Source organism: Flavitalea flava (assembly GCF_054461575.1).
This window is the reverse complement of record NZ_JBTLQH010000023.1, coordinates 57672-115342: the sequence shown is the minus strand read 5'-3', so window position 1 is coordinate 115342 and position 57671 is coordinate 57672. Positions and strand designations below refer to the sequence as shown.

At 46.4% G+C, this 57671-nt stretch carries 51 protein-coding genes (2 of these 51 cut by a window edge); 32 read left to right on the top strand and 19 right to left on the bottom strand.

What is annotated here, in order from left to right:
* From ACX0G9_RS19435 to ACX0G9_RS19415, 5 genes are all read left to right on the top strand, one after another.
* Positions 1-1649, top strand: the 3' portion of a protein-coding gene (locus ACX0G9_RS19435) for an RHS repeat domain-containing protein (protein WP_459066616.1). 820 nt of this gene lie to the left of the window's left edge; only the last 1649 of its 2469 coding nucleotides appear in the window; the start codon falls outside the window, past its left edge; its stop codon occupies positions 1647-1649.
* Between the two features lie 24 nt (positions 1650-1673).
* Positions 1674-2345: a hypothetical protein gene (locus ACX0G9_RS19430; RefSeq protein ID WP_459066615.1), complete on the top strand. Its 672-nt coding sequence runs from the start codon at positions 1674-1676 to the stop codon at positions 2343-2345.
* Positions 2346-2995: 650 nt separating this feature from the next.
* The gene (locus tag ACX0G9_RS19425; RefSeq protein WP_459066614.1) at positions 2996-3184 is read left to right on the top strand and encodes a DUF4926 domain-containing protein; all 189 of its coding nucleotides are present in this window, start codon (positions 2996-2998) and stop codon (positions 3182-3184) included.
* 535 nt (positions 3185-3719) lie between these two features.
* The gene (locus ACX0G9_RS19420) at positions 3720-6389 is read left to right on the top strand and encodes an RHS repeat domain-containing protein (protein WP_459066613.1); all 2670 of its coding nucleotides are present in this window, start codon (positions 3720-3722) and stop codon (positions 6387-6389) included.
* Positions 6390-6392: 3 nt separating this feature from the next.
* Positions 6393-6929 carry a hypothetical protein gene (locus ACX0G9_RS19415; RefSeq protein WP_459066612.1) on the top strand — a complete coding sequence of 179 codons (537 nt, stop codon included), beginning with the start codon at positions 6393-6395 and terminating at the stop codon, positions 6927-6929.
* 252 nt (positions 6930-7181) lie between these two features.
* Here ACX0G9_RS19415 and purE read toward each other — a convergent pair whose 3' ends face one another.
* Positions 7182-7718, bottom strand: a complete 537-nt coding sequence (gene purE, locus ACX0G9_RS19410) for a 5-(carboxyamino)imidazole ribonucleotide mutase (protein ID WP_459066611.1) — start codon at positions 7716-7718, stop codon at positions 7182-7184.
* A 31-nt stretch (positions 7719-7749) separates the two neighbouring features.
* A complete protein-coding gene (locus ACX0G9_RS19405; protein WP_459066610.1) occupies positions 7750-8901 on the bottom strand; it encodes a 5-(carboxyamino)imidazole ribonucleotide synthase in 1152 nt (383 codons plus the stop codon).
* Positions 8902-9260: 359 nt separating this feature from the next.
* On the opposite strand from ACX0G9_RS19405, the gene hppD reads away from it, so the two are divergent.
* Together hppD and ACX0G9_RS19395 are read left to right on the top strand one after the other, a co-directional pair.
* Entirely contained in the window at positions 9261-10394 is a 1134-nt protein-coding gene (hppD, locus tag ACX0G9_RS19400) for a 4-hydroxyphenylpyruvate dioxygenase (RefSeq protein WP_459066609.1), read from the top strand.
* Positions 10395-10673: 279 nt separating this feature from the next.
* Positions 10674-11897 (top strand): L,D-transpeptidase family protein, encoded by a 1224-nt coding sequence (locus ACX0G9_RS19395; protein ID WP_459066608.1) that lies wholly within the window; start codon positions 10674-10676, stop codon positions 11895-11897.
* 24 nt (positions 11898-11921) lie between these two features.
* On the opposite strand, the gene ACX0G9_RS19390 is transcribed toward ACX0G9_RS19395, so the two are convergent.
* Positions 11922-13217, bottom strand: coding sequence for an aspartate kinase (locus ACX0G9_RS19390; RefSeq protein WP_459066607.1), 1296 nt, complete (start codon positions 13215-13217; stop codon positions 11922-11924).
* A 136-nt stretch (positions 13218-13353) separates the two neighbouring features.
* On the opposite strand from ACX0G9_RS19390, the gene fbp reads away from it, so the two are divergent.
* Both fbp and ACX0G9_RS19380 read left to right on the top strand, forming a co-directional pair.
* Entirely contained in the window at positions 13354-14364 is a 1011-nt protein-coding gene (gene fbp / locus ACX0G9_RS19385; protein ID WP_459066606.1) for a class 1 fructose-bisphosphatase, read from the top strand.
* Between the two features lie 33 nt (positions 14365-14397).
* Positions 14398-14859: a GNAT family N-acetyltransferase gene (locus ACX0G9_RS19380; RefSeq protein WP_459066605.1), complete on the top strand. Its 462-nt coding sequence runs from the start codon at positions 14398-14400 to the stop codon at positions 14857-14859.
* Here ACX0G9_RS19380 and ACX0G9_RS19375 read toward each other — a convergent pair.
* A complete protein-coding gene (locus tag ACX0G9_RS19375) occupies positions 14849-16414 on the bottom strand; it encodes a DUF4832 domain-containing protein (RefSeq protein ID WP_459066604.1) in 1566 nt (521 codons plus the stop codon). The genes ACX0G9_RS19380 and ACX0G9_RS19375 overlap by 11 nt on opposite strands.
* Positions 16415-16476: 62 nt before the next feature.
* Here ACX0G9_RS19375 and ACX0G9_RS19370 point away from each other — a divergent pair, with 62 nt between their 5' ends.
* The 4 genes from ACX0G9_RS19370 to ACX0G9_RS19355 all read left to right on the top strand — a co-directional run bounded on the left by ACX0G9_RS19370 (position 16477) and on the right by ACX0G9_RS19355 (position 19007).
* Positions 16477-17016: a CAP domain-containing protein gene (locus ACX0G9_RS19370; protein ID WP_459066603.1), complete on the top strand. Its 540-nt coding sequence runs from the start codon at positions 16477-16479 to the stop codon at positions 17014-17016.
* A 72-nt stretch (positions 17017-17088) separates the two neighbouring features.
* Positions 17089-17856 carry an ABC transporter ATP-binding protein gene (locus ACX0G9_RS19365; RefSeq protein ID WP_459066602.1) on the top strand — a complete coding sequence of 256 codons (768 nt, stop codon included), beginning with the start codon at positions 17089-17091 and terminating at the stop codon, positions 17854-17856.
* A gap of 29 nt (positions 17857-17885) precedes the next feature.
* Positions 17886-18422: a YfiT family bacillithiol transferase gene (locus tag ACX0G9_RS19360; protein ID WP_459066601.1), complete on the top strand. Its 537-nt coding sequence runs from the start codon at positions 17886-17888 to the stop codon at positions 18420-18422.
* A 27-nt stretch (positions 18423-18449) separates the two neighbouring features.
* On the top strand, positions 18450-19007 hold the full coding sequence (locus tag ACX0G9_RS19355; protein ID WP_459066600.1) for an NUDIX hydrolase: 558 nt from the start codon (positions 18450-18452) through the stop codon (positions 19005-19007).
* 35 nt (positions 19008-19042) lie between these two features.
* Here the strand turns inward: ACX0G9_RS19355 and ACX0G9_RS19350 are convergent, their stop codons facing one another.
* The 9 genes from ACX0G9_RS19350 to ACX0G9_RS19310 form a co-directional block, all read right to left on the bottom strand.
* Positions 19043-20341, bottom strand: coding sequence for a bifunctional folylpolyglutamate synthase/dihydrofolate synthase (locus ACX0G9_RS19350; protein ID WP_459066599.1), 1299 nt, complete (start codon positions 20339-20341; stop codon positions 19043-19045).
* Positions 20342-20357: 16 nt separating this feature from the next.
* Positions 20358-21233 (bottom strand): hypothetical protein, encoded by an 876-nt coding sequence (locus tag ACX0G9_RS19345; protein ID WP_459066598.1) that lies wholly within the window; start codon positions 21231-21233, stop codon positions 20358-20360.
* 176 nt (positions 21234-21409) lie between these two features.
* On the bottom strand, positions 21410-21589 hold the full coding sequence (locus ACX0G9_RS19340; protein ID WP_459066597.1) for a hypothetical protein: 180 nt from the start codon (positions 21587-21589) through the stop codon (positions 21410-21412).
* 63 nt (positions 21590-21652) lie between these two features.
* Positions 21653-22816: an AAA family ATPase gene (locus ACX0G9_RS19335; RefSeq protein ID WP_459066596.1), complete on the bottom strand. Its 1164-nt coding sequence runs from the start codon at positions 22814-22816 to the stop codon at positions 21653-21655.
* Between the two features lie 80 nt (positions 22817-22896).
* A complete protein-coding gene (locus tag ACX0G9_RS19330; RefSeq protein ID WP_459066595.1) occupies positions 22897-23613 on the bottom strand; it encodes an SDR family NAD(P)-dependent oxidoreductase in 717 nt (238 codons plus the stop codon).
* 91 nt (positions 23614-23704) lie between these two features.
* Complete coding sequence (locus ACX0G9_RS19325) at positions 23705-25015, bottom strand: radical SAM protein (protein ID WP_459066594.1); 1311 nt, start codon at positions 25013-25015, stop codon at positions 23705-23707.
* Positions 25016-25022: 7 nt separating this feature from the next.
* On the bottom strand, positions 25023-25625 hold the full coding sequence (locus tag ACX0G9_RS19320) for a hypothetical protein (RefSeq protein ID WP_459066593.1): 603 nt from the start codon (positions 25623-25625) through the stop codon (positions 25023-25025).
* Between the two features lie 54 nt (positions 25626-25679).
* Positions 25680-26309 carry a hypothetical protein gene (locus ACX0G9_RS19315; protein ID WP_459066592.1) on the bottom strand — a complete coding sequence of 210 codons (630 nt, stop codon included), beginning with the start codon at positions 26307-26309 and terminating at the stop codon, positions 25680-25682.
* A gap of 9 nt (positions 26310-26318) precedes the next feature.
* Positions 26319-27362 carry an agmatinase family protein gene (locus ACX0G9_RS19310; protein WP_459066591.1) on the bottom strand — a complete coding sequence of 348 codons (1044 nt, stop codon included), beginning with the start codon at positions 27360-27362 and terminating at the stop codon, positions 26319-26321.
* A 350-nt stretch (positions 27363-27712) separates the two neighbouring features.
* Between ACX0G9_RS19310 and fabF the strand changes: the two genes are divergently transcribed.
* From fabF to ACX0G9_RS19290, 4 genes are all read left to right on the top strand, one after another.
* A complete protein-coding gene (fabF, locus tag ACX0G9_RS19305; RefSeq protein WP_459066590.1) occupies positions 27713-28954 on the top strand; it encodes a beta-ketoacyl-ACP synthase II in 1242 nt (413 codons plus the stop codon).
* Positions 28955-28981: 27 nt separating this feature from the next.
* Complete coding sequence (locus ACX0G9_RS19300) at positions 28982-29395, top strand: cytochrome c maturation protein CcmE (RefSeq protein ID WP_459066589.1); 414 nt, start codon at positions 28982-28984, stop codon at positions 29393-29395.
* Between the two features lie 9 nt (positions 29396-29404).
* The gene (ccsA, locus tag ACX0G9_RS19295) at positions 29405-31867 is read left to right on the top strand and encodes a cytochrome c biogenesis protein CcsA (protein WP_459066588.1); all 2463 of its coding nucleotides are present in this window, start codon (positions 29405-29407) and stop codon (positions 31865-31867) included.
* Between the two features lie 198 nt (positions 31868-32065).
* Positions 32066-32638 carry a DUF4294 domain-containing protein gene (locus ACX0G9_RS19290; protein WP_459066587.1) on the top strand — a complete coding sequence of 191 codons (573 nt, stop codon included), beginning with the start codon at positions 32066-32068 and terminating at the stop codon, positions 32636-32638.
* A gap of 161 nt (positions 32639-32799) precedes the next feature.
* Here ACX0G9_RS19290 and rfaE2 read toward each other — a convergent pair whose 3' ends face one another.
* The 4 genes from rfaE2 to panC form a co-directional block, all read right to left on the bottom strand.
* On the bottom strand, positions 32800-33291 hold the full coding sequence (gene rfaE2, locus ACX0G9_RS19285) for a D-glycero-beta-D-manno-heptose 1-phosphate adenylyltransferase (RefSeq protein WP_459066586.1): 492 nt from the start codon (positions 33289-33291) through the stop codon (positions 32800-32802).
* Positions 33263-34303 carry a lysylphosphatidylglycerol synthase transmembrane domain-containing protein gene (locus tag ACX0G9_RS19280; RefSeq protein WP_459066585.1) on the bottom strand — a complete coding sequence of 347 codons (1041 nt, stop codon included), beginning with the start codon at positions 34301-34303 and terminating at the stop codon, positions 33263-33265. The genes rfaE2 and ACX0G9_RS19280 overlap by 29 nt, the downstream gene beginning before the upstream one ends.
* 62 nt (positions 34304-34365) lie before the next feature.
* Positions 34366-34710 carry an aspartate 1-decarboxylase gene (gene panD / locus ACX0G9_RS19275; RefSeq protein WP_459066584.1) on the bottom strand — a complete coding sequence of 115 codons (345 nt, stop codon included), beginning with the start codon at positions 34708-34710 and terminating at the stop codon, positions 34366-34368.
* A 172-nt stretch (positions 34711-34882) separates the two neighbouring features.
* Positions 34883-35752: a pantoate--beta-alanine ligase gene (panC, locus tag ACX0G9_RS19270; RefSeq protein ID WP_459066583.1), complete on the bottom strand. Its 870-nt coding sequence runs from the start codon at positions 35750-35752 to the stop codon at positions 34883-34885.
* A 109-nt stretch (positions 35753-35861) separates the two neighbouring features.
* On the opposite strand from panC, the gene ACX0G9_RS19265 reads away from it, so the two are divergent.
* The 7 genes from ACX0G9_RS19265 to ACX0G9_RS19235 all read left to right on the top strand — a co-directional run bounded on the left by ACX0G9_RS19265 (position 35862) and on the right by ACX0G9_RS19235 (position 42497).
* Positions 35862-36674: a glycogen/starch synthase gene (locus ACX0G9_RS19265; protein WP_459066582.1), complete on the top strand. Its 813-nt coding sequence runs from the start codon at positions 35862-35864 to the stop codon at positions 36672-36674.
* A 142-nt stretch (positions 36675-36816) separates the two neighbouring features.
* Positions 36817-38070 (top strand): methionine adenosyltransferase, encoded by a 1254-nt coding sequence (gene metK / locus ACX0G9_RS19260; protein WP_459066581.1) that lies wholly within the window; start codon positions 36817-36819, stop codon positions 38068-38070.
* A 193-nt stretch (positions 38071-38263) separates the two neighbouring features.
* Positions 38264-38830 carry an NUDIX domain-containing protein gene (locus ACX0G9_RS19255; RefSeq protein ID WP_459066580.1) on the top strand — a complete coding sequence of 189 codons (567 nt, stop codon included), beginning with the start codon at positions 38264-38266 and terminating at the stop codon, positions 38828-38830.
* Between the two features lie 56 nt (positions 38831-38886).
* Positions 38887-39690 carry a 23S rRNA (guanosine(2251)-2'-O)-methyltransferase RlmB gene (gene rlmB / locus ACX0G9_RS19250; RefSeq protein ID WP_459066579.1) on the top strand — a complete coding sequence of 268 codons (804 nt, stop codon included), beginning with the start codon at positions 38887-38889 and terminating at the stop codon, positions 39688-39690.
* 114 nt (positions 39691-39804) lie between these two features.
* The gene (locus tag ACX0G9_RS19245; protein ID WP_459066578.1) at positions 39805-40752 is read left to right on the top strand and encodes a hydroxymethylglutaryl-CoA lyase; all 948 of its coding nucleotides are present in this window, start codon (positions 39805-39807) and stop codon (positions 40750-40752) included.
* A gap of 26 nt (positions 40753-40778) precedes the next feature.
* Entirely contained in the window at positions 40779-41798 is a 1020-nt protein-coding gene (locus ACX0G9_RS19240) for a GSCFA domain-containing protein (protein WP_459066577.1), read from the top strand.
* Between the two features lie 6 nt (positions 41799-41804).
* Positions 41805-42497, top strand: coding sequence for a uracil-DNA glycosylase family protein (locus ACX0G9_RS19235; RefSeq protein ID WP_459066576.1), 693 nt, complete (start codon positions 41805-41807; stop codon positions 42495-42497).
* 50 nt (positions 42498-42547) lie between these two features.
* Here ACX0G9_RS19235 and ACX0G9_RS19230 read toward each other — a convergent pair whose 3' ends face one another.
* Complete coding sequence (locus ACX0G9_RS19230) at positions 42548-43162, bottom strand: MiaE family protein (protein WP_459066575.1); 615 nt, start codon at positions 43160-43162, stop codon at positions 42548-42550.
* A gap of 65 nt (positions 43163-43227) precedes the next feature.
* Here ACX0G9_RS19230 and ACX0G9_RS19225 point away from each other — a divergent pair, with 65 nt between their 5' ends.
* The 7 genes from ACX0G9_RS19225 to ACX0G9_RS19195 all read left to right on the top strand — a co-directional run bounded on the left by ACX0G9_RS19225 (position 43228) and on the right by ACX0G9_RS19195 (position 54157).
* Positions 43228-44328, top strand: a complete 1101-nt coding sequence (locus ACX0G9_RS19225) for an aminotransferase class I/II-fold pyridoxal phosphate-dependent enzyme (protein WP_459066574.1) — start codon at positions 43228-43230, stop codon at positions 44326-44328.
* Between the two features lie 228 nt (positions 44329-44556).
* Positions 44557-45414, top strand: coding sequence for a hypothetical protein (locus tag ACX0G9_RS19220; protein WP_459066573.1), 858 nt, complete (start codon positions 44557-44559; stop codon positions 45412-45414).
* Between the two features lie 439 nt (positions 45415-45853).
* A complete protein-coding gene (locus ACX0G9_RS19215; protein WP_459066572.1) occupies positions 45854-48313 on the top strand; it encodes a penicillin acylase family protein in 2460 nt (819 codons plus the stop codon).
* Positions 48314-48371: 58 nt separating this feature from the next.
* A complete protein-coding gene (locus ACX0G9_RS19210) occupies positions 48372-48731 on the top strand; it encodes a hypothetical protein (RefSeq protein WP_459066571.1) in 360 nt (119 codons plus the stop codon).
* 101 nt (positions 48732-48832) lie between these two features.
* Positions 48833-51445 carry a DUF5686 and carboxypeptidase regulatory-like domain-containing protein gene (locus ACX0G9_RS19205; RefSeq protein WP_459066570.1) on the top strand — a complete coding sequence of 871 codons (2613 nt, stop codon included), beginning with the start codon at positions 48833-48835 and terminating at the stop codon, positions 51443-51445.
* A 30-nt stretch (positions 51446-51475) separates the two neighbouring features.
* Positions 51476-52549, top strand: coding sequence for an oxygen-dependent tRNA uridine(34) hydroxylase TrhO (trhO, locus tag ACX0G9_RS19200; protein ID WP_459066569.1), 1074 nt, complete (start codon positions 51476-51478; stop codon positions 52547-52549).
* A gap of 213 nt (positions 52550-52762) precedes the next feature.
* Positions 52763-54157 (top strand): sensor histidine kinase, encoded by a 1395-nt coding sequence (locus ACX0G9_RS19195; RefSeq protein WP_459066568.1) that lies wholly within the window; start codon positions 52763-52765, stop codon positions 54155-54157.
* On the opposite strand, the gene ACX0G9_RS19190 is transcribed toward ACX0G9_RS19195, so the two are convergent.
* Entirely contained in the window at positions 54128-55057 is a 930-nt protein-coding gene (locus ACX0G9_RS19190; protein WP_459066567.1) for a phosphoribosylaminoimidazolesuccinocarboxamide synthase, read from the bottom strand. The two genes, ACX0G9_RS19195 and ACX0G9_RS19190, sit on opposite strands and share 30 nt — an antisense overlap.
* Before the next feature lie 94 nt (positions 55058-55151).
* Here ACX0G9_RS19190 and ACX0G9_RS19185 point away from each other — a divergent pair, with 94 nt between their 5' ends.
* On the top strand, positions 55152-57671 hold the 5' portion of the coding sequence (locus ACX0G9_RS19185) for a TonB-dependent receptor (protein WP_459066566.1). It continues 375 nt past the right edge of the window; the window shows 2520 of its 2895 coding nt (coding positions 1-2520); the start codon lies at positions 55152-55154; its stop codon lies off the right edge, out of view.

Sequence of the window (57671 nt, the reverse complement as noted above, 5' to 3'; positions counted from 1 at the left end):
GTTATGATTACTATCCAACAACCAATCAATTGAAACACATAGGAGATAATGCTGCCTATTCAGGTAATTATACAGAGGATATCGATAATCAAACCGATGCGGCCAATTATACCTACGATGCGATCGGCAATCTCAAAACGGATATAGCTTCCTCGATCACCGGTACGGGCGTGGAATGGACGGTCTATGGAAAGATAGCGGCCATTACCAAGGCAGGCAGCACCATGACGTACACCTACGACGCTTCGGGTAACCGGATCACCAAGACGGTAGGAAATGTTACGACAGTTTATGTCCGTGATGCACAGGGGAATGTAATGAGCGTGTATCAAAAGACGGGCAGCAACCCGCTCCAGCAACAGGAAACCCATTTATATGGCAGCAGCCGGTTGGGAATCCTAAATGCGCTGACGGTCGCTCCGGTAAGCGTGAGTATGGGGCCCGATTATGCTAATTCCATGCTGAGTACCTTTACCCGGGGCGAGAAAAATTACGAGTTAAGTAACCATTTGGGCAATGTACTGGCGGCAATCAGTGATAAAAAAATTGCCGTATCTTCGGGAGGCAGCAGTTCTTTGATAGATCATTATGAGGCCGATGTAACCAGCGCCCAGGATTATTATCCGTTTGGGATGCAAATGCCGGGTCGGACCTATAGTAGTGGGCCATACCGGTATGGGTTTAATGGAAAGGAGAATGACAATGAGGTAAAGGGAGTGGGGAATCAGATAGATTATGGAATGCGGGTATATGATCCGAGAATTGGGAAGTTTTTGAGTGTGGATCCGTTGACGGGGAAGTTTCCAGAGTTGACCCCATACCAATACGCAAGTAATACCCCTATACAAGCAATTGATTTAGATGGCTTGGAGCAGTGGGAGCTGAGCAGTGAAGCCGCAAGATTAAAACGCGATGCAACGAACATAAAACCAGCATTGGGTCGAATACGCGAGGATGATATTTTGATGAAGGATGTATATGGTCAAGGAATAATTGGGCCCAGATCAGTTGTTGAAAAAATAGTTGGGAGAACCTGGGAGGAGCACTTTGTCCAGGTTGGTGACAATGTTAAAAGTGGACTTGGGGGGTCTATCGGATACCTTGCTGCAGGAGAGAAAGGGGCTCAGGTAGGTGCGGCTGCTGACAATATTTTGTTTTCATTTGCAGGGATTCCAGATCAGAATACTTTTTTATCGAAGCCAGGCGAGGCGCCAAAAGAAGTGAACCCTGCTTATACTGAGAGTTCAATAAATAGTAAATCAAATGGAGGTACGGTCTCTTCAAGAAAATCAGCCCAGTTGGCAATCAATAGAAAAAGTGGTGCAGCATCAGAGGATTTAGTCAGAAGTAGATTGCAAAGTCAATTAGGTGAGAATGAATCGATTTTATCAAAACCAAGAATTTATATTGGAGATGGAAGCTCTGGGAAATTCGCAACGCCTGACTTTGCTATTTATAATACACAGACGGGGCTAATTACTAGAATAGTAGATGCCAAGGACGGTGGATCGCCACTATCGAAGGCTCAGCTGCAGTTAAATGAATATGGCGGAGTTTTTAGGGGCTCAAGCAGGGCGACAGATGCCGCGCCGCAATCAGTAAAACCTAATATGATAGAAGTGGAAAGAACGGAGGTAAATCAACAATAGTCTCAGCAATAAGCAAAGTGTATTATGAAACTAATGAATTTAAAATCGAACGATATTAAAGAGAAAATAGCTTTACAATTTGGTGATAAGCTATCGAAAGAGGGGTTTGTTTATAAAAGGGCAATGAATGAGTTTAGATGCAGAAAGGGCGATTTTACCTATATTTTTAACATAGAACAAGTGGCCTGGAGCAATAGTTATTCCCTTAATGTCCGCTTATATATTAGCCAAAAGGAAATAGAAGACATTTTGGAAAGGATTATTGGAAAACTTAGGTATAGGAAAACACTTGGTCAAGAACTTGGCCGAATTTATAAAAGCCAGGACGGGAGAGAGGTGGTAAATGGCGATTTAGTTATATGGCTTCGACAGGATGAAGATGTCGAATCGGCGATTGAAACTCTCGAATGGTATTATAAAGACATAGCATACCCCTATTTCGACAGATATAATACCCTAGCGACCATTGACGATATTATTAATAACCCTCCTTTTAACCATTGTCCGGCACATGTAGGAGGCAACTTTGATGAAAGATTCATGAAAGGTTTAATTGTGGCTAGACTTGTCGATAATCCGAATTATGAAAAACTGGCTGCTATTTACGATGAAGCTATTAAAGAAACGATGAATGCCGTGTCGATCGAGAATTATCATAAGGTTCGGGAATACCTAAAGTATAATCAGATTAAGTAAATTAGGTGTTAGAGGGCTAGCGAATAGCTGACCTCTTATTTTTTATTTAGATAGGCATCAAGGCATGTGCCTTTTTCATGTTGAGTTATCGACAAGGGAATGCTTCCTTCTCACATTTACGGAACTAAATGCGGTTGGGAGCCATGCGACAGGGTGGTGGTTCGTTGCTCCATATATTTACGAATAAAAATTTCATTCTTGGTCAATAAAGGTTAACCCCTTTATTTAAGAAAGTCGGATATACTTTGGATGATGCGATCAATAAGGTTCATGTGACAGGATATGCTTGCTATCTCTTCATCCTACATTGCAAAGGAATTTGAATAGTTAGCAGAGACTTCTTTTCCTTTTTTCGAGAATTCGATTTCTATAATAAAACCCCCTAGAAAGCTATCAGTTTAAAAACGGTTAATGCTGAAAAGAATTTTAAGTTTGCCAATATATTTGAAAACATTAAGGATCTCGGCGCCCTTAAAAGGGCAGGTTCAAATGCGCAATACGAAAGGAAATTTAAGTTACCCCTTATAATATAATCAAGTCAAATCATTAATGGGGGCTAATGGTAAAAATATTGATGAAACTTTTGCATGGATAAAAAACAAGGATGAAGCCGTAGATTAGTTACTGCAATACCAACAAAACAATAAAAAATGCTTAAAGATCTGGATGTAATTAAAACAAATAGGGAAATGAGTGAACAAGTTTCTAAAGGCACAAAAGGGGTGATTCATCAGATTTATCTCAATCACCCAATCTTTTATTTAGTTGAATTTATTGATAACGAAAATAATACTATTTGCATCCTTGAAGTAAGCGAAAAGGATATAGAGTTGGTTTGATAAGGACTTTTTAGAATAATTGTGGGGTTCGGTGAAATCCGGTCCCACAATTTTTTTACAGATACCCGTTATGGTGTGATCGCCCATCTATTTAAACTGAGACATAAGCTGAATGTTACTTTCACGCCTGCCCGCATTCAGGGTCTCTCTCCTACTAATCTTTACAATATTGTTTTCAGCACGATGCTACACCGAAGAGCGTCCTGGCAGCTATCATGCTCAAAGCGACATTGCTTTTTCGAGCGGCTCCCATTGTCGATATTGGCTTGGCTGAATACCCCACCCCTGCTTGGCCATAGCCATAGTCAATGAGAAAAGCTGGTCGGGTTGAGCATGATAGCTGCCAGGAAAATGCCGAGCGAGCTCTAAGAATTATTGCCTCCCAAAGTAATGTCTGAAGAGTTTCGCGTGAGGGATTGGACCGAAAAGCCCGGAGCCTGTGCAGGATGCAAGGAGAGGACTTGAAGGGTAAAGCCCGACCCTTGCGGCACGCCCGGTAGAAGACACCTATGATATACACGGCAATGTAGACACCTTGTTACAGGATTATCGGGGAGTAGCAGCCATGGGAGGTGCTAATTCCAATCAGTATAAACGGATCTGTTATGCCTATGATCTGATCAGCGGAAAGGTAAATGGGGTGGATTACCAGCCCGGGGAAGCGGATGTTTTTTACCATCGGTATAGTTATGATGCCGAGAATAGATTGGTGGAAGTAAAGACGAGCCGGGACAGTATAGTTTGGGAACGGGATGCGGCCTACAGCTATTACAAACATGGCCCATTAGCGAGAATGGTGTTTGGACAATTACAGCCGCAAGGACTGGATTACAGCTATACGTTGCAGGGATGGCTGAAGGGAGTCAATATCGGGAACTTGCTAGGCGGTAACGGCGATAATACAGGAGCGTCCTGTACAGCCAATACGGCCCTGGACGATGCCACCGTAAGCAGCCGTCCGGTCATCAATGCTCCTGTACAATATACGGCTCGTGGCACCATCAGTTTTATAGATGAGTTCACCAGTAAGGACAATGATGATTTTGAGACCCAACTCAATAATAGCCTGGCGGTATGTTCGCCGGCGGGTGGGACTGCCGGAACCGGCCACCCGGGTGGGGCGGAAGGTTATCCCGTGGGCCGTGACGCCTATTCTTTCAGTTTACATTATTACCCCGGGGATTATAAGCCGATCGGCAGTATCGATCCGGTAACGGGCATTCTGGAAGCCCTGCCGGGGCAGGCGGCTCCGTTGTTCAATGGCAATATCGCTGCGATGGCGGTGAACATCCCAAAATTGGGGGACCCCCAGGTATACAATAAAGTATACAATTACCATTATGATCAACTGAACCGCCTGTCGCAGATGGATGCCTTTAATGGCCTGAACACGGGCAATACTACCTTCACGCCCATTCAGCTGGACGATTATAAGGAAAAGGTATCCTATGATCCGAGCGGCAATATAATGACCTATCTCCGGCGCGGGACAACGGACGGAGGAAAACAAAGGGGCATGGATAGTTTGAGTTATGATTACTATCCAACAACCAATCAATTGAAACACATCGGAGATAATGCTGCCTATTCAGGTAATTATACAGAGGATATAGATAATCAAACCGATGCGGCCAATTATACCTACGATGCGATCGGCAACCTGAAAACGGATATAGCTTCCTCGATCACCGGTACGGGCGTGGAATGGACGGTCTATGGAAAGATAGCGGCCATTACCAAGGCAAGCAGCACCATGACCTACACCTATGACGCGTCGGGTAACCGGATCACCAAAACGGTAGGGAATGTCACAACGGTTTATGTCCGTGATGCGCAGGGGAATGTGATGAGCGTGTATCAAAAGACGGGAAGCAATCCGCTCCAGCAACAAGAAATCCATTTATACGGCAGCAGCCGGTTGGGAATCCTAAATGCCCTGACGGTAGCTCCAATAAGCGTGAGTATGGGGCCAGATTATGGCACTTCCTTGCTGAGTACCTTTACCCGGGGAGAGAAAAATTACGAGTTAAGCAACCATTTGGGCAATGTTTTAGCGGCAATCAGTGATAAAAAAATTGCCGTATCTTCGGGAGGCAGCAGTTCTTTGATAGATCATTATGAGGCCGATGTAACCAGCGCTCAGGATTATTATCCCTTTGGGATGCAAATGCCGGGGAGAACCTATAGTAGTGGAAGTTACCGGTATGGATTTAATGGGAAGGAGAATGATAATGAGGTGAAGGGTGTGGGGAATCAGCAGGATTATGGCATGAGGATTTATGATCCGAGGTCGGGAAGGTTCCTGAGCGTGGATCCTATAACGGGCAAATATCCGGGTTTGACACCATACCAATACGCAAGTGATAATCCAATAATGAACATTGATATTGATGGCTTAGAGGGAATCTGGTATTATATTAAGCATGGTGATTTGATGGGTGCTTTAAATTCCGTTACCTGGAATGATGTTAATGAGGGGGCAGAGACATTCAATAGAAATGTTAATCCAGTTGGAATTGCTTATTATAATGGGTATCAGTTGGTGACAGGAAGAGATGCTAGTACTGGACAGGAGGCACCAAGGGTAGATGCATTGGGCAATTTGGTGATAGCAGGTATATTTCATCAAGCAGTTGTAAGAGCGGCGGCACCGAGTGCTGTCACTGTATTAGAAAGGCAGATGGCTGAGAATACCGCAGCTAGGTCAGGCAAGGCAGCAACTAATGCTCATAACAACAATTCGGGGTCTGCTGAATCTAATACAGCTAAAACTACAACAGCTCCTGCAAGCAGTGAAGGAAATACTTTTACATCCAGTGGTGCATCTGCGCCAGTTAATATAATAGAAACTTCGCTAGGGAAAAACGAGCTAGCAGCTCTGAAGATAAAGGTGCAGAATGTTTTTAAGGGGGTTGACAAAACTCATCTTGATGCAGCTATTGGAGATATGGCCGGAAAACCAGTTGTTAAGTGGGGGAAAGCATGGGATCACTTGAACGATATTTCTATTCATTTGCGCGGCCTAAATCGTCAAATTAAACGATTGAGCAGTATGATAAACGAAAATAAATTTACAGGTGTTGTGCTTAAAGAAGCAACTGAACTTAGGTCATCTCTCCAAAAGCAGTATGACTCTTATCTAGGAGCTTTGCAAAGGGCTGCAAATAAATATGGAGAAACAATTGATATTAAATCGAAGGACTAAAGTATGAGTATTGATAAAATTAGAAATGAAATAGAAAACATTAAAGACGACGAGTCAAAGCTATATTCTTATTTGTATGATTTGACATATTTGGAATTATCCAAGAATGCACGGCTACTGGAAACGGTATATGTCTCCTTTTTGAAAGATAGTCGATCTGAAATTAAACGTGTTGCTATTTATTGCCTGCTTTTCGGATTGCAGATTCAGAAACCAGGGATAAAGGAAATCGCGTTAAAAGAGTTGAGAGATAAACAAAACGACATTGACCTAAGATTGACTTGTATCACGGGATTGGCTCAAGCGTATATCGATACGGATGATAGAGAGATACTTTCAGTTTTTTATTCTCAATTTGTTGATGAAGAAGAGGAAGATGATGCTCGATCGGAATGCTTTGTTGGGATGATGAAATTGCATGGATTAAATAGTGTTCAAATTGTTGGCAAAAATAAGAATCAGATAATTATGTCCCTCGAAGATTTGCATTTTGATGAATTTGAAAAGGAATTATCTGAAATAAGGCGAATCGTGGCATGAATGGTAATAAGTATTGTTTCGAAGAAGATTTTTTAAATGACAAGTTCATGCCTGGCAATATTAAAAAGCTCTTAGAATAAGATTTATTGGTAAAAGTAGCTAGGTGTTATTAGGGGGCTTTTAAATGCGCCCATATTTTTTCACAGATGCCATTAAAGTGCGATCGCCCATCTAGCTGAATATTACCTTCGCTTATGAGTAAAATCAGTCGCGTTGAGTCATATAACTGCCAACGATATTCCGATCGGAATATCACCCCTTCCCATCAAACCCATTCTCCCAACCATCAAGTCTTAACTTCTCCACCTTCCCCAGCACTTCGGTCTCGAGTGTCTTCTTATATGCGGCAATCTTCACGGAAACAACAGGATCAAAAGCCCCGATGATCGTAGCGGCGAGTATCCCTGCATTTTTAGCGCCATTAAGGGCAACCGTAGCGACAGGAATGCCATTCGGCATTTGAAGAATGGAAAGAACAGAATCCCATCCATCGATGGAATTCGAAGATTTAATCGGAACCCCGATAACGGGCAGAGTGGTTAAGGAAGCCACCATGCCGGGCAAATGAGCGGCGCCGCCTGCGCCTGCAATAATAATTTTAAGGCCCCTTCCGGCAGCCTGGCTGGCGTATTCGGCCATACGAAGTGGAGTGCGGTGGGCGGAGACCACCGTCAGTTCAAAACCGATCCCAAAATCTTTAAGTATGGTAGCTGCGGCCTGCATGATAGGCAGATCGCTGTCGCTGCCCATAATAATTCCTACCTGGATCGTCGATGATGATGCGGACATAGTCAAAATTATCGATTAAAAACTTCCGGTTCTATACCTTAACGCTGTCTTTTACCTCAACGGCACTAACCACTTTCAGCGCATTCTTGATCTTATGCGCCTTATGCACGAGGTCATGTTTTTCCCGGCTGAGAATAGTTACATGGCCCATCTTCCGACCGGCCTTGGTTTCTTTTTTGCCGTAGATATGTACAAAGACATTATCCATTTGCAGGACTTCATGCAGCCCTTCATAATGCGCTTCCCCGCTATGACCTTCGGCACCTATTAAATTAACGATCGCTCCGGAAAGGATAGGATCGGTATTGCCGAGGGGATATCCCAGGATAACGCGCCACAGCATATCGAACTGCGAACAGTAATTGGCTTCGATGGTATGGTGGCCGCTGTTATGGACGCGGGGGGCTGTTTCATTCACATATACGTCGCCGTCACGGCTGACGAATAATTCCACGGCAAAAATACCGGGGCTTTTTAATTCTTTCACTACCCGGAGGGCAATGGCTTCGATTTTCCAGAGTGTATTCTGGGGCAATTCGGCCGGGCAGATCTGGTAGTCCAGCAGGTTAAGATGGGGATCGAAGATCATATCGACGGGAGGGTAGAGGGCGGTTTCGCCTTTTTCGTTGATGGCGATGATCTGGGCGATCTCCTTATTGATGTTCACCATTTTTTCCAGGACAGCCGGCGCATGGAAACCTTTATCGATATCATCGCGGGTTCTGATCGCCTGTACGCCTTTACCATCATAACCGCCCGTTGCGACTTTGTGAACGGCGGGCAGGAAATCGGTATGTTTGCGCAGATCGTCCAGGTTATTGGTGATCTTATATTCTGCGGTCGGAATGCTGAATTCGTTGTAAAACTGTTTTTGTAAAATCTTGTTTTTGATGGTGCGCAGGGCGGATGTGCGCGGATAGACCTTTACCCCTTCGGACTCCAGTTTTTCCAGGGCGGCATCATTCACCGATTCGATCTCGATGGTCAGGGCATCCAGTCCTTTTCCAAAATTATAAACATCATCGAAATTGCGGATATCCCCTTTCACAAAATGGTGACACAAGTGGGCGGCAGGGCAATCATCCCGGTCTTCCATCACAAAAGTCTCTACCGGGTAATTGGCGGCAGCTTGTAATAACATTCTCCCCAGCTGACCCCCACCTAAAATTCCAACTCGTAACATGCTTCTCGTATTTGCGCCGAAGATAGACAAAAATCCCAGGGACTGTAGTCAAAATCACGGCTCAGGCACGTAAAATCCCTGTTAGTAGTATCCAAAGCACCGGCAAAGAGGCAAAACCGGTGACTTCCGGGTTCAAAAAAAAGGACTTACCTTAGCCTTATCATATGCATCCGGATTATCCCCATAAAATTTTCGACGACAAGCGGTTACATTACTTTCTGCTGATGGAAGCGCTTGCCATGGATGCATCGCCAACCTCCTGCTGATTTTTTTCTTTTATTACATTTTTTAGGTATATCCATTCCAGGAATAGGCGGAATCCGGCTTCATGCCAGGGACGCTTTAAAATATTCAGCCATATGTCAACAATATCTGCGGCCAACAAAGTAGCCGAACCCACAAATACCGACTTTTTACCCTTGCAAGGAACTGATTATGTGGAGTTTTATGTAGGGAACGCCAAACAGGTAGCCCACTATTATAAATCCGCTTTCGGGTTCCAGTCCCTTGCTTATGCCGGACCCGAGACAGGCAGTATGGATACCGTAAGTTATGCGGTACGCCAGAACAAACTGACCCTGGTCTTTACCACTGCCTTAAGACCGGAAAATAAAATAGCCAAACATGTCGATCTGCATGGGGATGGCGTAAAAGTGCTGGCCCTGCGGGTGGATGATGCGACCAGTGCCTGGAACGAAACGACATCCCGGGGCGGCAAAAGTTATATGAAACCGACCCGCCTTTCCGATAAAGAGGGGGAAGTGGTCCTGAGCGGAATTCATACCTATGGAGATACCGTTCACCTTTTTGTGGAACGCAGGAATTATACCGGTGCCTTTATGCCGGGATTCAGGGAATGGAAAACCGTTTATAACCCTTCGTCAACGGGGCTTCAGTATGTCGACCATTGTGTGGGTAATGTAGGATGGAACCAGATGGATCCCTGGGTTAAATTCTATGAAGAAGTAATGGGATTCCGCAACATCCTTTCCTTTGACGATAAGGATATTTCCACGGAATATTCCGCCCTGATGAGCAAGGTGATGAGTAACGGAAATGGTTTTGTAAAATTTCCCATCAATGAACCGGCGGAAGGAAAGAAAAAATCACAGGTAGAAGAATATCTGGAATTTTATAAAGGGGAGGGAGTGCAGCATGTGGCCATGGCAACCAATAATATTGTCGATACCGTCACCCAGCTCCGGGACAGGGGTGTCGAATTTCTCCAGGTGCCGGCTTCTTATTATGAAGACCTGCTCGACCGGGTAGGGAAGATCGACGAAGACATAAACCCATTAAAAGAGTTGGGTATCCTGGTGGACCGGGATAATGAAGGTTACTTATTACAGATTTTTACCAAACCGGTGGAAGACAGACCTACGCTGTTCTTTGAGATCATCCAGCGAAAGGGAGCCCAGAGCTTTGGAAAGGGGAACTTCAAGGCCTTGTTCGAGGCTATTGAGCGCGAACAGTCCGCCCGGGGAAATTTATAATCCGGAACATTATCCGTATTAGCCGGAATTACCCCTTAGTAAGCTAATCTTTGGTTATTAAACCTGCCATTACTAGCATATATGGCAGGTTTTTTGTTATTTTACGATGTCATTAACTTCTATACCTATTATCAGCCGCCGTATCAACAATTGATTTGAACCGTAGTTCTTTTTCAATATAGTACTACGGTTTAAAACCACCAATAATGGGCCTTCGGCCAATGGCCCCGTGGTCCATTATGGTATAATTCACCCTATAGTATGCTATTAAAAAAGTCAATGATCGCTGGACTTTATGGGGCCCTGATAGGTATTTGTCTGTCCGCCACTAAGTTACTTGCGCAAACTTCCACTCCAGCTTTTCATTTTATTGATTATCAGCGCTCTATTCCTAAAATTGGCGACCTGCTGAAAAGAAAGGAGGATACCCTGAGCAAACAATTCAAGGAAAAAGGATTGGTTTGGCCTGCCCGCTATGTGTACATCCGGTCTTTTAAATATGACAGTCAGTTGGAAGTCTGGGTCAAGAATGCCAGGGAGGATAAATATAAATTATTTAAATCATATAAGGTCTGTGCCCTGGCCGGAACCTTAGGTCCCAAACGTATGGCCGGCGATTACCAGGTACCGGAAGGATTTTATTATATCAATGAATTTAATCCCCGCAGTGAATACCATCTTTCCCTTGGGCTGAATTATCCCAATGCATCGGACAGGATACTCAGTGATTCCACCCAGCCCGGCGGTGAGATCTATATTCATGGAAGTTGTGTAACCACGGGTTGTATTCCCATCACCGATTCGCAGATCGAGGAATTATATATCCTGGCGGCTCATGCCAAGAACCAGGGCGAGGATTTTATCCCGGTCCATATCTTCCCGGTTAATTTTAATAACCCACGAAGTGTTGACTATCTGAATAAATATTTACAAACTTTCTCCGAATATACTCCCTTCGCAAAATCCATGCGGAACGCCTTTTATTATTTTGAAAAATACAGGGATGTTCCTTTTGTACTGGTCAACGGAAAAGGTGAATACGTAACGGAAGAAGTTTCTCCCAATGAGGCGCTGATAAAAGTCGCGTCAGTAGAATCGGCCATCAAACCCAAAAAGAAAATTGTCCGTCATCATCCCGACCAGCCTTCAGCGGTAAAGGAGGATGATCTGGCTAAAGTGGTGGATAAGCTGCCTGTTTATCCCGGTGGCAATCAGGCCTTTCAGGATTTTCTGAATAAATTGAGCAAGGATGGAATAGATGACCTGGAGGATGGACAGACCAAGGCCTTTATTATGGTAGAATATATCATCGACCAGGCCGGCAAACCTGTTTATGCAAAGGTGATCCGTGGCGGCAATGAAGAAATGAACTTTAAAATAGAGGATGCTTTCCTGTCGATGCCCCAATGGGCACCAGCCAATCGTCTGGGGGCCAATGTGGCCATCCGTCTCAAACAAACCATTATGATCGAGGCCCCACAGCCTACCGCCAAGGGCGGATAGGCAGCGGCCGGAGGCCGGGACTTATTATTTCATCAGCATCTGCACGGTCTCGGGCGTCTGCTGCCGAAGCACGATCTGTTTTCCTTCTGTCAATCGTCGTAGCACCTCACCGTCATAATGCCGGATAGTCAGCAGGGTCAATCCTTTTTCCAACTGTACATCGAAATCGGAGGAGGCGGAAAGTGCCAGTTTTTCGATCTTATCTGCCCTGTCGTCCAGGCATACCTGGATAGTGACCGCTCCGCTTTGCATCAGGTTGGGTTTGATCCGTATCCCGGCGAATAAAGTATACAGATGACCGGTCAGTTCTTCTCCCACAAATGAATAATCTTTCGAATGCAGCTGTAATAAAACCTGGTTTTGTTTCAGTACGATGATGGGAGGGAGCCCTTTCACCACTTTTTTGTGGATCACCGTACCCGGCAGATCCTTGTCCAGGAAACATTTCACATAGAAAGGGATGCCTTTATTCTGGAGCGGTTTGATGGTTTTGGGATGGATGACCTGGGCTCCGTAATAGGCCATTTCAATGACCTCGTCATAACTCAGTTCGCTGATAAGACGGGCATCCGGAAATTGTTTAGGATCGGCGTTCATCACCCCTTCCACGTCTTTCCAGATCGTCAGGCTTTCGGCATTCAGTAGATTCGAAAAGATGGCGGCGCTATAATCGCTGCCTTCCCGACCAAGGGTGGTACTTTCGTTCTCTGAAGTCGCCCCGATGAAACCTTGGGTAACCACCATATCGGAAGAATCGAATAATGGCAATATATCTTCTTTGACTTTGTTTTCGGTAAAAGCCCAGTCCAGGGTTGCATCCCGGAAATTATTATCGGTCCGGAAAATATCCCGAACATCCATCCATTCATTGGCGATCCCTCTTTCGGCCAGGTAGGCGCTGATAATGGAGGTAGATAATAATTCCCCGATGCAGACTATCTGATCGTAATAATAATCAAAATCACGGACGGGTTTGTCATGGAGCAGCCATTCCACTTCTGTAAAAAAATCCTTTAACTGGGCTTCGGCGGCCAGGTAATTTTTTACCAGGAGGTATTTGGCTGTCGTTAAATGGGTTTCCTTCACCTGGTGGAACAAACGCAAGGCCTCTTCAGGATGATGATCATAAAAGGCTTCCGCCACTTTTTCCAGGGCATTGGTGGTCTTTCCCATGGCTGATATGACGACCAGTAATTTTTCCCCGGTATAGGATCGAAGGATATCAGCCAGGCTTTGGATTCTTTCCACGCTATTTACGCTGGCTCCCCCGAATTTGAAAATTTTATGCACGGAGTTATTTGTTTTTTCAATGCTGTTCATGAATACTTCATATTTCGTGGGGCAAATATAATCACAAAAATATAGCTTGCGGCCTGAGGCTCGTAGCTTGCGGCTTGTCGCTCCGATTTTCCTTACATTTGCCACTCCAATCACCAAACTTCTAAAACTTGCCATTATGAATGTGAATAGAAAAGTCCTTACCCTCGATGAGTTCACTATTCAACAGCTTCGAAACTTTCCTAATGCAACCGGCGAATTGAGCAATCTCCTGCGGGATATGGGCCTGGCCGCCAAACGGGTAAATGTGGAGGTCAATAAGGCCGGATTGGTCGATATCCTGGGAGATGCCGGGACGATCAATGTGCAGGGGGAAGATGTCAAAAAACTGGACATTTTTGCCAATAACCAGTTTATGGGGGTATTGCGGCATGGCATTAGTTGCGCGGGGATAGGCAGCGAGGAAATGGATGATTTTGTAGTCTTCGATGATGAGATCAGTAATAATTCAAAATACGTATGTCTTTTCGATCCGCTGGATGGCAGCGGCAATATCGATGTGAATGTGTCGATCGGTACTATCTTTTCCGTTTACCGGCGGGTGAGTCCCAAAGGCCAGCCCTGTACAAAAGAAGATTTTCTGCAACCCGGCAACAAACAGGTTGCCGCCGGTTATATCATTTATGGTTCTTCCACCATGATGGTCTATGCCACCCGCAGGGGGGTAAACGGTTTTACCCTGGACCCATCGATAGGCGAGTTTACGCTTAGTCACCCGGACATCAAATGCCCGGAATCGGGGAAGATCTATTCGGTCAATCATGGTAATTTTTTCCAGTATCCAAAAAATGTGCAGGCCTATATCGATACCTGCCAGAAAAAAAACAAAACAAACGGCGGCCCTTATACCCAGCGTTATATCGGCAGCATGGTGGCTGATGTCCATCGCAACCTGATAAAAGGGGGGATCTTTATGTATCCGCCTACAATAGACAAACCAAAAGGGAAATTGCGTCTGCTCTATGAATGTAATCCCTTTGCGTTTATCGTTGAAGTAGCGGGGGGAAAGGCCACCAACGGTGCACAAAGGATCCTGGATCTCCAGCCCACCGAATTGCATCAGCGTTCCTCTTTTTATATTGGCAGCAAAGGCATGATGGAAGAATTGGAAACTTATCTGAATATATAACCTATCTGAATATATAACCTAATTGAATATTTAATGATCAGTATCATCCCTTATACCGATAAGTATGCAGCCGATTTTAAGCTGCTCAATCTGGAATGGCTGGACAAATACGGCTTGACGGATGATCACGATTTGGAAATATTGGGAGATCCGAAAGGAGTGATATTGGACCGCGGAGGGTTTATCTACCTGGCCTCCCTGGATGGGGAGATCATCGGCACAGCAGCCCTGATCCGGGAAGAGGAGGGGCATTTTGAATTGGCAAAAATGACGGTGGCTCCGTCCTTTCGGGGCAAAGGGATCAGTAAATTATTGATCGAAAAATGCCTGGATACGGCCAGGGAAGCAAGGGCAGCCAAAATTATACTCTATTCCAACAGCCAGTTAGTGACCGCTATCGGCTTATATCGCCAATATGGTTTTCAGCATGTGCAGGTAGCCGATGCGCCTTATATTACGGCAGATGTAAAAATGGAATTGCATTTCAACGTTTGACCGTCAATACAAAATTGAGCTTATTATACCCGGTATTCATTTCCCAGCAATCCTCATTGGCCAAGCGGATGCAGTATGCTGGTCTTTTGGTGAGGGAGGGATAGGGGTCGGGGAGAGCCAATAAGAGCTCATATTTACCTGGAGGCATATCGCCCGGCAGCTTCAACGTTTCCTTCCATGTTATATTCCCGCTGAACCAGGTCCGCAGATCTGCTTGGCAGGGAAGGGTCAACTCTTTTCCATTGTCCTGGTTCCGCAGGATCAGCTGCAAAGGCCTGGCATTAAAAGGAGAGGCATAACCATCATTGCGGATTTGCATCGAAAAGGAAAAGCTGTGGCCTGCTACCGCTTCGGTAGGAAAATGAACTTCCTGAAGCAGCAAACGATAGCCCAGTCTTTTACGAATACTGCCGATACAACCCAGCGAATCCCAGTCATTGTTCACGTCATTATTATAGGCAGTATTCAGGAAACTGACATGCATGGTCCTCATCTCTTCCTCGGCATGCCCTAAAGGTGAGCAATCATTTTCCGGACTATATACGTCATCACAGGTCTCTCCGCCGACGGCCACATAGCGGCTGTCCTGGTGTACATATTCTCTCAGGGGTTTGTTCGCTTCTTTTTTGGGGGTGGCGGAACTGCCATAGTCGTAATAGGTTCCATAATCATCGGCTCCCGACAGGAAACAGTCGTTGTGGAATCCGATCCGGGAGGAATCCGATCCCGTAAAAGCCTCCTTCAACGACAAGGGTTGTACCCCGACTCCGGCGCCAGGACCATAGACATATTTCTGTTTGATCTGGGGCGTGCGCACCTGCACCATCCTGTCTTTAGACAAGGCTTCGAGCAAGGCATGCAATACTTCCCGGCGGTCTTCCCAACTTTTGTCGGGTATCCGGCCGGGACCGTTACCCGAGGCATCTCCGAAATAATCGGTATAATAGTTCTCCCCCCAGATCCCGATAAATCCTTCCTGCAACACGGCAATGATGTCCGCATATTTTTGGAATAAAGGTTTTAGTTGCCCGATATGTTCCAGCACGACAGCTTTAGCGGCATCTCCATAAGGAGGACAAATTTTGTTGACATCGGGGCAATCCCCGGATTTAGCGGTATTCGTATATGCAAAACGCAAAATGACTTTCAAACCCGCTGACCGTACTACCGACAGATCCATATCGACTGCCGACAAAAAATCTGTATTTAATGGCTGGCTCAGGAAAGAATCCAGCGTGTATTCCCGCATCAGCAGCGTAGAATAGACCGCATACCGGGCCTTCCCATGTTTCTGCGGACCGGCAAAGAGCTGTCGAAGTTTGTCCGCTTCCAATGGAATAAAATGACGGGCACTGGTTCCCAAAGGGATATAGAAGCCTCTTTCCGGATTTGGGAAATCTGCTGCGCTTTCTTTAAACCGGACTGTTACTTCCCGGGTAGGTCCTGTACCTCTCACTCCTTGCGCAGACGCTGTTTGCCAGGCACCCTGCAGGATCACCACAAAAGCCGCACTGTTCAGTAAGGCGATCAGAAATAATAGGTTAATTTGTTTCATTTTATTAAAAGTCGTATTTATTTCCCGGCCACCCGCGGCTCAGATGGCATAATTTTAGATGGATGGCTATTAATAATTTATCAATCATGACGATGCCCCGGCTAACTAGTTTTTTTTGTTACGGCCTTTCCTTCTTTCTTCTTTTCTCTTTTACCCGAAAAGCTGCGCCGCCAAATCCGGTTTTACCGCCTGCTCTCACGGCTGCAGAGCTTTCCTTTTATCGGCCTGCAGGGATGGAGAATTCGATTCTTTATTATATCAACAGGCACCGGCAATCCCGGGGGCAGAAGGTCTTAACGTTAAATAAGGTGGAATCCGATGTGGCTGCACAGCATAGTCGGGATATGGCCTCCGGCCGGGTTGAATTCGGCCATGGGGGGATGTCCTCCCGGAGGCAGCAGATCAATAAAAGACTGGGACCGGTAAGCGCCATTGGAGAAAATGTGGCTTATGGGCAAACTTCGGCCAAAGAAGTGGTGGATGCGTGGCTTCAGAGCCCCGGGCACCGGAGAAATATCGAAGGCAATTTTATCCTGACCGGGATCGGGCTTGCCCGGGATCGTAGAGGGCTGCTTTATTATACCCAAATCTTTACCCGGTGATTATTGGCATCAAGCATCAAGCATCAAGCTGCAAGCTCGTATCTTCCTGCTATTTCCGTAACTTGCCTTATCATGACAGAGAAAATCATCATTTCGGTCAGGGACCTTACAAAAAAATACGGCGATTTCGAAGCAGTGAAGGGGATTAGCTTCGAAGTGCGGGAAGGAGAGATCTTTGGTTTGCTGGGTCCAAACGGGGCTGGTAAATCCACTACGCTCGAGATCATCGAAACGCTCCGGGAAAAGACTTCGGGATTTGTCACGGTTGCCGGACTGGACCTGGATAAAAGTCCCGGTGAAATAAAAAAGATCATTGGGGTACAGTTGCAGACCTCCGGTTATTATCCCGGTCTTAACCTCACCGAGCTGATCGAGCTTTTCGGCGGTTTGTACAACCAGCCGGTCCGTCCGCTCGAATTACTCGATAGCGTGAACCTGAGAGATAAGGCCAAAGCAAAATACAAAGAACTGAGTGGTGGACAGAAACAGCGGTTTTCCATAGCAACGACACTAATTAATAAACCTAAGATCATCTTCCTGGATGAACCAACGACCGGGCTCGATCCGCAGGCGAGAAGGAATCTGTGGGACCTGATCAGGGATATCCGGGACAAGGGAACGACGGTGATCATCACCACGCATTATATGGATGAGGCGGAGGTATTATGCGATAGGGTGGCGATCGTCGATTCGGGCAGGATCATAGCACTGGATCCTCCGGACCGGTTAATTGACAATCTGGTTGCCACCGGGTTTGAACGGCCAAAGGTGGTAAAAAAAGCGAACCTGGAAGATGTATTTATCCAGCTTACCGGGCATGCGCTCCGGGCGGAAAGCTGATTAGCCATTCAAACAATAAACATATACTTATGAGCACCGAATCCAATGATCTTCGTTATCCTATAGGTAAATTCGAGCCGCAGCCCTTTTCCGAAAAACAAAAAGAAGTCTGGCTGAACGATATCAAATTCCTTCCCCAGCTCCTGGAAAATACAATCCTGAACCTGGATGAGGCCCAATTGCAAACACCCTACCGGGAAGGAGGATGGACTGTTCATCAAGTGGTGCATCATGTGGCGGACAGCCATATCAATGCCTATTGCCGCTTTAAACTGGGCCTGACAGAAGACCACCCAACCATTCGCACCTACGAAGAGAAATTATGGGCGGAATTAGACGATGTGAAGAGCATTCCGGTGAATATTTCCATCACCCTGCTTTATGCCTTGCATACCCGATGGTACACGGCCATCAGCGATCTGTCGGCCCCGACCTGGGAAAGGACCCTCTTCCATCCGGGCAGTCAAAAAGATGTAACGCTCTGGTATCTCCTGGGAAGCTATGCCTGGCATGGAAAACACCATGTCGCCCATATCACCTCCCTGCGGGAACGAAACGATTGGTAGATTGATCCGCCCCATTAAAAAATGTACATGAAAGACCTGAGCTGGAAGACCCTGTCTTCGGAATATATATTTAAGGAAAGTTGGTTTACGATCCGCAAAGACACCTGCGAGACGCAGGAAGGGAAGATCATCGAACCCTATTATGTATACGAATTCCCGGACTGGGTTATCGCCGTGGCACTTACAGCCGATGGAAAGATTATCCTGGAAAGACAATACCGGCATGCCTTGGGTCGGACTGATTATGAACTTCCGGGCGGTTGCGTGGATCCCACCGATTCCTCTCCTGAGGCCGGAATAGAAAGAGAACTGTTGGAAGAAACGGGATACCGTTTCGAAAAATTCGAATGGCTGGGCAGGACATCGGCCAATCCTTCTACCAATAATAACTGGGCGCAAATCTACCTGGCCACGGGCGGGAAATTAGTGCAGGACCAGGAACTGGATCACAATGAAGAGATCGAAGTTTACCTGTTTACCATTGACGAGGTCAAACAATTGCTGAAGGATAATAAGCTCGTCCAGAGCATGCATGTAACAGCCTTGTTCTATGCCCTGCAACGATTAGGCGAATTGCGGATGTAACTTACGTATCATTATCGGGCTCAAGGGTCAAGGCTTCAAGGGCCAAGCTCGACCTCGCCCACAATAAATACGCTGCCGCAGACGACAATCAGGTCCTTGGGGCGTGCGTGCGCACGGGCAGCTTTCAGGGCTTCATGAACTGTAGTATAGGCCTTTCCCTCCAAACCTTTGGTTTTTGCCTGTTCGGCCAGTTCACCCGCAGGCAGGGCACGCGGAATATCCGCGCAGGTGAAATAATAATGCCCATGTGGAGGGAGCAGGGAAAGGACCCTTCCAATCTCTTTATCTTTTACCATGCCGATCACGATATGCAGTTCTTCATGATCGGTAAGTTCGATCTGCCGGGTCAGTTGCCGGATACCATCCTCGTTATGCGCTACATCCAGGAAGATGGAAGGGTGTTCATGGATCAGTTCCCAGCGGCCATGTAAGCCTGTTAATTTTTTTACCTGTGTGAGGGCCTGCCGGACATGGGCAGGGGAGAGTTTCCAACCTTTTTGGTTCAGGATATGAACGGCTTCCAGAACAGTGACCAGGTTGCGGGTCTGGTAAATGCCGGGCAGGTCAAGATGATAATACAGTTTGTCATCGGAGACGGGGGAGTTGGTGACTTCTGCCACCAGCGTATGGCCTTCGTATTTCCAGTCGGAGACAAAACGTTGCCGGTCGGCATAGACAAGCGGCGCTTCTTCTTCTTTGGCTTTTTGTTCAAAGACCGGCGATGTTTCCGGATGATGTTCTCCAATAACGACAGGGATGCCTTTTTTGATGATCCCCGCTTTTTCCCCGGAGATCTTTTCCAGGGTATCTCCCAGGAGATTCATATGATCATAACCGATATTGGTGATCACGGACAATTCCGGCAGGATAACATTGGTGCTGTCCAGTCTTCCGCCCAATCCTACTTCCACGATGGCGATGTCTACCTGTTCGCTGGCAAAATAATCAAAGGCCATGGCGACAGTGACCTCGAAAAAGGAAGGCTCTATTTCTTCGGAGAGGGGTTGAATGCGGTGTACAAAATCGACTACTGCTTCTTCCCTGATCATTTCTCCGTTCACCCGTATACGTTCCCGGAAATCTTTCAAATGCGGGGAGGTATACAAACCTGTTTTATAACCGGCGGTCTGGAAGATGGCGGCCAGCATATGGCTGGTCGAACCTTTACCGTTGGTGCCCGCGACATGTACCGAACGGAATTTTCGCTCGGGATTATCAATGAATGCCGATAGTTTTAGGGTATTAAAAAGATCGGTCCGATAGGCCGCCGCCCCGATCCGGCTGAACATAGGCAGGCGTTCGTACAGGTATTGAAGCGTTTGGGGATAGTCCATGGTAAATACCGCTTACTTAATTATGCACCTTGAAATTGAAAATAATGGTTCCGACGGATTCTCCCTCGCCGGCATTAAATTTCACCTGTTTGGCTTTTCGCAGGGCAATGGCTTTCATCGAAGCATCTGAAGTGGTGGATCCCCTTGGCTGGTAATCTGCGTCTACCACCGTTCCATTGGCGTCAACATGTATATCTACTGCTACTTTGGCATTCTCATTAAAATCATCCGTAAAGGAAGGCATGGCAGTAATCTTTCTTCCCTGTAAGCCCCGGGATATACTGACGCCTGAATTCCCACGGCCTCCGCCGGTATAATTCGTAGAATTAGGATTGCCGCCCGGAGCGCCCTGGTCTCCCCGTCCTCCGGCTACACCCTGGTTGCCGCCCGGTTTGAAATCATCTGCATCGTTGCCTCCTGTACCGCTGCCGTTCACGCCATGGAATACGGCCTTGGGTTTTGGTTTGGGGGGAGCAGGTGTTGTTTCGGGTTTTGGCACCTTTACGACCCTGGTTTTGACGACTTCTTTATCGGGGATCTTGGTGGCATTGGGTTTGGTGACGATGGCCTTTTTGATTACCGGCGCCTCTTCCTTATTGTTATCATCCGTTTCTACATCTTTTACCGGTACTTTATCCACTACTGCCCGTTTGGGAGGAGTGTATTTATCATGATCCTCGGCAGATGGTTTTCCCGGCAGATAGGGCTGGTCATCTCCCATTCCTTTATCGCTGTTGCCCAGGTTCACTTCAATGCCTTCTTCCTCGATAGGCGGAGCCTGTACCGGGGTGGTCCAGCTCACATAAAATAAGATGATCAGCAGCAATACACAGATCAGCAGGGTATAGCCTGACGCCTTTATATTCTTTCGTGATTCAAATTGATCGGTCATACTTCAAGGAGTTATGCTCCATACGAAATTACCACTTATCTGGTTACAACGAAGCAAATTCAAGGCTAATTGCACCGCATCACCCTTTATCCGCCCTTAACGGAAAATTTTGGGTCAGGTTTAACTTTTCGGCCCTTCCTTTTTTAGCCTGTCACTGTAAACTCATGGCAAATGGATCACTTCTTTTTATAGGTTACCGGGTAATGAATATCATAAGCCAATTCATATCCTTCATTGGCTATCGCAGCCAGTCTTTTTTGCTGTTTGTTTTTTCTGGCCATACATATGATGCTTCCGGCAAGGGTTACGGCTATAGTTGCCAGGGCGGCCGTTGCGATCAGGTTTGTTTTTTTCATATACGTGAAGTCTTTTGCCAGTTAATTATGCAAGCCCGATGCCAGAAATTGATTTTGGGTGATTTAACTATTTAACAAATCTTCAATTCGCTGCTTAAACCATGTTGTTTTTACGAAATCTTTTATCTGGTAATTGAATTGTTGCAGATAGGCCTTATTATAATGTTGTTTCATATTAAAGTAAGGGTAAAATTCTTCAAATAAATCACTTTGTAGGGCCTTAATGATATCTTCTCGTTTGTCATCATTTTTAATGGCATCTTTTTCTTTTGGTTGGGGCAAAATAACTTGAGAAATATCGAAATTTAAATGGTTTAAATCTATTATAGCTGCATTGTCAGCATGTCGTGCAAAATCAATAAATCCCAGAGCATGAGATGCCGTCCATAATTGTGCATCGTCTGGAATCCATACATTTATGATTTCTTCCAGTAATTTTGATTGTAAGGAAGTATTTAAATGGCAATCCATTTCATCGATAAAAATAATGGCATCCTGGTATTGATCTTTACGCACAATGAAATTGAGCAATAAAATGACCACTTGTTTTTCGCCATGACTTAGGAGGTCATAATTTATTTTCGAATCACCTTTTTTGAAAATCAACTTACCGCTATTTTGGGGGGTAGCATTTTGGAATTCGGCTATCTGAATAGTAGTAGATGCATCTCCTCCCAAAATTTTAACCAGAGATAAGTTCAAAGGTTGGATGAAGTCTTGGAAAATCTTAAATGTATCAGCTGATTTTCCACTAAAAACAGGTTCCCGTAAAGCGTTGTCGATCTGTTGCATATACAACGATAGGTCATTATCGAATCGGGTATCAGCGTCAATAAAGCTTTGTGGACCATCTTGATTTCCATAAACCGACTCAGCGTTTCCCATATTGGAAATCCTTGGTACAATGCGAATGCTACTCCGTGCAATAAACTTTGGCGCTTTCTTGAAAAAAGGGTCATTAAAAGTTGACGAAGAGTTGATTTTACTATCATCACTGAACGAAATAGTTATATCCGATTCGAGTTCTTTTTTCGAATAATAAGGAATTTGCATATTAAGCCCCATTCGAAATTTTTTGCTTATAACATCAAAGGCATCAAATACCGAAGACTTCCCCGATCCATTTGATCCGATTAACAGGACCAATTTGGCTTCTTTTGGAATATGATCTATTGTGAGATCGGTAAACCGTTTGAAATTCTTTAAATGAAGTCTGGTTATGCGCATTCTGCAAATTTGAGATTTTATAGGACAAACTTACTTTAAATCTGTAAAATTAATAATTGATTGATTTGCAGGGAGATACTTTATCCGATCCTATGATAAATAAAATCCGGCATCCATTTCGATAATTTGGCGATCAGCCACCAACGTCGCGTAATATAGACCCTCCATCTTTTCTTTTCCACGGCATCGAAGATCTGCCGCGCGGCTTTGGCCGGAGAAGCCACCCAGAACCGTCCGGGACCCTTCGCCATCTTCGTATCCACAAAACCAGGCTGTACATCGGTTACGAAAATATTCAGGTGGTTCTTTTTTATTTTGATATGCAGCCCTTCGAAATATACGCTTTGAAAGGCCTTGCTGGCGCTGTAGGCCGGCGCCAGGCTATTTCCCCGTATAGAGGCGATGGAAGAGGTCGTGACCAGGTGGCCATAGCCCTGCCGGGTGAAATATTGAAAACCATAGTGGATCAGTTCGATGAACCCGTTCACATTGGTATCGATGGTCATTTTATCCACTTCCCAATTCAGGATGGCACTGGTATCGCCATATCCCGCATTATAGATAAGCATGTCCAGGCCGCCCAGTTTCCTGATCAGGGCTTCCAGGTGGGTTATATTCCTGTTCCCGGTAACATCAAAACATTCGGTGACGATATTATTGGGGTATTCCAGCTGAAGAGAATACAAAAGATCCTGTCTGCGGCCTGTGGCTCCCACAAAATTTCCTTCTCCTGCATAGAGGGAGGCCAGTTCTTTACCGATCCCGGAAGTGGCTCCTATGATAATGACTTTCTGCATAGGGAATAAAAATAGCGATATTCCCGGCAAAAGGGAAACGGTTTACCCTTCCACTATAGGAAGGAGTCTGTATCGATGGACGAAATCTGTGTCAATGGGCGAAATCCAATTCGTATTTACCTTTGATCCTTTCCATGGGCGGGTTGAAATAACCGAATTTCAGATCCGGGAATTCCTCATGGATCAGTTCCATCAATTGTTTGACGCCAATAAATTCTCCGGTATCGGTTACGCCGATCTTACCCAGGTACCAATCGGGATCTATGTTGAAATTCCGCCATTGGATCATGGACAGACCCGTCTCGCGGATCAGCTTGCGGAGCGCCTCATATTCTTCCACGCTGTCTGTCATACCCGGGAAAACGAAATAATTGATGGAGGTCCAGCCACCGTATTGGTGCATTATCTTAAGACTTTCCACGATGTCCTCAAAGGAATAATTATTAGGGCGGTAATAAGCCTCATAAACGGATTTGCGGGCGGAATTGGTACTAACCCGTATGGAATTCAGACCGGTCTCGCAAAGTGCCTTTACGGCGTCCGGCTTGCTGCCGTTCGTGTTGATATTGATGCTGCCGCGATCGGTATGTTTGCGCATTTCGCGGATCGATTCCCGGATGGTCTCCCACATCAGTAGCGGTTCCCCTTCGCAGCCCTGTCCGAAACTGACGATCGGGTAGGGGGCCGTTTGTAAATGTGGAACGGTGAATTCCACAATCTCTTCTGCCATGGGTTTGAAAGTAAGACGGTCCTGTGGTGAAGTGATCGTTTCCTCCTGGGGCTGAAAGGATATGCAGCCCAGGCAGTTGGCATTACAGGCTGGCGATACAGGGACGGGGCATTCCCAGCGGCCCATAAAATAATTCCGGGCAGCGGGACAATGATAAGTAAGACAGCAGTTTTCCGCCAGGTGTTTGATCAGCCGGTTTTGCGGGTAGGCTTTCCGGTAATGATCCACGCCCTGGTGAATAGTATCCCAGTTGTATCCCTGGCAATCCTGCCGGATATCCTGTTCGATACGTACGGCCGGCACGTAGAATTTGGAATCGAGCCAACCCGCGGCCGTATAACAGAATAAAGGGAGAGTTGGGGCGTCCTTCATCGTTTCATAGGCCGCCAGGTAGAGACCGGTATGGGCCGGTGGAATAAATGCCGCTACTGCCCAGCCTTTTTCACAAAGCCGCATGTCTCCGGTAATAACGTCTATGCCGATACCTCTTCTTCCGGGCAGTTCATAAAGTGAACCTCCTTCCGGTAATTCGATCCAGTCTTCGGCCGGCACGGGGAGGGCCTCCCATCCGCTGCGGCCGGTTGCATATAAGGTGGTATCCTCAAAAATATTCCCCTTTCCGTCGGAATACAGAATATAAGTCGATTGAAATGCCGATTGTTTTTTTGCCATATCTTAATCACACCTTTCCCAGGTAATGTCTGCAAAATTCGTGAATTTGTTCCAGTTCTACGAAATCAAGATTTTTTCGAAGATCAAAGCGGAGATCCTCGTTCAGGGATGTGCTTACGCGGATGGAATCATAGGAGGCTTCGACCCCGTTGATATGGGTCCAGTAAAGGAATCTGCTTTCCGGGAGGGCAGGCAGATTGATGCCCGTATGGTGGAAGGAGAGAGATTCCTCTGTCCGGAGGCTCTTTTCACAATAAAAAAGATAACAATAAGCGATACTCAGGCTGATATGGATGAGTCCGATCAGTAATTTAGCCTCCAGGAGCATGACCAGACCGATTCCCAGGAAGAATAGGATCTCCACCAGGCGGAAAAAAAGATTGACCCGGGGCAATTCCTTAAGGGTATTTCCTCCGGCCAGGATAAGGATAAAAATATCCAGGGAGATGATCATCTGGCACCAAAAATAGAGGTTGGGGGATTCCTGCCGGTGAAAATGGCTGAGGGCATGCGTCAGGATCAGGAGACCGGCAACAAGATGCAGCCATGTTCCGGAACGTTTCAGTTTTTCGAAGGCGGGATGAACGACAGGAAGGGATAAGGAGTCCATACGGCTGTTAATTTCACCCTTAGATGCAATTACGCGGAGTTTCCATAAAAAAAATTAACCGGCGGCCAATCTCAGCCGTTGCAGACAATAGTCATTGAATTCATCTTCTTCGGCATCCCCTTCCTCATCGTCCAGTACTTCTTTTTGAAGGATCCGGTTGGTTTTAAAATCGAGGGTGAGCAAACCATCCTTCAGGATGATATTGTTAAAGGCGGACCAGTCGAAACGTTGTTTGAATAAAGTGTTGATGACGATCCGGTCATCGGACAGTCCGATCTCCAGGGGGTATTTAGCCTGGTATTCCAGGAAGGTGAGTACGAAAAAAAAGATGGATAACCATTGCAGGTAGGGCATTCCAAGCCAGGCCACCCCGGCCGTCAGCAGCCAGTATTTATAACGGACCTGGCTACCGGTTTTCCGTGGTGAAGGCGCATTGTCCGGATCAGGGGAAATAGTATAAGGGCCGGACCGGGCCGACCGTATATTGATCTGAGCGGACCGGATATTAATGATGATCCCGGTAACCAGGATCAGAAAGGCGAGACTTAGAAAATAATTAATGTGTTGGCTGCGGACCTGTTCGAACAGGAAATTCAGGGCAGAAAAAGCGCACAGGATGATACTGATTATATCTATGACCCGGTCACTATCTCTTTTCAGGATAACTACATACTGATACCGCATGATGCAATATTAGGAATTGTTTGCCACCAGCAAATTACACAGTTTCCACAATATGCGTGCTCCGACGTTAGAGTCCCAATCCGTATCGCCTACGCCGATCTCATTCAGGTCGAACCCGATGAATTTGCGGCCGCTCTGAACGATCTTTTTTATGAGATAGAAGATCTGATCTGCATCGAATCCGCCCTGTACGGGAGTACCCGTATTGGGACAGAGTTTTGGATCCAGTCCGTCAATATCGAAGCTGATATAGACCTTATCGGGTAGATGGCTGACGATTTCGTCGGCTATCTGTTTCCAGCTTTGCCCTTCGAAACCGCGCTCCTTGATGTCCTTGTCAAAATAGGTGATCACATGATAATTGCTGTTGCGGATATAATCCCATTCTTCCTGGCAAAAGTCCCGTACACCAACCTGAACCAGCCTTTTCAGCTGGGGGATCTCCTGCAGGGCATTATACATGATGCTGGCGTGGCTGTAGACGAAGTCGCTGTAGGATTTACGGAGATCGCAATGCGCGTCGATCTGCAGGATACCGAAATCCCCGTGTTTTTCGGCAATGGCCTTAAAATAACCAAGTGGAGTACTGTGATCTCCTCCTAAAAGGGCAACCAGTTTGCCGCTGTCCAACAGGGCCTTGGTTTGTTCGTAGACCCATTTGTTCAGGATCAGGCTGCCTTCATTGATTTCTTTCAGCGATTTGCACATGAAGGTATTCCGCTCTACGATTTCTCCTTTGGAGGTATAATCGATATATAGTTCAGCTTCCTTACGCAGATAATCGCTTTTCATCAGCACCTTCCTGTCGGGCTGCCGCATAAATATTCCCTTTTTCCAGGCATCGTTGGTTTCCCCGTCAAAAAGGTCGACCTGCATACTGGCGTGAAAAACATGTTCTGCGGCCCTGGCCGTTCCCGCGCCATAGCTGACGGTAACTTCCCAGGGGATAGGGAGAATGACGAGCCTGGATTCTTCTTCTGTAAACGGAAGACCGAAAATATTGTTTTTCGGGTTGCTTACCCCATTGCAACTAAACTGAGATAGATCTGTCATGGTCTGTTAATTACACCAGCGGGCGCTATAATGTTCGGTCCCCCGGTATTATCCTGATTAGGAAACGCTGCGCAAGTTAGTACAGTATACAACGATTATCAAAATATGTGCAAAAAAAATGGTGTTTAAACGTCAAATAGTCAGTTTTTTATAATTTCTTTATATTTTTTGCTTTTCGGAATAAAATCCTGAATTAAATGCGTTCCCTGTTTAATGTAAACCGCTTAGTTCTTTCTTTAGTACATTCGCACAAAATTTCAGAAAATTTCAGAAAAATCCGAACAATCAGAACAATCATCAGATCAATCTGTTAAAACGCAGGCATCTGATTAAGCTAAACAAGTAAAAACATGCGAAAAGTAGTTGTTACCGGTATTGGAGCGATCACACCCCTTGGCAATTCAGCGAAAACTTTCTGGGATCAATTGGTGGCCGGCAAGAGTGCGGCAGGACCTATAACTAAATTCAAAGCAGATGCCTTTAAGACCCGTTTTGCCTGTGAAGTAAAAAATTTCGACCCTTTGACCTGTCTGGACAGGAGCGAACTGAAAAGAACGGACCTCTTTACCCAATACGCCCTGGTTGCGGCCGATGAAGCCATCAAGGATTCCGGGTTGGATCTGGCTTCGATGGACCCATTCGATACGGGTGTCATCTGGGGCTCCGGACAAGGGGGCATGCAGACATTCGAGGATCAGGTGAAGGAATTTGTATTGGGCGGTTATCAGCCCCGCTTCAGCCCGTTTTTCGTACCCAAACTGATCGCCAATATGGCATCGGGGATGATCTCCATTAAATATGGATTGATGGGTATCAACTATACCACCGTTTCGGCTTGTGCAACCTCCAATACGGCTATCATGGATGCACTTAACTATATCCGCCTGGGTAAGGCCAAGGTTATGGTGACCGGGGGCTCGGAAGCACCTGTCACCGAAGCGTCCATCGGAGGATTTAACTCCCTGAAGGCATTATCCAACCGCAACGACAATCCTTCAGGCGCTTCCCGCCCCTTCGATAAGGACCGGGATGGATTTGTCATGGGAGAAGGGGCCGGGGCCCTGATCCTGGAGGACTATGAGCATGCAAAACAAAGAGGTGCAAAAATATATGCCGAACTGGCCGGAGCGGGTATGACCGCGGACGCCTATCATATGACGGCCACCCATCCGGAAGGGATTGGAGCGCTACGGGCCATGAAAGATGCCCTGGCTGATGGCGGACTCAACCGGGAAGAAGTAGACTACCTGAACGTACATGCAACTTCCACTCCGGTAGGAGATAATAGCGAGGCCAATGCGATCAGCCGTCTTTTTGGAGACAAACCGAAGCATTTGACCCTCAGTGCAACGAAGTCCATGACCGGTCACCTGCTCGGAGCTGCCGGCGCCATCGAGGCGATCGCCTGTTTGCTGAGCATCAGGGATGGTATAATACCGCCAACCATCAATACCAGGGAATTAAGCCCCGAAATACCCGGAGGTTTGAATATTCTCCTGGGCGAGTCGATCGATTACCCGGTTAAGGTGGCCATGAGTAATTCCTTTGGCTTCGGAGGTCATAATGGAATCGTGGTGTTCCGGAAGATCTGATGATTTTAATTAACTTTGCACCCTGATATGAAAAAGATACAAATTGTTATTTTGGTGTTCATCGCTGCGGCGATCGGCGTACTCATCAGTTTTATGGGAGACCTGACTACGTATGAGACCATTGCTTCCGCCCGTCAAAAGGAGGGACAGACCGTCACCATCATTGCCCACCTGGACAATTCCATTCCCATCGAATATGATCCGGCAAAAAACCCGAATTATATGAGCTTTCATATCAGCGATACCCTGGGCAATAAGGCCAGAGTGGTTTATTATTATGAGAAGCCCTACGATCTGGAAAAAGCCGAACGTATCACGCTGAAAGGGAAAATGAAAGGCAATATATTTGAAATAACAAGGAAGGACGGCATCCTGCTAAAATGTCCTTCCAAATATAAAGATGACCCCAATACGGCTAAGAAAAGCCTTAGTCAAAATTAATACCCAGCCATGGATTACGTAGGCGAACACCTGTTACCCGGAAAATTAGGACATTTTTTTGCCATTCTTTCTTTTGCTGCCTCCTTCGTTGCGATGATCGCTTATGCCAAAGCGGCCAATACCAAAAATCCGCATGAGCATGCCAGTTGGAAACGGATGGCCAGGATCGCCTTTGGGATCGATGTCATTTCCGTGTTCGCCGTTTTCGGTACTATCTGTTATATCGTTTCTGCTCATCTTTTCGAATACAATTTCGCCTGGGAACATTCCAGCAAAGCGATGAGCATGAAATACCTGTTCAGTTGTATCTGGGAAGCACAGGAAGGAAGTTTTTTGTTGTGGACCATCTGGCATTGTGTGCTGGGCCTGATCCTGATGCGCAAAGCCGGTCCCTGGGAAGCGCCGGTATTATCGGTGATCAGTTTTGCGCAGCTTTGTCTGGCCTCCGTGATCATCGGCATCTATATTTTTGGTAGCAGGGTAGGGATCAATCCTTTTATCCTCGTCCGCGAGAAATTCGCAGAGGGGCCCATGTTCAGCCGCCCGGATTATCTGAGCATGCCCCAAATGCAGGATGGACAGGGGCTTAATGCCTTACTGCAGAATTACTGGATGGTTATTCATCCTCCCATCTTATTCCTGGGGTTCGCCTCTACGATCGTTCCCTTTGCCTTTGCGATCGCCGGGCTTTGGAAGAAACAATTCGGGGATTGGACAAAAATTGCCTTGCCCTGGACCCTTTTCTCCGCCTGTATCCTGGGAACGGGGATCATGATGGGAGCGGCCTGGGCTTATGAATCCCTTAGTTTTGGCGGTTACTGGGCCTGGGATCCGGTTGAAAATGCGTCCCTTGTTCCCTGGCTGGTCCTGATTGCCGCCTTGCATACGCAGGTCGTGTATAACGCCACGGGCCATTCCCTCAGAGCAACTTATTTTTTCCTGATCCTGCAATTTATGCTGATCCTGTATGAGACCTTCCTGACCCGGAGCGGCATATTAGGGGATACTTCGGTACATGCTTTCGTGGGCGCGGGAATGAATGCCCAACTGGTGGCCTTCCTGCTGGTATTCCTGGTCCCTTCCATAGGATTATTCATCGCCCGTTATAAGCAGATACCGCATATCATTAAAGAGGAAGGAACGGATTCCCGGGAGTTCTGGATGTTCATCGGTTCGTTGATCCTTTTTCTGTCAGCCATGTTCATCATTGTTTCCACTTCCCTGCCAGTAACCAACCTGGTCACCAAAAAGAAGATGAGTATCGGTGACGATGCAGCCTTTGCCTATAACAGGATCGAGGTCTTCGTGGCCATCCTGTTGGGTTTGTTTACCGCGATCACCCAGTATTTAAAATATAAAAAAACATCCAGACAGGTACTGATAAAAAAATTATGGCCTCCTACGGCGATTGCCCTGGCGATTTCCATTGCCGTCAGCGTATCCGGTGGTATTCATTATGATAAATATGGGGCCGGATTCCTGGCTGCCATCCACCTGGCCATGTTTGCGGCAGTCTATTCAGTTGTCGCCAATATTGTATATATATGGTCCGGATTAAAAGGGAAGTTAAAGGCTGCCGGTCCTTCCGTGGCGCATATCGGTTTTGGGCTGATGCTGGTGGGCATCCTGGTTTCTTCTGCGAAAAAAGAGGTATTGTCGTATAATACGACGGGCATCAATCTTAGTTTTGATGCGGCTTCCGGTCAGAACCCGATGGAAAATATCACCCTGCTGAAAGGGGTTCGGACCGATATGGGTAAATACTGGACGACCTTTGTCAGCGCGGATTCCGTTGATACCCGCAGTAAGACCACGTATTACCAGATCCATTTCGATAAAAAGGACGGTACCCAACAATTCGATCTTTATCCCAACTGGATGAAGGCCACCAAAGGACAACAGGGTATTTCTGCCAACCCGGATAAATATCATTATTGGAACAGGGACATCTTTACCTATATCAGCGCAACGGATAATCCGGAACAGCGCAGGGACGATACCATCCGTTTCAAACCCTATCCTGTTTCCGTTAAGGATACCATTTTTTACTCGAAAGGTTTTTTAGTGCTGGATAAGGTGGTCGTGAATCCGCATGATGATAAATTCCATTTCAGTCCGACCGATACTGCATTGATGGCGGAAGTGACGATCGTAAGTAAGGATAGTATGCGTTATACCGCCAAACCGGTATTCTACGTAAAAGACAACCAGTATAATTATATCGTAGATACGGTATTTGCCCAGAACCTGGCGATCCGGTTCAACCGGATCGTGGAGGGGAATAAGATCGAGCTGGGAGTGAAAGAGTCTGCCGCCATGATACCCTTTGTGGCCTTAAAAGTGCTGGAATTCCCTCATATCAATATTTTGTGGATAGGTACCATCCTGATGATCATCGGGTTTGTGATGAGTATCGTCTGGCGCAGGCAACAGGCTGCCGTGGCTGCTGCGGCAGCTTCCGCCGAAAAATGACCCGGACCAATAAAAGTGACCGGACCGGGTTACCCGGGACCCCGAATAAGTATTAATCTTAAAGGTTTTTTTGTAACTTTAAGACCGCTTATGGCCTGTTGTCAAAGGAAATATCCGTTTTATCTATTCGTGTTCGTACTCTTACTGACGAACCTCTGTTCCCCCGCACAGCAAACTCCGCAAAATTCACCGCCTGTTGTGCCAAAGTCCGACACGCTGAACATTCCACCCATGCCCCAATATGGGCCATATGATACGATTATGGTACCTGCTCATACCTATAACGGGGAGATCCTTTCCTCCCGCAATCTGGAGCTTACCTGGGTGACCAGGCCGATGCCTCCGGCCATGCGCAAACGATATGAGGAGTGGACCCGTTTGCGGAACGCCGTTTATGTTACTTATCCTTATGCCCGCAAGGCCGGTATTATCATGAACGATATCAATTCCAAGCTGGCTATGCTGGGTTCCGAAGGAGAAAGAAAGGCCTATATTCAATCCCGCGAAAAGGATCTGAAAAAAGAATTTACCGAACCCCTTGAAAAGATGTCGGTCTATCAGGGCAGGATACTCATGAAATTAATCAACCGCCAGACCGGCAACAACTGTTACAATATCATAAAAGAATACAAAGGAGGGATTACCGCCCGGTTTTGGCAAACCGTAGCCTTTTTCTTCAGTAGCAGCCTCAAACAGCCCTATGATCCCAAGGGCGATGATCAGCAGATCGAATTGATCGTACAGGAAGTAGAACGCATGTATAGAGGATGATTTTAAGAGTTAATTGTAAATTTAACTCTTAAAATCATCCTCTATACCCATTATGTCTGGAGAACTTCGGAGGAGCTTCGGCCCTCGCTCCTTCTTGTTCGTAACCTTCGCTTAAGCTCGGTTACAGCCGGTGGGACCGTGTCCCACCTTTGTGGCTGAGTTTACAACTTTATAATCTTATCGATGATCCCGGTGGTGGAGAACCCCGGTACAATCTTGTTGATCACCACTTTTCCCCCGGCAGCCATCACCTCTTTGGCACCTACGATCTGCTCCAGGGTATAATCGCCCCCTTTCACCAATACGTCCGGTAAGACAGCCTTGATGAGATTCAGGGGAGTATCCTCTTCGAAAATGATCACGGCATCGACCATGAGCAGGGAGGCCATGAGTGTTGCTCTGCTTTGTTCGTCGTTTATGGGCCGGAGATCTCCTTTTAATCTTTTGACAGAGGCGTCTGCATTTATGCCTACGATCAGGTAATCGGCCTCTACGGCGGCTTCCGACAAAGAGGAGATATGTCCCTTATGAAGAATGTCAAAAACTCCGTTGGTAAAGGCAATTTTTTTACCAAGGACCCGCCAGCGGTTTACCTGGTATGACAATCCCGGCAGATCGAAGATCTTATGCGGTATGATCTGTGGCAATTTCATGCGGGATAGTATTACTTTTCTTATTCAGCTTGGGTAACAGGATAAAACTGGCGACACCGAAAATAATAAAACTCAGGAACTGTCCGAACCAGAGTAACCATCCCAGGGCCTGGCCGAAAGGTAATTCGGGTATACTGTAAAAGGCCACTGTCTTTTGTACCAGGAACGAATAGGCGCCAATCCCTCCCGGGGAAACGATCATCCCGATGCTCCCCATTGCCAGCACGCTCAGCGCGTCCACGAGGGTCAGTCCGCTGGTCTCTTTGATCGCAAAAAAACCTACCCAGGTGCTCAGCAGGTATAAGGTCCATATACCTGCCGAATAAACGATAAACAGCGGTTTGTTCTTCAGCTTCCGGACACTGGTCAGGCCGTGCAGGATATTGATAAAAACACCTCTTATTTTCTGAACAATATCGATATGCCCTAATTTTCTGAACAGGAACAATAGAAGCAGGAGGAAGACCAGGCCGCCGATCAGCAGGTAAACGATTTTTTGATAGGATACCTGCCCGTTGGCATTCTGAAAATGCGGATAGATATAGGTAGCGGCCAGGGAATTGATCACATCGAACTGAAAAATGAGGGTCAGACCGAATACGACAACCAGGCTGATCACATCGAAGGCCCTTTCGGCCACAATAGTTCCCACCAGTTTATCGACCGGAATCTTTTCATAACGGGACAGGACCGTACATTTTACCACTTCACCAACACGGGGAGCCCCAAGGTTGACGAAATAGCCGATCATGACTCCCAGGAATGTATTTATTTTTCTGGGCTTATAACCAAGGGGTTCCATCAGCTGCCTCCAGCGGAGGGCTCTGAGCCAGTGGCTTCCCAGCAATAATAGAAGAACGGGGACCAGCAGCCAGTAATTAGCCCTGTCCAGGGCGCTTTTTAACTGCTCCCATTTCTGCCTGTCCATGTCTTTCAGGCTAAGCCACACAAAAAACGCTGCCAGTGCAGCGAAAAAAAGGTATTGCAGTATCGCCCGGATTTTTTTATTCATAACAATGGTACAAGTTACGTACAATAAGTCTACCTGCTGTTCAATTCCATTTAACGCTTCAGTTAAATTTTATTGCCTTCGCGGGGGAATATGATCGTTGGTTTAAAAGTTTTAGCCTTTTCAAAGTCCATCCGTGCATAGGAAATGACAATGACCACATCTCCAACAGCACCCTGACGGGCAGCCGGTCCGTTCAGGCAACAGGTTCCGGAACCTCTTTTTCCTTTGATCAGGTAGGTCTCTATTCTGGACCCGTTATTCACATTTACGACCTGTATCTTTTCGTTTTCGATCATGTTTGCCCCATCCATAAGGTCTTCGTCCAATGTGAGGCTTCCTACATAGTTCAGGTTGGCTTCGGTTATAACAGCCCGGTGAACTTTCGATTTCAGGATTTCAATATCCATGGTAGTTGAATAGGTTGATTAGTAATAAGCTGCCTGTCATATATCGGCGGGTCTTCCCTGATTAATCAGGATCAGGGGCTTATCCCGTCAGATCCGCCCGGTTTCGGGGCACAATATTAAACAATCTATGTTACCTAAAGTTCAGGATGGTAAAAGTTCAGCCTGCCGGCTATCAAATGATCATATTATCGATCAATCTTACCTCACCCAGGAAGGCGGCAGCCAGGGCAACCCGCTTTTTCTTTCCGTTCAGTGCGGGGAGGGGTTCCAGGGTTACTGCATCGGCAATCTCAATGTAATCGACCCGGAAATCGTTTTCTTCCAGGATGGACCGGGCCTTGGAAATCATGGTTTCCAGGGATTTCTGATCGTCCGGAGCCGCCCGATCCTCCGGAGCCGCCTGTTCTTTCAGCCAGGTCAACGCTTTAGATATAGCCGGAGCTTTTTTCCGCTGTTCTTCCGTCAGCCGCATATTGCGGCTACTCATGGCCAGCCCGTCCGCTTCCCGGATAATGGGACAGGGGTGAAGAGCGACCTGATATCCCTGCAGGTCTATCAGCCGTTGAATGACCATGCATTGCTGGTAGTCCTTCTGACCCATAAACAATTGATCGGGCCTTACCAGGTCCAACAACCGGCGTACGACCTGGCAAACGCCCTGAAAATGCCCCGGCCGGTATTTTCCTTCCAATAGCGTTTCCAGGTTTCCCAGCGCATAGGTTTCCAGGTTTTTAGTTCCCTCCGGGTACAATTCATCCACCTCAGGAAGAAATAAAACCCCTGTCCCTGCCTTTTCCAGCAGGTAGATGTCCTTCTCGATGGTTATTGGGTATTTCTGAAAATCTTTCGGGTCGTTGAACTGGGTTGGATTTACAAAAATGCTGCAGACCGTAATATCCGTATGGGTCTGTGATATGTCAATAAGTGATATATGTCCGGAGTGAAGGGCCCCCATCGTTGGCACGAACCCGATTTTTTTGCCCTCCGAACGTTGATTTTGAAGCCAGCTGGTCAATTCGGCAGCTCTCTTGAATAAGATCATAATTATCGTTTTATACCTATGTAACGCGGCTACAGTGCCTATTTACTAATAAAAAGCTTACCTTTGCAAACTATTTCGTTAAGGTTCCTTTCACCAATTATATTAAATAATGCTAAGTAAGAAAAGAATTTTATTTATAGCCAACGAAATGTCCCCCTATTTAGAGTTGACAGAATTTGCGGAGATCATTAATAAATTGGCCATAAAATCGAATGACAACGGGTTTGAAGTGCGCTGTATCATGCCGCGTTTTGGTGTGATCAATGAACGCAGACATCGCCTGCATGAGGTGGTTCGTCTGTCCGGGATCAATGTTTCGGTCGATAACGATGATTATCCCTTGCAAATTAAGGTGGCTTCTTTGCCTAATGCCCGTCTTCAGGTGTATTTTTTGGATAATGAGGACCTGTTCAAACGTAAATATATCTTTAACGACGATCAGGACAAATGGTTTGACGATAATGGCTTAAGGACCGTGTTTTATTGTAAGGGAGCCCTGGAGACCGTAAAAAAATTCGGCTGGCCTCCTGACGTTATCCATTGCAGCGGCTGGATGACCGGGCTGATTCCGGCTTATCTTAAAACGGTTTATAAAAAAGAACCCGTTTTCACCCATAGTAAATGCGTATTCACTATCGGACAGAATACGTTCAAGGAAAAACTGGGACCGGATTTTATAAAAACAGCCAATATACACGCCAACATCAAGGAAAAAGACCTCGATCCGTTCAAAGAGGCAAATAATACGGCTATGTTCCGCGGAGGCGCAACCTATGCTGATGCCATTACCTTTGGTTCTGAAAAGGTAGAGAAGAAACTGGTGGATGAGTTTGGTAAAATGAGGGGTAAAAAGGTCCTGGCTTTTAATGCAGAATCAGATTTAACAGATTATTTGCAATTATACACGGACCTCTGTAAGTAGGCTTTTTCGTCATAAATTGAGTTATTCGATAATTTGTAATTGTTATTTGCGTTTATAATGACCGGAAATTTTAAATACCGCGGTATATTTGCGCGAAATTAGAAGATCCCATTATTTTTTATAAAATCTTTTTTAACTAATTATGCCTTATTTATTTACTTCCGAAAGCGTTTCCGAAGGCCATCCCGATAAGGTGGCGGACCAGATTTCCGATGCCCTGATCGATAATTTTCTGGCTTTTGATGCCCAGTCAAAAGTTGCCTGTGAGACACTGGTTACGACCGGGCAGGTAGTTTTAGCCGGAGAAGTAAAATCTAAAGCTTACCTGGACGTTCAGGAAATCGCCCGCGGAGTTATCCGCAAGATCGGGTACACCAAGAGCGAATACATGTTCGAAGCCAATTCCTGCGGTATTTTTTCTGCGATCCATGAACAATCTTCCGATATTAACCAGGGTGTTGATAAGAAGAAGAAAGAAGAGCAAGGTGCCGGCGATCAGGGGATGATGTTTGGTTATGCCAGCAACGAGACTGATGATTATATGCCTTTAGCGCTTGATCTTGCCCATAAGATCCTGATTGAACTGGCTGCCCTGAGAAGGGAGAATAAAGCCATCAAATACCTCCGTCCCGATGCCAAGAGCCAGGTTACCCTGGAATACGACGATAATAACAAACCCGTAAGGATCGATGCTATTGTGGTTTCCACGCAGCACGACGACTTCGATACAGAAGGCAAAATGCTGGCGAAGATCAAACAGGATATCATCGATATCCTGATCCCCCGGGTAAAATCAAAATACAAAAAATACGCCCGTCTGTTCAACGATAAGATCAAGTATCATATCAATCCCACCGGTAAATTCGTGATTGGCGGACCACATGGTGACACTGGACTGACAGGTCGTAAGATTATTGTGGATACCTATGGCGGTAAAGGCGCACATGGCGGCGGGGCATTCAGCGGAAAGGATCCTTCCAAAGTGGATCGTTCTGCAGCCTATGCAACCCGTCATATCGCGAAGAACCTGGTAGCTGCAGGTGTTTGTGACGAAATCCTGGTTCAGGTGTCCTATGCCATCGGGGTTGCACAGCCTACCAGCATCAATGTGAATACCTATGGCACGTCAAAAGTTAAGCTTACCGATGGCCAGATCGCGAAAAAAGTAACGGAACTGTTCGATATGCGTCCTTATTTTATCGAAACCCGTTTGAAATTGCGTAATCCGATCTATAGCGAAACTGCGGCCTATGGTCACATGGGACGCAAACCCGAGATCGTCGAAAAGACCTTTGTTTCTCCCGATGGGAAGACCATAAAGAAAAAAGTGGAGTTGTTTACCTGGGAAAAACTGGATTACGTGACTAAGGTTAAAAAAGCATTCGGCATTAAATAAATTGGTCAGGGAAAGGTTGCCGGTCTTTAAAAAGACCCTCAATTATCCCCTGCAGAAAAAACCTCCTCTCGATCGGGGAGGTTTTTTTATTTTCGTTCCTGAATTACCGGATCACCGAAGGGCTGGATCCCTGAATTACCAAATCGATCCATACAAAGTCTGGCTCCCTAAAGAATACAGCAAAACCGCAAAAATGAAGGAAACTAAAAATCCGTGGACCATTTTAGCCGAACGGGAGGTTTACGACAACAAGTGGATTGGTCTCACTGAGTACGATGTAATCAATCCTGGAGGAGGAAAAGGCATCTATGGAAAAGTCCATTTCAAAAATATAGCCGTAGGTATATTACCACTGGATGAAGATCTCAATACCTATCTGGTCGGGCAATACCGTTTCCCCCTGGATGCGTATAGCTGGGAGATTCCCGAGGGAGGAGGTGACCCGTCTCAAACAGCCCTTGAGTCGGCTCAGCGGGAATTAAGGGAAGAGACCGGGCTGGTAGCCCATAGCTGGACACCAATTCTGGAAATGCATCTTTCCAATTCCGTCAGCGATGAAAAAGCCCTGCTTTTTTTAGCCCGGAACCTGGAACAGCACGATGCCATGCCGGAGGAAACGGAAGAACTGGCTGTCCGGAAATTGCCTTTTGAAGAAGCCTACCAAATGGTAGAGCAGGGGGTCATCACCGATTCGATGTCAGTGGCTACGATACTTAAAGTCAAAATCATGTTGAGTACCGGAAAAATCCCTCACCCCTAACCCCCTAAGGGGGAATGATAATACAAGCTATTTTGATAATAACTGAAAATTTTTGAATGATGAAAGAAAAATATAACCAGCGACCAGATCAGCAGCCTGAGAACAAACAGCCCCTTCAGGGGGACAAGGGGGGCAAGATAATCGGGCGTCAGCCCCTGATCGAGGCGATCCGTTCCGGAAGGGCTCTGGATAAGATACTTTTACAAAGGAATGCATCCGGAGAGTCGATAGAAGAGATCCGTGAACTGGCCAGGGAGCATAATATCCCTGTTCAGATCGTGCCTCCGGAAAAACTGGCTTCCCTGACAAAGGCCAGCCACCAGGGTGTTGTCGCCTTGGCTGCCCTGGTTCAATACCTTGACCTTCAGCAGGTCATCGATTCAGTAGTTGCTTCCGGCGCTGCCCCCTTATTTGTTATGCTGGACGGGGTGACCGATGTCCGCAATATCGGGGCAATTGCCCGGAGTGCCGTTTGTTGCGGGGCTCAGGCGCTGATCATTCCCGATAAAGGAACGGGCGCTCTGAACGAAGAAGCGATGAAATCTTCCGCCGGAGCGCTGGAACTTATCCATATATGCCGGGTCAACAGCCTGCTCAAGGCCGTGGATACCCTGCATCTCAACGGGATCAAGTCTTTTACGAGCGAGGCGGGAGCTCCCAAAAAAGTATTTGAACTGGAACTCTCCGAACCTTGTTGTATTATCATAGGAAGCGAGGATAAAGGGGTAACACCGTATATCCGCAAGGCTGCCGATGAACATTTTTCCATTCCCATGACCGGAAAATTCGATTCGTTCAATGTCTCCGTCGCCACGGGAATAATTTTGTATGAAGCGCTTAAAAAAAGGTTAGTACCCTAATTCTCTAACCTCCTAACCTCCTAACCTCCTAACCTCCTAACCTCCTAACTCCTTAACCCCCTGAAGGGGGAATAAGTACCCCGAAGACGCTGGAGAAAATTTAATGTATATTCTATGCATATTGGAAACAGTCAAGGAAATCAAGGGCAATTCCCCCTTCAGGGGGCTAGGGGGTTAAGCCTGGTGGAATGCCCCCGTGATGCCATGCAGGGATGGCCAACCATCATCCCGACGCAGAAAAAAATCGAATACCTGAATGCCTTGCTCAGGGTTGGGTTCGATACGCTGGATTTCGGAAGTTTTGTCTCTGCCAGGGCCATTCCGCAAATGGCCGATACTAAGGAAGTCATTACTCACCTGGATATGCGGCAAACCAAAACAAAATTGCTGGCCATCGTCGCGAATTTTCGCGGCGCTGAGGAAGCAAGCGTTTATGAGGAGATCAGTTATCTGGGTTTCCCTTTCTCCGTTTCGGAAACCTTTCAATTGCGCAATACCAATAAGACCATTGACGGATCGCTTGCCACTGTAGAAGAAATTCAGGATCTCTGTATAAAAAAAGAAAAGGAGCTCGTGGTTTATCTGTCGATGGGCTTCGGTAATCCCTATGGTGATCATTGGTCGGAGGAAATTGTCCTGGAATGGGCACAGTCCATCGCCCGTTTGGGTATTAAAACCATTTCCCTGGCAGATACAGTAGGATTGGCCACTCCCGAACAGGTTTATTCCACGACAGATTATCTGATCCGGCAGTTACCGGGCCATACGATCGGCGTGCATCTGCATTCGACGCATCAGAACAGGAAGGCCAAGATCGATGCTGCCCTTCAGGCAGGCTGCCGGCGATTCGATGGTGCGTTAAAAGGAATCGGCGGTTGCCCCATGTCCGGAGAAGAACTGGTAGGGAATATGGATACGGAATGGATGATCGGTCATTTCAGGCAAATAGCAGAAAAAAACAAAGCTAAACATGGGGTAGAGGGTCCGTCCTTTTATGTGGATGAACTGAATGAGCAGGCCTTACAGGAAAGCCTCCGGATCGCCTCGGAGATCTTCCATTGACCCGGAAATAAACTTTAATTGTAATTATGGAATTTCAATTGCCGATAAGGATCAACAACCTTCCTCATCCGATCGGTTATCCGGATAAAATACTACTGACCGGTTCCTGTTTTACAGAACATATCGGCAATCATCTGCGGGAATATAAATTCGATATCCTGCAAAATCCGAACGGGATACTCTTTGATCCGGCAAGTGTATCGGCCAGCATCATCTCCTACATCAACAACCGGCAATTTACGGAGGACGATCTTATCCAGGTCAATGAACTATGGCAGAGCTGGCAACACCACAGCCAGTTTTCTCATATGGACAAGGGGGACTGTTTACGAGGTATCAATGAATCCCAGCATAAGGCACATACCTTTCTTAAAGAGGCAAAATGGCTGATCATAACCGTTGGCAGTTCCTTTTCTTACCGGTTGTCCGCAGAGACTCCGGACAAGTTCCGGCCTGGGGCAGCACCGGAAACTTCAGCAGTGGCAAACTGTCACCGCGCCCCGGCCCAATTCTTCCGCAAACACCTGATGACGATAGAGGAGACCATTATTGCCCTGGATACCTGTCTGTACCAGCTGTTTTATTTTAATCCTTCCATCCGCGTGATCTTTACCGTCAGCCCGGTGCGTCATATCCGGGATGGAGTGGTAGAGAACAACCGTAGTAAAGCCAGACTGATCGAATCGATACATCACCTTGTGGATAAATTCGACAAGCTCTATTATTTCCCGGCCTATGAACTGGTCATCGATGTCCTGAGGGATTACCGTTTTTATGATATCGATATGGTCCACCCGAATTACCAGGCCACCAGCTATGTCCTGGAAAAATTCACCCGGCATTTTATCCGGGAGGAAACGCAGCGGATCATGGAGGAATTGAAAAACATCATTATTGCCCGTAAACACAGGGCTTTTCAACCTGGTACCCGGGCCCATAAAAAATTTCTGTCGGATCACTGGGAGAAAACAAAGGAACTGAGCGCCAGGTATCCTTTCCTCGATCTGGCAGAAGAAGAAGCGTATTTTCTAAAAAGTCAGGAATAATAGAGCATGGTCAAAAAATTCTCCACCCAGGCACAGGCAATTCTTCATTTTTACAAAAACCAGCGCCCGGATTTTTCCATGCCCGAAGGCATATCCATAATGAATCCTTATTTGGATAAAGAGGCCTGGAGGGTGGCGATGACCTTTTATGAGAAATTTTATGGCGATGCAAATCCCCGTATTTTTATCTTCGGCATCAACCCCGGCCGCTTTGGAGGAGGCATTACCGGTGTGCCTTTTACCGATCCGCAACGACTCCGGGAGAAATGCGGTATTGCCAATGAGTGGAAAAACCTGCCGGAGTTGTCCTCCCAATATATCTACGATATGATCGACGCTTATGGAGGCGTTAGTTCGTTCTACGGTAAATTCTATATTACTGCCTTATCTCCCCTGGGTTATGTGAGGGTAGGCAAAAATCTGAATTATTACGATGACAAAGAATTGCTGAGATCGGCCGAACCTTATATACTGCAAGGAATCCGGCAACAATTGGAGACTATGCCCACATCATCCACCTGTTTCTGCCTGGGCGAAGGGGAGAACTTCAAACAGTTCCGCCGGCTGAATGATAAACATCAGTTTTTCAAAGAGATCATTCCCTTGCCTCATCCCCGATGGATCATGCAATACCGGAGAAAAAGAGTTCCTGAATTTATCGGGGCTTATGTTGAGAAATTAAATGGTGCTGTCCTATAAAATTCACTTAAAGTTCACCTAAAAATCACCTAAAGTTCACCGGACATTGCTCAATGTATCCTGTCCCCCCTCAGTTCCATTTCCTGCATTATCCCGGATTCGAACTGAAGCCATTCTTTCCACCGCCGACGTACGGTTTCCTTATCGACATAAGTTTCCGCCAGCTCGATGAATAAATGATAATGGCCTGCCTCACTTTCCATAAAACGTCTGTAGAACTGACGGAGATAATCATCTGACAGCCCCTCGCTCAGGCGTTTGAAACGTTCACAGCTACGCGCTTCAATAAGGGCGAAAATGAGCAGTCTGTCCAGGAAACGTTCTTCTTCGCTGCCTCCTTTTAATTGGAATTCCATCAGTTTGTTCACATACTGATCTTTTCGTTGTTTGCCCAGTTTTAATCCTCTTTTCTGGAGTTCCGCCAGGACAAGCCGAAAATGACCCCATTCCTCGGTGACCAGGGGAGAAAGCTCCTGCACCAGTTTTTCCTGGTGGGGATAACGTTGAATGAGCGAAATACAACTGGTGGCCGCCTTCTGCTCACACCAGGCGTGATCGGTCAGGATCTCCTCCAGGGAAATGCTGGCCAGATCCACCCAGCGGGGATCGGTGGGTAATTGCAGACCAAGGATGTTTTTTTGTCCGGGACCGGTAGCTGTTTCCATACTGCAAACCTACCAAAAAAGCCGGTAACACATTTTACTGTAGGTTTGCCTGAAAATCCACAGGCTTGAAAGATGAATTCCTGCATAAAAAACTGGATGAGCGGAAGGCCCAAAATGCCTTTCGTCAATTACGGTTACCGGATGGTAAAACCGATTTTTGTTCAAACGACTATCTGGGCATAGTCACCAGGGGGCTCATAGAGAAGATCCAACGTCCGAACCTTCATGCCAGCCCCCTGCACGGCAGTGCGGGATCCCGTCTGCTGGCGGGTAATTATCCGCTGATAGAAGATGCGGAAAAGGAACTGGCCGCTTTCCACGACGCTCCTGCCGGGCTGATCTTTAATTCGGGTTATGATGCCAACCTGGGGCTGTTAAGTTGCGTACCGCAGCGGGGAGATACCATCCTCTATGATTACCTCAGCCATGCCTCCATCCGCGATGGTATCCGCCTTTCTTTTGCCCAATCCTTTTCTTTTCTGCATAATGATTGCCTGGACCTGGAAAAAAAATTGCAAAAGGCAGAGGGGAATATTTTTGTAGTAACGGAATCCGTGTTTTCTATGGATGGCGATCAGGCTCCTTTAAGAGAGATCCAGGAACTATGCGAACGATTCAACGCAAACCTGATCGTCGATGAGGCCCATGCGACAGGGGTAATCGGTAGCAAAGGAGAGGGGCTGATCCAGGAGCTGGGATTACAGAACAGGTGTTTTGCACGTGTACATACTTTCGGAAAAGCCGTAGGCTGTCACGGCGCCATTATATTGGGCTCCGGTCAGCTCCGGGATTACCTGATCAATTTCTCCCGTTCTTTCATCTATACAACGGCCTTACCCGAGTCCAGTATACAGGCGATCCGGGCAGCCTATGCTTTATTCCCGGGATTGGAAAAGGAAAGAGCGCATTTACATAAATTGATCACACGTTTCCAGGGAGCTTCCCTGGGATTCAAACGGCTGACAAGTCTTACACCCATACAGGTGGTTATCGTTCCCGGCAATGAAGCCGTAAAAAAAATGGCTGCGCTGCTGCAGGGTAAACAACTCGATGTCCGCCCCATTCTTTATCCGACGGTTCCGAAGGGAGGCGAACGCTTGCGCATAGTGCTTCACGCCTTCAACACTGATGAAGAACTGGACAGGCTGATTTCCGGATTAGGCTGAATTTAATTGGCCGAATTGGTGAAAGGGGAAGCCCGCGCTTTGACCTTCTTCACTTTCTTTAAGGATCTGTAAATTTGAATATTAATAAGAAAGACTTTTCCTTAATTATATGGAGTATTAAAATTGCCAATATTTCATATTAACATTAAACATTACAATGAATTTTTGTTGATCTGAGTTTGTTTCAGGTACAAAAAATATAACTTTCTCCTCTTAATCAGATTTTTTATGGGCGTTTATATTAGCATAATTGCATTTATTTTCTTAACTATCTTTTCTTGTTTGGGCTATTGGGGCGAATTTAAATCAACGGGTAAATTATCTTGCAAAACATGGTGTATTTTAATTTTCTTGGTCTTAACGTTAATATTCGGAATTGCCGATACAATCATTAAGGACCTTGGTTCGCAGGAAGATAAGAAGGATATTATAAGTACTACAACCGCAACATCAGATACAACAAGGAAAAAGTTAGAAAGTGGTATATTACACACAGATAGCTCAATTGATAAATCGAAGCAAGAAATTCAAGATTTTATAAATGAAAAGGAGAAAAAAAGGTCGTCAGAAGTTTCTGAAAGTTCAAATCTTAAAAAGAAAGCTCGAGATAGAAAGCCTATTGTAGATCTATTCCCTTTAAAGGCAGATAAGAACCCGAGAATTGATAAGGGTGGTATAAACGATTTATCTAAGTTTTATGTATTTCTTACCAATAATGGCGACACGTATGCGAAAAATGTAGCTGTTGATTATTCGGTGTTAAGTGGCAATAACAATATTTCTAAAGATGATTCCTTAAATAGGCGTTCAGAATTAAACCATACAGAAATTATTCCTCCTGGGGAAATTCGTTCTACTTATTTAATTTTTCAAACTAGACACTCAGGCCCTAATTCAATTTTATATTTTTCCGTTGCAATTTGCTTTAGAGATTCATTAAACAGGAAGTATGGTCCTATTCATCATATATATAGGACTAATTTGAATGATTCAATATGGCAAGTGGATCTCCCCGATGAAGAAGACTTTAATCGCATGGAAGCAAGGTTTAAACAACATGGATTATGGCGAGAAAAATATTTTTAAGCCAATTGTAATGAAAAAAGCTATCGAAATAATTGGAAGATAAATTTTTTTTAGCTCAGTATCTTCTTAAATGATTGATTATTAATGCCAAATGGTGAGTTTGGATTCAAAAAAATAAGCCGGCTCACCCCTGAGACCGGCCTATTATCTACCTGAACCACCTGAACTAGTTTATTACCTCCAACATCCTATTTAAACGGTACGATCATTACCTGTTTGTCTCTGCAAAGTTGAGCAGAAGCACCGACCTGTACAATACCATTTTGTGGTAGTTTTTTGAGACGGGCCTTTTGGAAAAATAGCCCCGTCTCAAAAAACTACTCTAATGATTGACCTTACGGTCACCGGGCCGTGGCCCGGTTTTGGACCACTGTCTCTGGCCATTTGAAAAAATAGTTTACTTTTAAGCACTTTTACCCCATCACCTCAACATAACGGTATGAGAATCGTTCCTTTTCTTATTTCTTTTTTCCTGACTGCCGGACTGATTTTTTTTCTAAACAACCCTTGGGGGCCGGTGCCTCCCCTGGGGAAATTCCTAAGCCCACAACATGGGTTCTGGCAAAATGCGGAACCGTCAGAGCCGGATTTTAATGCCGAACTGTCCCTGCCGGAATTAAAAGATAAGGTGGATGTCTACTTCGACGAATACCTGATCCCCCATATCTATGCCCGAAATGAGGAGGATGCCTGTTTTGTCCAGGGATATCTGCATGCCAAATTCCGCCTGTGGCAGATGGAATTCCAGACACATGCGGCAGCGGGAAGACTAAGCGAGATCCTTGGGCCGGGCGAGAACAACAACTATCTGAAATACGATCGTTCCATGCGCAGATTAGGAATGGTTTGGGGAGCTGAGAAAGGTCTTCAGGAAATAGAGAAAGACAGTATCACGAAAAAAGATTGTGATGCCTATACGGCCGGAGTGAATCATTATATAGGTAACCTGAAAGAAAGTGAGCTTCCCCTGGAATACAAACTCCTGAATTACAAACCGGAGCCCTGGTCCAATCTCAAGATTGCCTTGTTCACCCAATATATTGCCTATGACCTGGCAGGTGGAGACAATGATTTTGAAATGACCAATGCCAAAAGCATATTCAGCAAGGAAGATTTTGCCAAACTCTATCCCGCCTCCCAGGACAGCCTGGACCCCATTATCCCGAAAGGAACCTCTTTTTTGCCTCCGGGCATCCAATTGAAAATCCCCCCCACGGTGGATTCTCTTTATTTTAAGAGTACCGATACCGTTACTGCCCGGGAGCTCAAACCGGAAAAAAACAATGGCAGCAACAACTGGGCGGTAAGCGGGAAAAAGACCTTAAGCGGTCGCCCCATTCTCTGTAATGATCCTCATTTAGGGACAAATATGCCGGCGATCTGGTACCAGATGCAGATCCAGACCCCTGAATTTAATACATACGGAGTCTCTTTCCCCGGTGCGCCTTATATCATTATAGGATTCAATGACAGTTGTGCCTGGGGTATCACCAATGCAGGCAGGGATGTCCGTGATTATTATTCGATCCGGTTCAAGGACGACAGCCGGAAGGAATATTGGTTTGACAAAGAGTGGAAAACTGCCGACCGAAGGATTGACACCCTTAAGATCAAGGGGCAGCCGACCTTTTATGATACGGTGGCTTATACCGTATTCGGGCCAGTTCTGTATGATCCAGGATTCGCGGGTTTTTCCGATGTTCCCAATACCCGGTCTTATGCCGTACGTTGGAAAGCCAATGACCCTTCCAACGACCTGGCTGTTTTTGCCCGTCTCCGGACTGCAAAGAACTACAGTGATTACAAGGAGTCCATCAGCTATTTGAGTACGCCTGGACAAAACATCGTATATGCCGATAAGAGCGGAACGATAGCGATCAGGCAACAGGGGGAGTTCCCGGCTAAATGGAAGGGCCAGGGAGAGTTTGTTATGCCTGGGGAGGATAGCTCCTATATGTGGCAGGGAAATTCCCAGTATAAAAATATCCCTCCGGACGAAAACCCCTATATGCTCGATCCGGACAGGGGCTTCGTCAGCAGCGCCAATCAACGGGTAGTGGATACGGCCTATTCTTATTTTCTGGGAAGCGATTTTCCCATGTACCGTGGGCTGATCATCAATCGTTTCCTGAACAAAATGGATAAGATCACCCCATCCGATATGATGAAACTCCAAACGGATAATTATGACGTATTCGCAGAAATGGCCCGGCTCTTGTTATTGCGAAATATCGACGAATCCCAATTGGCGCCCGAAGACAAAAAATTCCTGAACATTTTTAAATTATGGAACCTCCGTAATGATCCCGGTGAAGAAGGTCCGGTTATCTTTAACCGTTGGTGGGCTCATCTGGAAAGCGGTATCTGGGACGATGAATTTTCAAAGACCAGTTTACCTATGTTAAGACCTTTTGAAAGCACCTTACTGGAAGCCCTGTTAAAGGATTCAGCTTACTCTTTCGTCGACAATATCAATACCCCCGAAAAAGAAACGCTTCAGCAGGTTGTTACCGCTGCGTTTAAGAAATCGATACCCGATCTGGCCCAGGCAGAAAAGGATGGAAAAATTTTATGGGGCAAATATAAAGATACCTGGGCACGCCATTTATTGCATCTGCCAGCCTTGAGCAGGATGCATCTGCCCATCGGCGGTGGTACCCATTGTATCAATGCCGCCAAACAATTTCATGGACCCAGCTGGCGCATGATCGTTCACCTTACCGATAAAACGGAAGCCTATGGAGTCTACCCCGGAGGACAGAGCGGTAATCCGGGCAGTCCTTTTTACGATACGTTCATCGATCATTGGGCTACCGGAAAATACTATCCCCTATGGGTAATGGAAAGGGATGAAACAAGAGACAAACGCGTTAAATGGAAAATGGCATTTGGGAAATAGGCCATCCCATTTCTAAACCAGGGATCATCAATAAAATAACAAACGACAAAACAGTATAATGAAATTCATAGTTTCCATTCTCCTTATCGCTCTGCTAAGTTTTGTGAGCGGTTTATACTTCCCCTGGTGGGGGATCGCCCTGGCTGCATTCATCGTCAGTGCATTCATTCCTCAAAGACCCGGTCTGGCCTTTTTGGCCGGATTTCTGGCTTTGTTTTTATTATGGGGATTGCTTGCCTGGGGGATCGATTCAGGGAATGCCGGTATTTTATCCAAAAAGATTGCCCGTATTCTTCCGCTTGACGGATCGCCTGTTTTGCTGATCCTGGTAACTGCCCTGGTAGGTGCCTTGGTAGGCGGCGGCGGCTCCCTGACAGGAAGTTTCCTCAAACAAAGGGGGGGGTTGTCTGAAAAATAACCCCCTGCTTTTTTTCATCATTGCGTCGCGACAAGGAGAGGCCTCCTTGTAACCGCCTTGATACGCCCCTGTACCCTCCCTGAAAATTTTAAAATTCTTCCATGGCAAGAATCCTCACCTTATGCCTTATCGGTATTTTTAGTTTTATCACCAGCCGGGCCACAATAATTACCGGTACGGTCAGGGATGATAAAGGCAGCATCCTTGCCTACGCCTCCATCCTGGTCAAAGGCACCACCAAAGGGGTTACCGCAAATAAAGAAGGGAAATATTTCCTTGATCTTCCTGCGGGAGATTATACGCTGGTCTGTCAGTATGTTGGTTATACCAGGGAAGAAAAAAAGATTGCCCTCGAAGCAGGGACGGGAGACAAGATGATCGATTTCCATTTATCCCTGCAGCAACTATCCATGGCGGAGATCATAGTCAGACCAGGAGGGGAGGATCCGGCCTATGAAATTATCCGGAATGCCATTAAAAAAAGGAAAGATTACCAATCGCCTCTTGATTCCTTCACCTGCGAAGCCTATATCAAGACTCAGATCAAAACACGCAAATTGCCCAGGAAAGTATTGGGTCAGAAAATAGAAGAAAAGGACAAACTGGAAATGGGGGTTGACTCGGCAGGCAAGGGGATCATCTTTCTTTCCGAATCCCTGACAAAGGTCTCCTTTAAAAAGCCAGGCAAAATAAAACTGGAAGTGCTCTCGGGCAGGGAAAGCGGCTCCAACGGATATGGTTTCAGTCTGCCCACCTTCATCAATTTCTATGATAATAACATCACGGTATTGGGTGAGCAATTGAGTCCCCGCGGTTTCATTTCTCCCATTGCCGAGACTGCCCTGAATTTTTACCGGTACAAATACCTGGGGTCTTTTTTCGAGGATGGGAAGGAGATCAACAAGATCCAGGTCATTCCCCGGCGGAAATATGAACCGCTTTTTTCCGGAACGATCAATATCATGGAAGGGGAGTGGCGTATTCACTCCTTGGATCTGCTATTGCTCAAACAAGCCCAACTGGAGATCCTGGATACGCTGCAGATCAGGCAGATCCACGTTCCTGTGGGTAATGGAGTCTGGCAGACCAAGGACCAGGTCGTCTATTTTACCTTTAATATCCTGGGGATCGATGCGGTGGGTAATTTCCTGAACGTCTATAATAAATACGAGGCGGTCCCAAAATTCCGGAAAAAATATTTCAACAACATCGTTATGAAATTCGATACGGCCGCCAATAAAAAAAGCAAGGCTTATTGGGATTCCATCCGGCCGGTGCAGCTTGAACCTGAGGAATTGACCAATTACAGGGTGAAGGACAGCATCTTCCATAATAACCGCGATTCGATGCATTCCCGGCGCAACAGGGATTCTCTGCTCAAACGTCAGGGGCCGGTTAAAATCCAGCAGATCCTTAGCGGTGGGTTCTCCCGCTCGGACTATGGCCCGGTCCACCCCGTCCGGTATTCCATGGAAGGGCTGATCCCCAATCTCCTGTATAACACGGTAGAAGGGCTTAATCTTTCTTTTAACGGATCGGTATCCACGCCACTCAAACGAAAAGGGCAACAGATCTCCTTTTCTCCGCATATTCGTTATGGCTTCCATAATATCCGTCTGAATGCCTGGGCAGCCGTCACGCTGGACAAAAAACCGTTTGCTACGCCGGGAATGATAGAAATGGATGGCGACCAGATAAGCCAGCATTGGACCTTGTCCGGTGGAAAACGGGTCAGCCAGTTCAACGCGGGCGATCCTGCCCGTCCTGGTCAGGGCTCGGGACCCATTCCGCAGATCGTCCAGGTGCCCGGCCCGATAACCGAATCAATCAATGCTTTATATACCTTGTTCCTTCGCCGGAATTATATGAAGATCTATGAGAATGTATTTGGGGAATTAAGCTGGTCAGGCCGTCTCGACAATGGCCTGCGAATTCGGGCGAACGCTTTGTACGAGGACAGGATTCCTATAGAAAACACCACGGATTTTTCCATTTTCCATGTTAAGAACAGGGAATTTACTCCCAACTATCCGGTTGAACAGATCGGTTCGCAATTTCCCAGACACCAGGTCTTACTTACAGGGCTCTATTTGCAATACCAGCCGGGACAGCAGTATATTGAATACCCCCGCCGCAAGATCGCGATCGGTTCAAAATACCCCACCCTGGCCCTCGCTTATCAGAAAGGCTGGAATGGTGTTTTGGGAAGCGACGTGAATTTTGACAAATGGCAGTTTTCCATTTGGGATGAGCACAATTTCAAATTGAAGGGAATGTTGAAATACCGGTTCGGTATCGGAGGGTTTTTAAATTCCAGGTCGGTCTTTATTCAGGACTATCAGCATTTTAATGGCAACCAAACCTTTATCGCCAGTGAATACCTTAACAGCTTTCAGCTGGCTCCCTATTATGCCAACAGTACGACCAGTGCCTTTTATTCAACGGGCCATATCGAACACCACTTCAATGGGTTCCTCACCAATAAGATCCCGTTATTCAGACGCCTTAACTGGCACCTTGTAGGGGCGGTAAATGCGTTTTATGTGAACCGGGATAACAACTATGTCGAAGTTTCCGGCGGCCTGGAAAATCTCTTTAAGGTACTTCGGGTAGATCTGGTGACCTCTTATCTGAATGGCCACAATGGTCAATTCGGTGTCAGGATCGGGTTGGGAGGTTTGTTGGGCGGGAATGTAAAGGCCGGAGGCAACTAGTTCTGCCCTTTTTTTGTAATTTTGTACCACATGTCTGTATTACACAATCGTGTCTCCCAAAAGGAGCTTAAGGAGCGTCTTTACCAGGAAACCGAACCCCGCGTTACGCTCTCCTTTTACCGTTATTTCCCCATCGAAGATCCTCAAGGCTTCCGGGACGGGCTTTATGCCTCCCTTTTTGAAAAAGTGGTTTTTGGCCGGATCTATATCGCCCGGGAAGGCATTAATGCACAGATCAGCGTTCCCCGTTCCGGTTTTGACTGGTTGCGGGAGCATCTTCATGCCATTCCGGGATTGAGCGACCTGCGTCTTAATGTAGCCGTAGATGACGACGGCCGGTCCTTCTGGGTGTTGAAGGTCAAGGTGCGGGATAAAATAGTGGCCGATGGCATTGACGACCCGGCCTTCGATATGAGCAACAAGGGGAAATATGTCAATGCAGAAGAATTTAACCGGCTGACGGGCGACCCGCAAACGATCGTCGTCGATATGCGCAATCATTATGAATATGAGGTAGGACATTTTGAAAATGCGGTGGAAGTCCCTTCTGACACCTTCCGGGACCAATTGCCGATGTCCGCCGAAATGCTTCGAACGGATAAGCAGCGGAATATCATCATGTATTGCACCGGGGGGATCCGTTGTGAAAAGGCCAGCGCCTACCTGCTCCATCAGGGGTTTGAGCATGTATATCACCTGGAAGGGGGGATCATCCATTATTCGAATACCGTGAAGGAAAAAGGACTGGACAACAAATTCAAAGGCAAGAACTTTGTCTTCGATGACCGCCTGGGAGAAAGGATTACCGATGAGATCATTGCCCGTTGCCATCAATGCGGGCAGCCTGCCGATACCCACACCAATTGCCGGAACGAAGGCTGCCACCTGTTATTTATCCAATGCGGAGCCTGCGCAGTCAGGTATGAGGGATGTTGCAGCCCTGTCTGCCAGGAGATCATCCACCTGCCCCCGGAGGACCAACAAACGCTCCGGAAAGGCATAGACAAAGGGCGCCAGGTTTTTAATAAGGCCAAATCGCGTTTGCGCCCAAGGCTAGACGGATCCAATAAATCCAACGAATCCAACGAATTCAATATGCCTTAGCTGTCTTTTCTTTTATTACGTATAGTTATCGGTTTATATATTTGAAGTTGTTTTGATCAAAAGAGTTGCCGCTAAATTATATGTTCATTTTTGCGTCCAAATAAAAATGTAATTCGTACGTTTAATAATACATCTTTGATTATAGCTAGATCATATTTTTTAAGGCTTTGTTGGCGGTGCGTTCCGGAAAACTAAAATTAAGGCTCTGATATCATGAATACTGCTGTCAAAAAATTTTTGCGTTTCCAGGCAAGTATTAAAGATATTGGTTATACACCTTCTCTCGGGAGTTATGAGAAAAGGAAGCTGGGGATCTTCAATGTCATGAATTTTTTGGGGATCTTCACCGGCATCGTCGTGCCGCTATGCGGTTTGTTCTTCAAAGATGCTATTCCCCCCACACTCTGGCTCATTGCCTGTTCTCCTGCCCTGATCAGCATCCTGGTCCTTACCGCCAATTATTATCACGGTTACGAACTGGCCCGTTTAATCTATTTCGTTTTATATCCGGTAGCGACCTGTACGGTCTATGCCCTGGGGATCGATGCAGGGCTCGAATTCTTTTTTGTACTCTACGGGGTCTTATCGGTCTTTTTTTTACATAAGATCTACAATATCATTTTTTCTTTTTCCTTATCCATGGTTGGTTATTTCTTGTCCTGTGAGATCTGGAAAGATTATCAGTACAAGGTGGAGCTGATCAATTACCCGGTTTACATCTTTAATCACCTGCTGGCCCTCTTTTTTATATTGTACGGGTTATTATTGATTAAGAGCGAAAATACCCGGTACCAGCTGCAGACCAGGGATAAGAACTTCCAATTGCGCCGGAGTAATCTTAAGATCCTTCGTCATAAGGCGGATATTGCCAGGAAGGCCGTATTACTGGAAGAGCAGACAGCGCAGATGACAGAGCTGAACTCCTTAAAGAACAAATTGTTCTCCGTCATCGCCCATGACCTGAAAGCGCCCATTTACGCGTTGCGTAATCTTTTCCGGAACATACAGCAATATGATCTTCCTGCCGATGAGATAAAAATGATGATCCCGGAGGTAGTGAATGAATTGACCTATACTACCGGATTGATGGAGAACCTTTTGCAGTGGGCGAGGAGCCAGATGAATGCTGAATCCATCCGGCCGCAGGTGCTGGACATCGGGAAGATCACCGGGGAAGTATTGCAGATCCTCCGGTTGCAGGCGGATGCCAAACGGATTTATATAAAAAGCAAGATTGACAAACCCGTATATGTATATGCGGATAAAGACATGATCAACCTTGTCCTGCGTAATCTTTTATCCAATGCCATAAAATTCACTCCGGAAGACGGGGCTATTTCCATAGATGCCCGGGAGATGCTTTCCCATACCGAGGTGCTGGTCCAGGATACGGGCACCGGCATCAGCAAAGACAATCTCCAAAGACTAATGGAAGAGAACTATTATACCACCAGGGGTACCGGCGGTGAAGCCGGCACCGGTTTGGGATTAATGCTTTGCAAAGAGTTTCTTACGAAGAATGGCGGCCACATGCACGTTCAAAGCGAACCTGGCAAAGGCAGCACTTTCTCCTTCACCTTACCCCGCCATATTACCAAGGGAGAATAAAATACGCTGGTAGATCTCTTCGTCCTTCAGGGTCTGGGGCTTAAAGGACTCACCGATCACCTTTTCATATAATTGGATATAACGGCTGCTGATGGTTTGGATCCATTCATCGTCCATTTCCGGAACGGTCTGGCCTTCTTTCCCCATAAAATTATTGGCAATCAGCCATTCGCGTACGAATTCCTTGCTGAGCTGTTGCTGCCGTTCTCCTTTTTCCTGGCGTTCCTGGAAGCCATCCGCAAAAAAATAGCGGGAGGAATCGGGAGTATGGATCTCATCCATCAGATAAATGGTATCTCCGATCTTTCCGAATTCATATTTGGTATCCACCAGGATCAATCCTCTTTTGGCGGCTATTTCCTTGCCTCTGGCGAATAAGGCCAGTGTATATTTCTCCAGTTGTGCATAATCGTTTTCATTCACCAGTCCGCGACTGATGATCTCTGCGCGGGAAATGTCCTCATCGTGTCCCACTTCTGCTTTTGTAGAAGGAGTAATGATGGGAGCGGGGAAGTAATCGTTTTCACTTAGCCCTTCAGGTAAGGAAACCCCGCATAATTCTCTTTTCCCGCCGCTGTATGTTCTCCACGCATGTCCTGTAAGGTTGCCTCTTACTACCATCTCTACCCGAAAAGGCACGCATTTATGCCCGATCGCCACCTGGGGGGCGGGTGCATCGATCAGCCAGTTCGGACAGATATCCGCAGTGGCCTTAAGCATGTATGCAGCTATTTGATTTAATACTTGTCCTTTAAAGGGGATAGGACGTGGAAGTATCACGTCAAAAGCGGAGATGCGGTCTGATGCGATCATTACCAGCCATTTATCGGAAATGGTATATACATCGCGAACTTTTCCGCGATAGAAATTCGTTTGGTGGGGAAATTGCAAGTTCTTCATTCGCCAAAATTAAATTTTCGGGACAACATTACAATGTGTATTTTAGTAATATATTAGATTTTAATATCAGATTTTACTAACGAAATCTTGCATTATGGAAAACTACCTGAAAAAGTTTGCGTTCCAACTTGCTTTGTTTTTTTGTTCTGTAATCGCTTTTGCACAGTCTTCTCCTCCTTCTACCACCATTTCCGGAAATGTACATAATTCGCTCAATAAAGAAACTGTTCCGGCGGTTTCGGTCACCATTAAGGGCTCCGGCGCCGGTACCTTCACGGATGACAAGGGGAATTTCAAAATAACTACCGTACAAAGCCTTCCATTGGTCCTGGTATTTTCATCGGTTGGTTTCGAGACACAGGAAGTCTCCCTGAGCGATGCGGCCCATCCCGTTCAGGTGGAATTCAAACCTGCCTCTTCGTTAGGGGTGGAAGTCGTTGTTTCCGCCAGCCGGGTTCCGGAGAGGATACTCGAATCTCCCGTTTCGATCGAACGGGTAGGGGCGGCTGCTATTCGTAACAGCCCTGCCACGGATTATTACAATGTGATCCGTACGGTTAAAGGGGTTGATGTCACCAGTTCCAGTCTTACTTTCAATTCTGTCACGAGCAGGGGTTTTAACGGCAGCGGCAATCCACGGTTCAATCAGTTCGTGGATGGAATGGACAACCAGGCGCCCGGGCTTAATTTTTCTGTTGGTTCCGTGGTGGGGCTTACTTCCCTGGATGTCGATAATATGGAATTATTACAGGGTGCCTCTTCTGCTTTATATGGTTCGGGTGGTATGACCGGAACCCTGCTGATCAGCAGCAAGGATCCCTTTAAATACCAGGGCGTCAGTGCCGAAGTCAAACAGGGAGTCATGCACCTGGGAAAAAATGACCCTTATGGCGCTTCGCCTTATTATGACCTGGCCTTTCGCTGGGGAGTGAAAGTAAGCGACAAATTTGCCTTCAAGATCGGCGGACAATATGTACAGGCCAAAGATTGGGCGGCAACCAATACCTCTGATTATACGGGGGTGGGTGCAGGTCTGGGCAATCATCCCATTCCCGGCAATCGCATGAGCGATCCGAATTATGATGGGGTGAATCTCTATGGGGATGAAACCTCAGCCAATATGCTGGGGGTAACGAACCTGTTTTTGGATTTTGCCACCCAGCGATATGTCGCGCAGTATCATGCGGCCACGGGTATGGACCCCAGCCAGGCGCAGATCAATGGCTTCCTGTCTACAAACCCTCAGACCGCCCCTTTTTACAATGGTAAACAGGGGGGGATCATTCCTAATCAGAATGTATCCAGAACGGGGTATAATGAAACGGATGTTATCGATCACAAAACCGAGATCCTTCGGGTATCGGGTGGTCTGTATTATAAATTCACTCCGCATTTACAACTATCATTGACCGGGAATTATGGAACGGGCAACACAGTATATACCGGAAGTGACCGTTATTCGCTGAAAGGGCTTAAAATGGGTCAATACAAACTGGAATTAAAGGCGGACCGTTGGTTCATCCGGGCCTATACGACCCAGGAGAATTCAGGGCAGGCCTATAATGCAACCGTGACGACCCGTTTGCTCAATGAGTCCTGGGGCGGAGGAAGTACGGTCTGGTATCCGACCTATATTGGAAATTATATTGGAGCCTATTCGCAGGCGGTTGGCGGAGGCGCCACCCCGGATCAGGCAAAAGCTGCGGCATTTACCTTCGCCAGGCAGCAGGCAGATGCCGGCAGGCCTGTTGCGGGGTCTGACGTGTTCAAACACCTCCTGGATTCTGTTCGTTCCAAACCCATTCCCAAGGGCGGTCTATTTCTCGATCGCACCAATCTTTACCAGACCGAAGGACAGTATAACCTGACCGATTATGTGAAATTTGCTGAGGTTATTGTGGGAGCGAGTTGGAGAAGATATGTGTTGAATTCTCAGGGTACCTTGTTTGCAGATAGCGCCGGACGTATCAATACCAATGAATACGGAGCCTATTTGCAGATCGCGAAAAAATTCTTTGATGACAAATTAAAACTTACTGCTTCGGGGCGTTATGATAAAAATGATAATTTTGACGGCAAATTTACACCCCGTCTTTCTGCTGTAGTAGAGGTGGCAAAAGATAATTTTATCCGGGCATCTTATCAGAATGCGTATCGTTTTCCCTCCAATCAGAACCAGTGGATCAATTTAAATACCGGTGCGGGAATCCTGATCGGGGGGCTTCCTTCCCTGAGAGATTTCTATAATTTCACTTCCAATCCCGTATATACCCCGGGCAGTGTTGCGGCCTTTGGTGGAGCTGCGGCAGGAGGGACCATCGACCCGTCTTTGCTGAAACAACAAAAGTTCGGTCAGTTCAAACCGGAGACGGTGAACTCTTATGAGTTAGGGTATAAAAGTTTGATCAACAAAATGGTGCTGGTAGACTTATATGGCTATTATGCCCAATACCAGAACCTGATCGGCAGGGTCTCCGTCATTCAATTTGGCCCGGGTGGACCTGCCAATTTTTTATTGACCCAAAGTTATACGGGCTATTCCGTTTCGGTAAACAGCGCCAATAAAATTCATACCTATGGTTTTGGCCTGAGTATCGATTTTTTGCTGCCCCGT

Bases quoted from the DNA above. Each gene is read 5' to 3' on its own strand.
- ACX0G9_RS19430 (WP_459066615.1), top strand. From the start codon at position 1,674: ATGAAACTAATGAATTTAAAATCGAACGATATTAAAGAGAAAATAGCT.
- ACX0G9_RS19425 (WP_459066614.1), top strand. From the start codon at position 2,996: ATGCTTAAAGATCTGGATGTAATTAAAACAAATAGGGAAATGAGTGAA.
- ACX0G9_RS19415 (WP_459066612.1), top strand. From the start codon at position 6,393: ATGAGTATTGATAAAATTAGAAATGAAATAGAAAACATTAAAGACGAC.
- purE (WP_459066611.1), bottom strand. From the start codon at position 7,718: ATGTCCGCATCATCATCGACGATCCAGGTAGGAATTATTATGGGCAGC.
- ACX0G9_RS19405 (WP_459066610.1), bottom strand. From the start codon at position 8,901: ATGTTACGAGTTGGAATTTTAGGTGGGGGTCAGCTGGGGAGAATGTTA.
- hppD (WP_459066609.1), top strand. From the start codon at position 9,261: ATGTCAACAATATCTGCGGCCAACAAAGTAGCCGAACCCACAAATACC.
- ACX0G9_RS19395 (WP_459066608.1), top strand. From the start codon at position 10,674: ATGATCGCTGGACTTTATGGGGCCCTGATAGGTATTTGTCTGTCCGCC.
- ACX0G9_RS19390 (WP_459066607.1), bottom strand. From the start codon at position 13,217: ATGAACAGCATTGAAAAAACAAATAACTCCGTGCATAAAATTTTCAAA.
- fbp (WP_459066606.1), top strand. From the start codon at position 13,354: ATGAATGTGAATAGAAAAGTCCTTACCCTCGATGAGTTCACTATTCAA.
- ACX0G9_RS19380 (WP_459066605.1), top strand. From the start codon at position 14,398: ATGATCAGTATCATCCCTTATACCGATAAGTATGCAGCCGATTTTAAG.
- ACX0G9_RS19375 (WP_459066604.1), bottom strand. From the start codon at position 16,414: ATGAAACAAATTAACCTATTATTTCTGATCGCCTTACTGAACAGTGCG.
- ACX0G9_RS19370 (WP_459066603.1), top strand. From the start codon at position 16,477: ATGGCTATTAATAATTTATCAATCATGACGATGCCCCGGCTAACTAGT.
- ACX0G9_RS19365 (WP_459066602.1), top strand. From the start codon at position 17,089: ATGACAGAGAAAATCATCATTTCGGTCAGGGACCTTACAAAAAAATAC.
- ACX0G9_RS19360 (WP_459066601.1), top strand. From the start codon at position 17,886: ATGAGCACCGAATCCAATGATCTTCGTTATCCTATAGGTAAATTCGAG.
- ACX0G9_RS19355 (WP_459066600.1), top strand. From the start codon at position 18,450: ATGAAAGACCTGAGCTGGAAGACCCTGTCTTCGGAATATATATTTAAG.
- ACX0G9_RS19350 (WP_459066599.1), bottom strand. From the start codon at position 20,341: ATGGACTATCCCCAAACGCTTCAATACCTGTACGAACGCCTGCCTATG.
- ACX0G9_RS19345 (WP_459066598.1), bottom strand. From the start codon at position 21,233: ATGACCGATCAATTTGAATCACGAAAGAATATAAAGGCGTCAGGCTAT.
- ACX0G9_RS19340 (WP_459066597.1), bottom strand. From the start codon at position 21,589: ATGAAAAAAACAAACCTGATCGCAACGGCCGCCCTGGCAACTATAGCC.
- ACX0G9_RS19335 (WP_459066596.1), bottom strand. From the start codon at position 22,816: ATGCGCATAACCAGACTTCATTTAAAGAATTTCAAACGGTTTACCGAT.
- ACX0G9_RS19330 (WP_459066595.1), bottom strand. From the start codon at position 23,613: ATGCAGAAAGTCATTATCATAGGAGCCACTTCCGGGATCGGTAAAGAA.
- ACX0G9_RS19325 (WP_459066594.1), bottom strand. From the start codon at position 25,015: ATGGCAAAAAAACAATCGGCATTTCAATCGACTTATATTCTGTATTCC.
- ACX0G9_RS19320 (WP_459066593.1), bottom strand. From the start codon at position 25,625: ATGGACTCCTTATCCCTTCCTGTCGTTCATCCCGCCTTCGAAAAACTG.
- ACX0G9_RS19315 (WP_459066592.1), bottom strand. From the start codon at position 26,309: ATGCGGTATCAGTATGTAGTTATCCTGAAAAGAGATAGTGACCGGGTC.
- ACX0G9_RS19310 (WP_459066591.1), bottom strand. From the start codon at position 27,362: ATGACAGATCTATCTCAGTTTAGTTGCAATGGGGTAAGCAACCCGAAA.
- fabF (WP_459066590.1), top strand. From the start codon at position 27,713: ATGCGAAAAGTAGTTGTTACCGGTATTGGAGCGATCACACCCCTTGGC.
- ACX0G9_RS19300 (WP_459066589.1), top strand. From the start codon at position 28,982: ATGAAAAAGATACAAATTGTTATTTTGGTGTTCATCGCTGCGGCGATC.
- ccsA (WP_459066588.1), top strand. From the start codon at position 29,405: ATGGATTACGTAGGCGAACACCTGTTACCCGGAAAATTAGGACATTTT.
- rfaE2 (WP_459066586.1), bottom strand. From the start codon at position 33,291: ATGAAATTGCCACAGATCATACCGCATAAGATCTTCGATCTGCCGGGA.
- ACX0G9_RS19280 (WP_459066585.1), bottom strand. From the start codon at position 34,303: ATGAATAAAAAAATCCGGGCGATACTGCAATACCTTTTTTTCGCTGCA.
- panD (WP_459066584.1), bottom strand. From the start codon at position 34,710: ATGGATATTGAAATCCTGAAATCGAAAGTTCACCGGGCTGTTATAACC.
- panC (WP_459066583.1), bottom strand. From the start codon at position 35,752: ATGATCTTATTCAAGAGAGCTGCCGAATTGACCAGCTGGCTTCAAAAT.
- ACX0G9_RS19265 (WP_459066582.1), top strand. From the start codon at position 35,862: ATGCTAAGTAAGAAAAGAATTTTATTTATAGCCAACGAAATGTCCCCC.
- metK (WP_459066581.1), top strand. From the start codon at position 36,817: ATGCCTTATTTATTTACTTCCGAAAGCGTTTCCGAAGGCCATCCCGAT.
- ACX0G9_RS19255 (WP_459066580.1), top strand. From the start codon at position 38,264: ATGAAGGAAACTAAAAATCCGTGGACCATTTTAGCCGAACGGGAGGTT.
- rlmB (WP_459066579.1), top strand. From the start codon at position 38,887: ATGATGAAAGAAAAATATAACCAGCGACCAGATCAGCAGCCTGAGAAC.
- ACX0G9_RS19245 (WP_459066578.1), top strand. From the start codon at position 39,805: ATGCATATTGGAAACAGTCAAGGAAATCAAGGGCAATTCCCCCTTCAG.
- ACX0G9_RS19240 (WP_459066577.1), top strand. From the start codon at position 40,779: ATGGAATTTCAATTGCCGATAAGGATCAACAACCTTCCTCATCCGATC.
- ACX0G9_RS19235 (WP_459066576.1), top strand. From the start codon at position 41,805: ATGGTCAAAAAATTCTCCACCCAGGCACAGGCAATTCTTCATTTTTAC.
- ACX0G9_RS19230 (WP_459066575.1), bottom strand. From the start codon at position 43,162: ATGGAAACAGCTACCGGTCCCGGACAAAAAAACATCCTTGGTCTGCAA.
- ACX0G9_RS19220 (WP_459066573.1), top strand. From the start codon at position 44,557: ATGGGCGTTTATATTAGCATAATTGCATTTATTTTCTTAACTATCTTT.
- ACX0G9_RS19215 (WP_459066572.1), top strand. From the start codon at position 45,854: ATGAGAATCGTTCCTTTTCTTATTTCTTTTTTCCTGACTGCCGGACTG.
- ACX0G9_RS19210 (WP_459066571.1), top strand. From the start codon at position 48,372: ATGAAATTCATAGTTTCCATTCTCCTTATCGCTCTGCTAAGTTTTGTG.
- ACX0G9_RS19205 (WP_459066570.1), top strand. From the start codon at position 48,833: ATGGCAAGAATCCTCACCTTATGCCTTATCGGTATTTTTAGTTTTATC.
- trhO (WP_459066569.1), top strand. From the start codon at position 51,476: ATGTCTGTATTACACAATCGTGTCTCCCAAAAGGAGCTTAAGGAGCGT.
- ACX0G9_RS19195 (WP_459066568.1), top strand. From the start codon at position 52,763: ATGAATACTGCTGTCAAAAAATTTTTGCGTTTCCAGGCAAGTATTAAA.
- ACX0G9_RS19190 (WP_459066567.1), bottom strand. From the start codon at position 55,057: ATGAAGAACTTGCAATTTCCCCACCAAACGAATTTCTATCGCGGAAAA.